This is a genomic window from Solibacillus palustris, from assembly GCF_022549215.1.
Taxonomy (GTDB): domain Bacteria; phylum Bacillota; class Bacilli; order Bacillales_A; family Planococcaceae; genus Solibacillus; species Solibacillus daqui.
In genome coordinates, this window is sequence record NZ_JAKZFC010000001.1 from 115344 (window position 1) to 173014 (window position 57671).

Genomic DNA, 57671 nt, shown 5'->3' on the forward strand with positions numbered 1-57671 from the left:
GGCACTTATTCCAGCCCCAAAGCGTGCAGATTATTTATATGAAATCGCATTTAAATTAAAGGAAAACAAAGAGCATTTAGCGCAAATGCTCACAAAAGAAATGGGGAAATTGATCGAAGAAGCGCGCGGTGAGGTACAAGAAGGGATTGATATGGCGCTTTATATGGCAGCGGAAGGTAGGCGTTTATTTGGTGAAACGGTGCCTTCTGAGTTGCCAAATAAATTTGCGATGAGCGTACGTGCACCAATTGGGGTAGCAGGGCTCATTACACCGTGGAATTTTCCAATTGCCATCGCAACGTGGAAGGCATTTCCTGCACTTGTTGCGGGCAATACGGTTGTGTGGAAGCCGTCAAACGAAACCCCATTTATGGCATACGAGCTAGCAAAAATTTGTGAGGAAGTCGGGTTGCCAGCGGGTGTGTTAAATATTGTATTTGGCTCAGGACCTACTGTTGGAACGGCGATGATTGAGCATCCAGATATTCGCATTATATCCTTTACGGGCTCTACTGCCACAGGAAGTAAGGTGGCAGAGCTTGGAGGCAAGCATTTAAAGAAAGTGTCGCTTGAAATGGGTGGCAAAAATGCAGTCATTGTGATGGATGATGCGGATTTAGATTTGGCACTGGAAGGCATTTTATGGAGTGCTTTCGGTACAGCGGGTCAGCGTTGTACAGCATGTAGCCGTGTGATTGTGCATAAAGATGTAAAACAGGAGCTTGAACAGCGTTTGGTAGCGTTAACAAAAAACTTACTTGTCGGTGATGGCTTAAATCCAGCAACAAAGGTAGGGCCAGTCATCAATAAAGCGGCGCTAGAAAAAATTAATCATTATGTTCAAATTGGTAAGCAACAAGGAGCTACACTACTTACAGGTGGAGACATTTTAAGTGAGGGTGACCTCGCAAATGGCTATTATTTTGCACCGACAATTTTTACGAATGTAGAGGCTACGAGTATATTAGCGCAGGAAGAAATTTTTGGTCCGGTAATTAGCATTATTGAAGTGGGGAGTTTAGAAGAAGCGATTGACGTGAACAACGGGGTGAAGTTTGGTTTATCTAGCTCGATCTTCTCGCAAAATGTCAACACAATTTTTAAGGCACAGCAGCTACTTGATACGGGGATTGTCTATGTCAATGCTGGAACGACCGGCGCTGAAATTCACTTGCCATTTGGTGGCACAAAGGGTACGGGGAATGGCCATCGTGACTCAGGTCAGGCAGCACTCGATGTTTACACAGAATGGAAAAGTATCTACGTAGATTACAGTGGTAAATTACAACGCGCACAAATCGATAACAATGAATGAACTCCGCGATAGCGGGTGTCATAGATTACATTTACTTATTATACAAACAAGGGGGATGTTTATATGAAGGTAGTAGTGTTAGGTGCAGGTTTGATGGGGAAAGAAGTTGCACGCGATTTAGTGAACAGTGAAGATGTCGAAAAAGTGTTTTTAGCGGATGTATCTATCGAAAAAGCACAGGAGTTCGTGGATACACTTGGCTCAAATAAAGTAGAAGTCATACAGTTGGATGCAGATTGTGATAAGGACCTGCGTGTTGTGATGGCGCGCGGCAATATTGTAGTCAATGCCCTTTTCTATGCATTCAATGAGCGAGTGGCACGTGCAGCAATCGATGTAGGGGTGCATGCGGTTGATTTAGGTGGACATATTGGTGGTGTTACGGAGGCTATTTTGCAGTTAAATGACGAAGCGGCGGCTAAAGGGATTACGATTGTTCCAGATTTAGGAGTAGCGCCAGGCATGATCAATATTTTAGCGGGTTACGGAGCGACAAAAATAGATAAAGTGGATTCAATTAAGTTATATGTAGGGGGCATTCCGACAGCGCCGAAGCCTCCACTACATTATACACGCGTTTTTTCATTAGATGGTGTATTTGATCACTACACGGAGCCTTCAAAAATGATTCAAAAAGGCGTGCTGTCAGAGGTGCAATCATTGACAGGCATTGAGCCGATTTATTTTGATGAATTCGGTGTTTTAGAAGCCTTCTATACATCAGGTGGAATTTCAACTTTATACAAAACATTCCCGAATGTAAAAACATTAGAATATAAAACGATTCGCTATAAAGGGCATGCTGAAAAGTTCCAGCTGCTTGCTGAATTAGGATTTTTAGATAAAACCAATGTTGTTGAAGCGGGTGGACGTGAGGTCAGTGTTCGTGAAGTGACACGTGAAGCGATAAAGAAAAAATTAGACATAGGTGAGCAGGTAGACGCGGTTTTATTACGTGCGATTATTTCTGGTGAGAAATCAGAAGAGCAAATTACGTATGAATATGAGATGGTTGTGCGCAAAGATTTAGAGAATAACGTGACAGCAATGGCGCGAGCAACGGCAAATACGATTTCAGTTGTTGCCCAAATGATCGGTAAGGGGACAATTACCGAGCGTGGTGTATTTGCGCCAGAAACAGTTGTACCAGGCAGTGAGTTCATTCAGGAGATGGCTAAGCGTGGTGTCGATATTAAGGAAACATCACACCGTTCATCAATGATTGTGAAATGGTAGGAGTGATCGTATGAACTTCGAATATACAGCAGAACAAACGCTTTTACGAAAAACTGTCCGTCAATTTGTTGATGCCGAAATCATTCCGCATATTGCAAGGTGGGATGCACAAGGCGGCTTTGATCAAGCCATTTGGAAGCGTTTAGCGGAACTAGGGTTTATGGGAGTATGTGTGCCTGAAAAGTACGGCGGTGCAGGGATGGATTACAACTCGCTAGCAATTGTATGTGAAGAGCTGGAGCGAGGCGATACGGCGTTTCGTACAGCTGTTTCCGTGCATATCGGGTTAAATAGTATGACGCTCATGCAATGGGGGACTGAAGCACAAAAGCAAAAATATTTAACCCCACAGGCAAAAGGTGAAAAAATCGGTGCATTTGGTTTAACGGAGCCTGGAGCGGGTTCGGACGTAGCGGCGATGAGCTCTTATGCGAAGCGTGAAGGCGATTACTACATTTTAAATGGTCAAAAAACATGGATTTCACTTTGTGATGTGGCCGATCATTTTATCGTCTTTGCTTATACTGATAAAGAAAAGCTACATCACGGCATTTCGGCTTTTATCGTTGAACGTGAGTGGGCAGGTTTTAGCTCGAAGGCTATTAAAGGGAAGTATGGGATTCGTGCGGGAAATACGGGAGAATTATTTTTCGAAGACGTAAAAATTCCTGCAGAAAATTTACTCGGTGAAGAAGGGGAAGGCTTCAAAATTGCAATGTCAGCACTGGATAACGGACGATTTACGGTAGCTGCCGGCGCGGTTGGCTTAATGCAGGCTTGTCTTGAGGCAAGTGTGAAATATTGCAAGGAACGCGAAACATTCGGCAAGCCCATTGGTGAGCACCAACTTGTAGGGCAAATGCTTGCAAAAATGGAAGCAGGCTATGAAATGAGCCGCTTACTTGTATATCGTGTTGGAGAACTAAAAAATACAGGTGTGCGAAACACGCGCGAAACATCGCTTGCAAAATGGCAGGCATGTGACTTTGCTAACAAAGCTGCAGACGATGCTATGCAAATTCACGGGGCATATGGTTATTCCGATGATTATCCGGTCGCACGTTATTTGCGTAACTCGAAAGCACCGGTTATTTATGAAGGAACACGTGAAATCCATACGATTATGCAGGCGGATTATGTACTAGGGAAGCGCGAAGATAAAAAGTTGCGCTGTATGCTACCGAATTGGCCATTTGAATAATTATTTTGCAAAAAACGAGGTGAAATAATAAATTTCTCTCGTTTTTCGTTTTGAAAAAATATTATATGGAAAATAATAAATATTCTGTAACTTATTTATTGTTGGCGAGTCTAATTGAATACAACCAGTTATAAAATAGGGAGGGTTAACAATGAAAAAGGGCAAGATTTTAGGGATTGCATTAACTTTATTGGCGATTGTTGGGTTGTCTTCATTGTTTTATTTTACAAAGGATACGGCATATGCAAATGGCGTTATCTTTGAAGGTGAATCGTATACAGTACAGCTTGAAACAGCACTGACCAAGGACAGTGTAACAAACGGGACAGTAACGGTAACAGACGCTGCTGGAAAAGTAGTACAGGCGAAATTAAAGCTTGATGACACGGCAAAAATGTTGACGGTAGAAAATTTAAAAGCTGGACAATACAAAGTGGTTATTAAGAAAAATGCTTATGCAAAAGCAACAAAGTTAATTAGTGAACAGAGCATTCCGCTAGATGTGATTCAAAAGGTGAGTGCATTGAAAACAGAAGCAGATTTAAAGGCTTATTTTAAAGCATATATCGCAGCAGAAAATGCGATGTATCAAGGGCGCGAAGAGGAAATGGCCCAAGAATCATTTGGTGTCGCAACCGAGAATAAGTCAAGTGACAAAGCAAGCGGCGGTCAGAACTACTCATCAACAAACAACCAAGTGGAAGGTATTGAAGAGGGCGATATTTCGATTACAGATGGTAAAAATATTTACACAATCGTTGATAACAAAATTATGATTGTGGATGCGAAATCATTAAAAATGGTGAAGCGTTTAACAGTTGGTAAAGATATTTATCCAACACATTTAATGCTGCATAACGAGTTATTAATTGTAGGCTATACAACCTATGTGCAAACACAGCGAGAGGATTATTTTGATTCGAAATCAATATCAAAAGTGGCATTTTATGATGTGAAAGATGCGGCGAACCCAGTGCTAGTACGCGAGGTTGGGCAAGATGGGGACATTACGAATATTCGTAAATTAGGTAACTATTTATATGTAGTTTCAAGTAAAACGCCAAACTATTGGATGCTGACAGAAAACCCAGATGTAGAATTACGCCCAGCAACGTATGATGGTGGCAAAGAAAAGCTAATACCGGTTGACCAAATAAAGCTTTTACCGGAGAGCAATCAACCGAGCTATTTAATCGTTTCGGCAATAGATGTAAGCAATGTCAAATCGAATGAATGGAAAACAGCAAGCTTTTTAGGGAATAGCGGACAAATGTACATGTCTGAAAGTGCGATTTACATTGCGTCGATGAATTATCGATTCTGGCCAGTAGTTGATACGATGATAGATACTACAGAATCATCTATTGTACCTGTACAGAGTGAAAATGAAACGACAATTTATAAAATTGCGATTGATAAAACAAACATAAGCATGGCAACAGAAGGGAAAGTAAAAGGTTCGGTTTTAAATCAGTTTTCAATGGATGAGCATAACGGTTATATCCGCATTGCAACGACAGAAGGCAATGCTTGGGGGGCTGAAGCAAACTCAAAAAATCATCTATTCATTTTAGATGGAAATTTAAAGCAAGTAGGCGCAGTTCATGATTTAGCACCAGGGGAACGTATTTATTCGGCACGCTTCATCGGTGATAAGGCGTATTTAGTAACGTTTAAAGAAACGGACCCACTATTCGTGATCGATACAAAAAATCCAAAGGCGCCTAAAGTGTTAGGTGAGCTAAAAATTCCTGGTTTCAGTAACTATTTACACCCAATTGATGAAAACCATTTACTTGGTATCGGATATGACACTGAGGTACGTATGGAGGAAGGTTCAAAAGAGCCGATCGTGTTAACAAAAGGCATGAAATTAAGCTTGTTTGATGTATCTGACTTGAAAAATCCGAAAGAAAAGCAGGCTGTGGTCATCGGAGGACGCGGGACGTATTCGCCAGTGCAATACGACCATAAAGCATTATTTAGAGACCCACGTAATAATTTTTACGGCTTCCCAGTGACAGTTTATTCAGAGACGGATGAACAAGACCGCCTGAAATATGAGGGAACTGGTGCACAAATTTATAAAGTAACAGCTTCCGGTATTGATTTAGTGGCAAACTTATTGGAGCAAGCGCGACCAGGTGAGCAATATGAAGATGCATACAATGCCGTACAGCGTTTACTTTATGTAGAGGATGAGTTGTACGCTGTATCTCGCTCGAAAGTTACAAGCTATAACGGTAAAACTTTTAAAAAGCAACAAACGATTGGATTTTAACTAGTGACACATAACGAACATTTCCTAATATAAAACTTGGAATCAAGTGCATTTATCTAATAAAATGCGTTCTGCTACGCTACGGGGGACGCTTTTCTGGGGGCGTGGCTTCAACTAACTCATTTGTGCCTCTTACGGTGGCACAAATGAGTGGATTTTCCGCGCACGCTTGTTCCCCTAGAAGTCGCCCCCTTCACTTCGCGGCACTCTATTATAAAACCTAAAGTTGATTTTTATTACAAAGTTTTTAATGAAGTGTACAGAAATTTACTTTGTTATTGGAATGAAGTACACTTCCGTCCAAAAACGATATTATTTTGACGCAATAAAAGTAGCTAAATTTATATGAAGAGCTAACTTTTAATCAAAGATACAATATTGTAGACAGCGTAATATTTTATTCATCACTGCCGCCTCGCGATAGCGCAAGCGGCAGCATTTTGCGCTCTTACTATATGGGAAAAGTAACATTTTAATTTGGCGGGCCTTGCATGCGGTCATGCCGTAGCCCGCCAATATTAAGTAACATTGTACTTAATCTGTTTTTAAAAAGAAATTTGTCAATATGATTAGAAACTAAAAAGCTGTGTTAGGGCAAAACGCTCTAACATAGCTTTTTTCAATTTATTGGACTTGTTGCCTGCATTTCTTAAGAATTTCTTCATTTTTGTCATGCAAAAATATTAAGATTTAGTCTTTACACTGTAACTATAAAGGAGTGTAGAGCAATGATTGAAGTGAAGAATGTCCAACATACGTTTTTAATTGGTAAAAAAGGCAAGGAGAAGCGCGTTCCTGTATTACGCAATGTTTCATTTGATATTCCAACAGGAGATATTATAGCAGTAGTAGGGAAAAGTGGTTCGGGGAAATCGACGTTGCTGCAAATTTTGGCAGGGTTTATGAAACCTGAATATGGTTCGATTTGTGTCAATGGTCAGGAAGTTGCTGCGTTTACAGAGGCACAAAGCGCGGCGTTTCGTTTGAAAAATTTCGGCTTTATTTTTCAAAATTTTCAACTCATGCCAAGTTTAACGGCGTTTGAAAATATTGAACTACCACTAAAATTACAAGGCTTAAGTCCGGCAATTCGCAAAAGTCGTGTTGAGGAGATTATGGCGCGTGTTGGGTTAGGAGAAGTGAGTGACCATTTTCCAAATGAATTATCTGGTGGTCAACAACAACGTGTCAGTATTGCGCGTGCATTAGTAACGAAAGCGCCGATTTTGCTTGCTGATGAGCCAACAGGAAGCTTGGATTCAGAGACGGAGCAAGAAATTTTAGCTTTGATACAACAGCTTAATCGTGAATTGAATTTAACATTTGTCATTATTACGCATGATGAGGAAGTGGCGAACATTGCCGACCAACGCTATCGTATGCATGACGGAGCGTTAGTGAAAGAAGGTGTCACTCATGCGATTTAGTGACCAACTTGATTTTGTTATGCAGCATATTAAGAAAAATAAGTTGCGTGTTTTTATGACTGTGTTAGCTGCAACGATGGGCTGTGCGTTTTTAATCGTACTTGCATCTGTAGGCTTTGGTTTACAGGCTTCGATTGAAAAGGATATTTTATCGAATGATAGTGTGACGAAAATTGAAGTGCAAAGCAACCAATCGCAGTTTACCGAGGAAGAAATTGCAGAAATTCAAGCAGTAGAACATGTACAAACCGTGTTAAAAACAACAGATGTAAATGCAGAAGCGCAAAGCTATTTTGAAGATCGTGATACATTAGGAAGTTTACATCTAACGAATTTTAACGATTTACAACAAGTAGCAGATGATTTATCAGCGGGTACGTATCCAAAAAATGCGAATGAAATTTTAGTAGGCTATCATTTCGCACAAACGCTGTTAAATGACGATGATCGTAAAGTAATAGACGAAAAGTCACTGGAAGCACAGGCAAATGGCGATTATTATAACGGTTCTGAAGAAGGCTATAAAGAGTCACTTCTAGGTAAGGAAATCGAAGTGGCCTTCCGTTCTTATGAGGATATGTCGAAACAAACAGAGCGTCAAACCTTTAAGATTGTCGGTGTACTTGCAAAGCCTACTTATGAATGGGCGATTGACAATAAAATTTACGTATCCGATGCGTTGGCACCAACTTTAGAAGAGATGTTGGTTCAATCGTTCCCAGATCAACAAGAGGAGCTCTTCTTCGATCGTTTTGAAATTTATGCGAAAAGTTTAGAATATGTGAAGCCGATATTAGAGGAATTACGTGACAAAGGCTTTGGTGTCTTTTCAGTAACGGAGCAATTAGAGGAGCTAAATGTATTTTTCTTAGTATTAAAAGCGGGGCTTATTTTTGTCGGGACAATTGCTGTATTAATTGCATCGATTGGAATTTTCAATACGATGACAATGGCTGTAACCGAGCGTACACGTGAAATTGGAGTATTAAAAGCAATGGGCGCAAGTCCGAAGCTGATTCAACGATTATTTTTAATGGAAAGCACATTTATTGGTGTAATTGGAACAGTCATTGCAGTCGCTATTTCTTACACGGTGAGTTTTGCGTCAAATGCATTGCTACCAGTAGTATTGAAGGCAGCAACGGGTGAGGAAAGCTTTGATGGCATTCAGTTTTCTGCCATACCTTGGCAGCTTGTTGTCATTGCGGCTGCTATTAGTATCGGGGTAGCTATTATTTCAGGTGTGCGCCCTGCACGAAAAGCGACAAAAATTGAAGTGATGCAGGCATTGCGCCAAGAGGTATGATGTAAAATGAGGTATCCGAGAACGAATTCTTGGGTACCTCATTTTTCAATTGGCTAATCAAAATTAATACGCACACAACTTGATGCGCAGGGGATTATCGTACAAGCATTTCACACATCATAATGACTAGAGGGCAACTTTCACCACTTGGAAAGTTGCCCTTTCATTTTAAGAATAGTTCAGTACTTCAGAAACGGTTACAAATTCGTAGCCTTCACTTTGTAAATATTGCAGCACGGGCTCAAGTCCATCTGCTGTAGATTGGTGGATATCGTGCATTAAAACAATGGCATTATTATGTAGTGTTTTTTGAATCATCGGTAGTAGCTTTGTTGGGTCACGGTGCTTCCAGTCAAGCGTATCAATCGTCCAGTTGACCGATTTACGTTGGATGAGTGCTCGGACGGAATCGTTAGTCGCACCATATGGCGGACGGAAAAAGGCTGAAGGCTGACCGATTGCTGCTTTGATGGCTTGCTCGGTGGATTCATATTCCTTTTTAATGGCCGCGGCTGGCATCTTAGTAAGTACAGGATGTGACCATGTATGATTACCAATTTCGTGCCCGGCATCACGAACTTCACGTGCTAGGTCTGGATAATACTGGACACGGCTACCGAGCATGAAAAACGTAGCTTTGGCATTATATTTTTGTAACAGATCCAAAATTTGCTTCGTTACCTCAGGATGTGGCCCATCATCAAAGGTTAAAGCAATTCGTTTGTGTGCTGCATCCGTATTTTGCTTTGGTGCAGTAGTGTCCTCTGTTTCCATAGTGATTTGGAAGTCTGATGCAAGTAATGGATTAATCGATGATAAAGGAATTTCTACAGTAGGTAAACCAGCTGTAGCATTAGCAATTTCACCTTCATCGAAATAGAGAACAAGGGCGTTTTCTTTTAATGCAAAGCGATCAAATAAATCCCATTTTGGCTGTGTAGCAGCTACAAGTTTGTCTTTGTTAAGGGCATCCTTGAATTCTGGATTTTTTGTTATTTGTGATTGTACATGATTGGCGAAGGTTTTTAAGCTAGCTTCATCTTGATTTAGCAATGTCTGCATATTAAAAGTTTCGCCTGTTTTATTGTCGATTAAAAAGGTCATGATGGTTGTTTCGTGTTCGGTATTACTTAAAATTGTTTTGTTTGTAAGGACAAATGAATAATAATGTTGATGTGCAAATGTTTGTAAACTAATATTCAGCTCACCTGTTAATTCGTGAACGTTTTGTTGTAGGCGCATCATACTAATATAGTAATCTTTTGCGTCGTTTATATAAGTTAAAATGGTATCATTGAACGTTTCGTATTCGGTTAATGGGTATTGAATAGCAAAGGGCATTTTTGCGTCATTTGAACTGTCTGTGACAATGCGCACACCCGGAAAGCTGGATTGTTCTTCGGAAATAGTGGATGAGGTAGTATCGGAGGAAAGACCATCTTCCGCTTGAAAAATAGGTTGATCATTTAAAACAGTTAAATAAATTATAGCTGAGCCGAGCAAGGTGATCATGGAGACAAGTAGTAAATCAATCCAAATACCACGGCGTTTACGGTAAGGGGTTTTCATGTTGCATCGGAGTCCTTTCGAATTTATAGAGTAATGATTAGTTAAATTAAAGTTGGATTTAAAGTATAAATATGTTACAAAAAGCATCGTTATGTGAGCATAAAATGCCCCAAAAAAGACTATGATTTTGATGAAGCTTCAAGTAATATGAGCTAAGAAGTGAAAAGGAGGTCCATCTTCTATGAATGCTGAACATAATGAAATGGCGATTGAATGCTTTTTATTAGCAGGTCGCATCATGATGGAAAGTGGCGCAGAAACGTATCGTGTTGAAGATACGATGTTAAGAATGGCACGATCTCAAAATATGATGGACGCACAAAGCTATGTAACGCCAACAGGGATTATTTTCTCACTTGGAAAAACGCAACCTACAAGAATTACATCGATTTCAACAAGGATTACAGATTTACACAGAATTGTACTTGTTAACAATGTTTCCCGTAAACTTACATCTCAAATCATAACATTAGAACAGGCTTATTACGAGTTAAAGAAGATAGAAACGACGAATTATTTTTTACCGATTATTATTCAAGTATTAACAGCGAGTATTGCAAGTAGCTGTTTCCTCTTAATGTTTAAAGGGGTAGTAACAGATATTCCAGCGGCGTTTGTGGCAGGTGGGTTAGGGCTATATATTGTAACCGTCATTCACCAAATCACGCGTGTTAAGTTTTTCTCAGAATTTATGGCAGCATTGGCTGTAGGTATTGTCGCATCGATGGCTGTACATTTTGGTCTAGGTACGCAGGTGGATAAAATTATTATCGGCTCAGTCATGCCACTTGTACCAGGGCTACTGATTACCAATGCGGTCCGTGATTTAATGGCAGGGCATTTTACAGCAGGAATGGCGAAAGGTGCAGAGGCGTTTTTAACGGCTTTTGCGATTGGTTCAGGGATTGCGTTTGTTCTATCCTTCTAAATAAAGGGGTTTTTCTATGATCGATAGTCTATGGTTTCAAATGATTATTAGCTTTTTTGCGACAGCTTGTTTTGGTGTCATTTTTAATGCCCCGACAAAGGCTATTCCAGCTTGTGGATTAGTTGGAGCGATTGGTTGGGGAATTTACTATTTATTGTTTAACTACGGTATAGATGAAGTCCGTGCGTCGTTCATTGGGGCGTTTATAGTATCATTAGTTGCGCATTTTGCGGCGCGGAAGTTCCGAATGCCAATGATTGTCTTTAGTGTGTCGGGCATTATTCCACTTGTGCCAGGAAGCGTTGCGTACAATACAATGCGTAATATTATGGAGCTTGACTATATGACGGGTCTACAAAATGGTATGCGCGCGTTTATGATTTCAGGGGCGATTGCCATGGGGTTAGTATTTGCGGAAGTGATAATGCAAATTATTTTACGTTCAATGCGTGAAGGTAAAACATCAATTGATTCATTCTTCAAAGCGAAAAAAAGAAGCTCAAAAAGCTAGGGAATCTAGGCTTTTTGAGCTTTTTCTCTGTTAAAGAAACGATAGATTATCGTCATTTGGATAACGATAAACAACTTATTTTACGTCCAGGGTAAAGCGCCAGCTCCTCGGTCATTTTGAACTCTCCTGCAAAAGTGGTGGAGCGTTTACTTTTGCGTCGGGTCCTCCAATGTCTGAGACTCAAACGATGTGAGTCATTGAGGGGATACCACATGGATGTGGTGTTTTGCTCACTCGGGGCTGACCGGCGCATTAGCGCTTTTGTTCATTAAATCAAATCCGAAACTTCGCTGCTTTTTACGGGTTTGCTAATGTAGTAGCCTTGTACAATGTCACAGCCGAAGTTTGTTAGAAGCTGCTGTTGGTCTTCTGTTTCGACACCTTCTGCGACAACGGTTAAGTTCATTGACTTGCCGAGCTGAACCATACCATTTACGAGTTGCTGTGTTTTTTCGGATTTTAGTGCGCGGGTAAACGTTTGGTCAATTTTTACGATAGAAATTGGCAATAGCTGCATGTAGCGGAATGAACCGTAGCCTGTGCCAAAATCGTCTAGTGCGAATACGATTCCTTCGTTTTCGAGTGTACGCATTTGCTTAATGATGCCTTTTTCGGCTTCCGCTTCAAGTGCAAATTTTTCAGTAATTTCAATTTGTAGTAAGTTTGCAGGGCAGCCTGTGCGTTCAAGCGTTTCTAAAATTGATTTAGCCATGTTTTTGTCGCGGAATTCACGAACAGAGGAGTTGATGCTTACTTTCAATTCGTGGCCCGCATTTTTCCATGCGACTGCTTGTTCACATGCGCGTTCAAGCATGAGTGAACCGATATTGTTGATTAGTCCTGTTTCTTCGGCGATCGGAATTAACTCGTCTGGTGATACAACCCCGATTTCTTCATCATCCCAACGTACAAGTGCCTCAACTGCAATAATTTTCCCGGATTTTACATCTACCTGTGGCTGATAAAGAACATGTAGATTTTTTTGATCTAGTGCCTGTAGTAAACGCTTTTCAACGATCGATTTTCGGTTTAACGCTGCGTGTGATGATTTTGATAATGAAAGAATGCTATCGCCACCTGCTTCACGTACAGACGCAATCGTAGCAAGTGAGGCTTTCATTAATTGTGAAAATGTTGTTTGGTCTTCGGGGTAGCGTGTAATACCACCACTTAATGATAATGGTACCGCGACATTGTCATTATAAATTGGATTTTGCTGTAAGTAGGTTAAGAAACCTTGTGTAAACCATTCAGGTAATGGCGTAATGACTACGAATTCATTTTCGTTAATACGAGCCATTGTGCTGTCTTGGAAATACAATTTCATACGCTTTGTAAATTCAACAACTAGAGATGTACCCTCTAAATCATTGTGTAAGTCTTTAATTGTGTAGAATTTGTCGATGCTTAAATACACGAATGAAAAATGGCGACCTTCGTCAATCATTTCGGTAATAACTTGTGCTAAACGGTGAACGTTAATCATGCCTGTTTCTGTATCGATATAGGCAATTTTTTCGAGCTGGAATTGTACCGTCTTGTCCTTAGTTATATCGCGTTCAATAAAGATAAATTGATTTTCGTCGGGTGTCGGTCCGAATAGTGGAATGGCTGTTAGGTAAACCCAATAAAGCTGCTCATCTTTCGTGATTTTCTGGACATCACCTTGCCAAATTTGTCCGTCTTGTAATGTATTCCAAATGATTTGTGTTACTTTTTCAGATTCCTCAGATGACGGGAATAGCTGCCAAAACGTTTTCCCAATGACGCGCTTTGGTGTCCAATGACTTGTTTTTAAAAATTGTTGGTTTGTTTCTATGATAAAGCCATCTTGATCGAGTGTTATTGTCATAAATGAATTGTGAATGCCATTTTTTAAGTCTATTAAATGCTGTTGTTCGGCGTTTACTGAGCCAATTTCGTCAGTGGGTACGCATAATACATAAATGGCCTCTTGACTATCAAATGTTATTGGCTTTGTGTATAGCGTGACAAATTGAATTGTTTGGTGTTTGGTTGTTATCTCAATATCTTGTAAGCAAAGTGGTACGGTGCTTGATAGAATAGATTCAATCACATCATTCTGGATTTCTGAAAAAAGCGTGTCTTCAACAGATTTCTTTTTTAGTTTCTCTAAATCTACTGTTGAATAGTCAAAATGCTCCAGATTACCTTTGGCGATTGTTCCATTAGGTAATAGAATGAAGGTAGGAAAAGGAGTAACTAGAAATGTGTCAATTTCTGTTGAATAGAGTTGCTCTTTTGTCATATATCATTTCTCCTTAATTCGTAAAATAATACTATAATTATAAATAAAAAATGCCCATTAGTCATTAAATAAAAACGTTATTTGGGAGGTCTTGTAGTATTATTCTACCTGTCTTTTTATTAACGTAAAATTAGTGATAGTATTGAATTGATTTTTCATTAGTAACTAGAAGTCAATTATAAAGTGGGATTAGTTCTTTAGGTAATAATTTTATTATATTTCGTGATGTAAATAGTAGTAAAGCTGTTTTGATTTTATTTTTGAAAAACAAGTAAAATGTCTTAAATGCTTTCGATTGTAACAATCAAATGGCTAATTTTTTCGAAAATTAGGAGTATACGATTGCTATATTCTAAAAATATGAAATAAATCGTAGTAAAAGTTTTCTGGAGTTGCGTTACAACGGTAGCTTTACTAAAATAAGAGCATTATGAAATAGTAGGAATTGGAGTAGAAAGAATGAATTTATCGGCAATTACAGTGTCGCTTCCACTAGATGAAGAAACGTTTGAAGAACTGCACCATTTATGTGAAGTCGCAGGGTGTGACGGGCACGTTTACAATCAGGTGATGAATTTACCAATTGCATGTAGCTATGAATCACGTGGTTTTTATGTGCTTGTTTATGATGATGACAAAAACGAGCTTATTGGTGCGGGAACGGCTATTGATTTAATGGGCTTAAATACGTACGAGTGGTCCATTTTAGTGGCGCCAATGTATCGCCAACTGGGTGTAGGGAGTGCGATTTTTAATGTGTTAAAGGATGGGATGGCTGCACGTGAAAGTGAGGGCGAACTAGCTTTAACAATAGAAGGTTCTCATTTTGGCAAAGAGTTTTTAAGTAAGCTAGGCTACTTATATAGTTTTTCTGAGGCGACTTTAGAAGCAAGAGCAGAAGTATTGCAGCAACCGGGAGCAGTAACGCTTCGTCCGTTTATGCAAAAGGATACAGAGGCGCTTGTTGCCATTTTTAGCGAGGCTTTTGGAGATATGCGTGAGGAATCGTTAGAGCTCATTGATTTCAATACCACAACAGAAGGACTTGTGATGTGGACAGCGGAATTTGCCGATGAGGTAGTTGGGACAGTGACGACGCGTAAAGAGGGTGAAGTCGAGTGGGTCACAGCGTTTGCTGTCGCACCAAATAAGCAAGGGCAAGGAATCGGTACGCAAATCTTAAACATTGTCAAAGATTATGCGATTCGCAACGGTGAAAAAACGATTTTATTAGATGTAGAAATTGATAACGCTGGTGCACTACGCGTGTATGAAAAAGCGGGCTTCATGAAATCGATGCAGCTAGACTATTATATTTGTTTAGATATGTAATACGTGTTTAAACGGAGCTGCGTGCGAATAAAACATAACGAATTTTTCGGGGAATCAATGTTAGAAAAACACAACTCGCGCAAATTTCACGCGAGTTGTGTTTTTTATAGACATTACATCAAAAAGGCTTCTTTTGAAGGGCCAATTAAATAGAGCTCGTGCATCGCGCGGGTTAGAGCGACATATAGGAGCTTGCGGTCAATTGGATTGTCGTAATAGGGTACATCAAATGACGTGATAATGACGGCATCAAACTCGAGCCCCTTTGCTAAATGGCTTGGCACAACGAGTAGCTTTTGCTGATCAATGGCCGAATTTTCGTCTAATATTTGCGCAGGAAAATCGGCTTTTTCAAGCTGTTTCACGATCGATTTTGCTTCTTTGGTCGTTTTGCAAATGAGTGCAATGGAATGGTGGTTGTTCGCTTTAATTTGCTCGACGATTTGGTTGATTGTCTGGACTTGTAACGCTTGTTGCGCGATAAACTCAGGGGGCTTACCGTGACGAACAACAGGCTCAACAAGTGGTAAGTTTTCCTCCATTTGTAGTAGGATTTCATTGGCTACTTGCATAATTTCAATCGTTGTTCGGTAACTTTTTTGCAGTGTAGCATAGGTTGCGCGTGGGAATAAATCGAGCACGGGCTGCCAATCGGTTAATGAACGGTAGCTATGGATTCCTTGTGCTAAATCGCCAACCATTGTAAACATATCTGTTTCAAGCCCTGCCTTTAATGCTGCAAGCTGGAAGTAGCTGTAGTCCTGTACCTCATCAATGAATACGACACGCATTTTCCATGGATCCTCTATACCTTTTACCTTTGCCTGTAAATAATAGAGCGAGGCTAAATCTTCTAATGCCCAGCTTTCCTTTTTATGTGCTTGTAGAAAGCTTTCTGTTTCATTTTGGTCCCATTCAGGTGCAATTTCATATAGTAATTCACGGTTCGTCACGATATCGCGGTATAGTGTTTTCACTTTTGCCTTTGTGAATTTTTTCATATAACGACTTGCCGTTGTTTTGGCTTCTTGCTTAATTTTTGGGATGCGTACATCGCGTTCGTCGATCATTTTGGTTACGGTAAGTCGGCGTTTTTCTGCGTCGCGCATGCCGTTTAGTGCTCGACCGATTGCTTCCTCATAACGCGAGTTTAATTTTGTTAATACTGCGGTTGTTTTCCGCTTTACTTCGGTTTGGATGATCTTTTTGATTCGTTCAAGGCGTTTTTCGATCGGCATATATTGAAATTCGACTAAAAACAACTTTTTCAAATGCTCGCCTTTCATAATACGATATTTTTCGATAAAGACATCATCAAAAAGTGTGGCCAATTGTTCTTCATACCGCTGTAAATAGCGCTGCATCATCAGTTCGTAAAAGGGGCTACCCTTCATTTTAGAAATATGCAAATCATCGAAATTGGTAGTGATGTTCTCGACGATTTTTTCGAGCTGTTCATTTGGATTCGTGAGCTTTAATTTCAAATGTAAGGCATTTTGTACATAATCGGCATAGGTGGTTTGGCATATTTTATCCACGCCAAGCTCTGGTAGTACATCCCCAATGTATTCGATAAATAAATTATTCGGTGCTAGAATCATGAGTTGTTCGGCATTAAAATGTTCGCCCATTGTATATAAAAAATACGAAATTCGGTGAAGAGCAATGGTTGTTTTTCCTGAACCAGCCGCCCCTTGTACGAGAATCGGTTGGCGGAGGTGCGCACGAATAATCTCGTTTTGCTCTTTTTGAATGGTCGACACGATTTCGGTTAAACGAACATCTGCCTTTCCTTCGAGCGCTTCTTGTAACAATTCATCGTTTGTTGTTAAATCGACGTCTCGGTAATCGAGAAGCTCGGCTTGCTCAATTTTATATTGGCGTTTGGCGAATAGATGCCCAGCCTGTTCGTCGCCGCGTACATCATACGTTATATCACCAAGTCGACCATCATAATACACGTTTGCGACAGGAGAACGCCAATCGACGATAATCGGCTCATGTGTTTCGTTATGAAATAGAGATGTTTTTCCAATATAAAGGAATTCCTCTGGCTCACCTTCACGCTGAAAATGGATGCGCGCGAAATAGGGTTTTTGACGAATCGCCTCTAAGCCTTCCTTTTGATCGCGTGCTAGTTCGAAAAAACGCGTGTTCATTAGAATATTTAAGAAACTATCACTCGAGTCGAGATATTCCACGTTTGACATCGCTGTTTTAATGTTAGCCTGTGCATTTTCAATATCGCTTTTGGAGCTATGTAAAATGCGGTCCATATACGCAACAGTGTCATTAAGTCGCTTTTGCTCCTGCTTGAAATCCTTTAGCTGCAAATGTTGTTCCATCGTTTGTCGTTCCCCCAATCACCTTATAAAGTCAGATTATTATCGTATCAAAAATATGGATAGATATTCAAGTAGTGCTCTAAAAATGAATTGGGATTTCAATGTTGGTTTGTATGAAAAGTTATTTTAGAGGTAAAAAGAATTAGGGGAATTATTAACTCATAACGAGCATTTTACAATACAAAATTTGGAACCAAGTGCATGTATCTAATAAAGTCCGTTCTGCTACGTTACGGGAGGCCAACATGATGTTGGTCACGAATGCGTTGCCACACAATGTGGCGTTTTTAGCATTTGTTCCACTGTTTCTGGGGGCGTGGCTTCAACTAACTCATTTGTGCCTCTTACGGTGGCACAAATGAGTGGATTTTCCGCACACGCTTGATCCCCTAGAAGTCGCCCCCTTCACTTCGCGCCACTCTAACATCAAACTAAAGTTGGTTTTTATTACATTGTTTTTTAATAAAGTTTGTTAATTCAATGCTGTTATTGAAGAAAAGTCTAAGGATATTTTTCTTTGACGCAATAAAAGAAGCTAATTTTATTGCTGTAGCTAACTTTTATTCAAAGATACAATAAAGTATACAGCGTAATATTTATTTCATCACCGCCGCCTCGCGAAAGCGCAAGCGGCTACATTTTACGCACTTAACTTTACTGGAAAAAGTAACATTTTTGTTTGGCGGGCCTTGCATGCGGCATTAAAGACAGTAGTATGGGCACGTACCACGTGGCCACAATGCTGTCGTGCCGTAGCCCGCCAAAAATAAATTACACTGTATTAAATCCAATTTTTGTTAGTGAACTTACTCAATGTTAGTTTCAATTGATTTTATTTACATTTCATTTTACTTTTGTAAACTATCTAGTATTAAGGTAAGCTAGATTTATATAATAGGCGCTTTATTAAAAAAGGTGTGTAACAAAATTAGCATTCAATTTTTGGGGGTTACTAATGAATAAGCAGTTAGACGAAGTTCAATACGCGCGTGCATTTGCGATGTTTGCCGTATTGTTTGTGCATTTTAGTTCGACAGGTTTAGGGGGGGTTACTCCTGAATCAAGTACGTTTTATATATACTCGGCATTCAATACAATAGGGAAGATTGGGGTGCCCGTATTTTTCTTTTTAAGTGGCTTGGTGCTGCTATATAGCTATAACAAAAGGCCGTTTACAAAGGAAACCATCCTGCAATTTTACAAGAAGCGTTTGAAATATATAATTGTTCCTTATATCGTCATTTCGACTTTTTATTTTGTTGTAAGTACAGTAAAATATAGTAGTTTTACATCTGTACCAGCATTTTTGACGGATTTAGGTGAAGCGTTATTATGGGGAAAAGCCTATACGCATTTGTATTTCTTATTTGTACTTTTACAGTTTTATTTAATTTTCCCGTTCATATTGTATTTCTTTAAGAAAGTGAAGGTTCGTGTTTCAGTTGTGCTAATTGTTTCGCTAGCTTTGCAGTTTACTTGGTTTTATGTGAACAAAAATTATGTACAAGTGGAAGCACGTGGTTCGTACTTTATGTCGTATTTACCGTTCTTTTTAGTAGGTGCTGCGATGGGGGCCAATTATGCGCAACTCGATCAATGGTGGCAAACGAACCGAAAAAAAATGACTGCGTTTATTGTGACACTGTTTGCAAGTGCAGCTGTGAGTTTGATTGTGGTGGATATTTGGACACGTGCGGGTACATTGGATAACTATTTACCGTCTACCCCGTATCGTTCGTATATTTTTGATGGACTATGGGTACTTTTAGGGCTAGCAGGTAGCTTGTTTACGTTATGGTTAGGGAAAGTGGTGATGGCACTGGACTATGCGCCATTACAGCATTTCTTAAATCGATTAGCTCAATTGTCGTTTGGTATTTATTTGATTCACCCATTTTTCTTACTATATTTCCGCGATTGGTTACCAAGTTCAACACCGCTCGTATTCCATGGTTGGCAGTTGTTTACCGCAATTGCGATTACCGGCATTTGTTGGGTACTGACGAGTTGGTTAAGTAAGTGGAAAGCTAGTTGGATTATTATCGGTAAATAAACGAAAAGCCTGCTACATGCTCGAATCGAGTTGTAGTAGGCTTTTTATTAATAACAAAACATCATTCCACGCGATTTGGCACGAAATGTGGCTGTCTGCTGGCTAAATTTGTAGGATAGGGGTTCACCATTTTGCGACATGCTCCTCGATACAACCAAGCATTTGCTGGATTTGTAGTGTTGTGCCGTCTTCAAGTCGAATGATGCCGTCATAATAGCCGACCATTTGATGCACGGATGACAAAATGACTCTCGCGTTAGTATTTGCGACGCGTTCGAAAAAGGGTGTGAATGTTAAATTAATTTGGTCACTAAATTTTGAACGAATTGTCCACGGATTCATAAAGTTCGAGCGGTCATATTCGAAGCGAACATCTTCGTGAATTTTAGTCATAATTCCATCAATAAAAATGGCGTTTTCCGTCATGCCGGTGCCGTCCGTCCATTGCCCGCCAAAGTTTAAGCCGATGCGTTGACCGCGAACAAGTTGTGATGCCATTCCCCAATTCCAAGTTGCCTCACGTGGCCAAATACCACGTCCGTAATCGAGTACTGCGAAGCTTTCTTCAGGAGAAAAGGTAAAGCGGCGTCCACCAATTTTCACGATGCCAGACGTTGGCAATGTATGATGCTTTGCCGTAAATTGAAATGTTTGGCGATTCCACGGGATGACGACGTTTAAGGATTCATCATCTTGTGGATGCTCAATCGTTAATTCGGCATGCAAGTGCTCGCCATCAAAATTCGGTGAAATGACCGTTAAATGTGTTACGCCGTTGTAGTAAGTTAGCTGGATAGTCATTTCACTAGTTTTGTAGCTGACGGTTTCTAATACTTGTGTTGGCATTTTTACTTTTGTGCCAAGTGGTATCACGATTGTTTTTTCGAAATAGCGCTGTGTTTCGTATTCAAGGAAATAGACGAAGCAAACCGCAGCGTAATCTAAATGGCTAATCGTTGCGGAAAATAAGATTTCCTCGCCATAAACACACCAATAATTCCACTTTTTCTTACGCATAAAATGGCCAGATAAGTTGCAATCAATAATTGGCTGTCGTGCAAATCCAATTGCCTCTGGATTTAAATTCCCTTTTTTATCGCAAAGAGCTGTTGGAAGTACTATTTCTCTTTCTGCGTGCTGCCTCATATAAACTCCCCCTATACAAAGAAAATACCGTTGAACCTGGGCACAATGTTTCGAACGAGCCCGGAAAGTGTCCTTAAACTGATTGTATCAAACATTTAAGAAAACAGGGCATTTTCACACTTCTTTCATATAACGTACATATTCGAAAAAAGTTTGTCATACGTTGTAAAAAAAGAAATGAGGCCAAATGCAAATGCTTTATTATAATCGCCAAGCTGCGGTCGATTATGCAAATTTTTGGTGGGATAAATACAATCCAAGATTTCCAACGTTTGAGGTGGATTGTACAAACTTCATATCGCAATGCCTCTATGCAGGGGGAGCACCGATGCGCGGCTTTTCGGATCGTGCGCAGGGCTGGTGGATGATTGGTAATCCTGAGCGCTGGAGCTATAGCTGGTCGGTAGCACACGCACTGCGATGGTATTTAGAAACGTCGAAAAAAGGGCTTATAGCAACTCGTGTTTATTCGATTGATGAGCTTGAGATAGGCGATCTTATTTTTTATGATTTTGCAGGGGATGGACGGATTGACCATAGTACGATTGTTACGCGGATTGAAAATGGGATTCCGTACGTTAATGCACACACGATGAATAGCAAAAATCGAGAATATTCATATGAAGACTCTTCGGCCTATACCCCATTAATCGAGTATTATTTCTTTCACATTAGCGATACGTTTCCCTTATAAACTCTCTATATAATAATGAAAAATGATGATAAGATAGAGCTAGTATACGAAGGAGGATTTGTCGATGACAGTATCAGTAAAACAAGCTATTTTAGAGCGCCGTTCAATTAAAAAATTTAATGGACAACTTGTTGAAAAACAAGCGGTTCTACAAATTTTAGATGATGCAAAATGGGCACCAAATCACGGCAACCGTCAACCTTGGCGCGTTGTTGTAGCAACTGATGAAAAATTAGCTCAAGTACATGAGTTATTACGCGATTTAGCGATTCCAAAATGGCAAGAGCTTTCAGAGGAGACGCTTGCTACGCAAATGCAAAAATTCACGCTTGCGGGGGCATATGCTTTTGTATTAGTAACAGAAGATATGCGTCAAAAAGAGCGTCTAGAAGATTATGCAGCGGTCTCTTGTTACTTACAAAACGCACAGTTACTAGCTTGGGAACAAGGAATCGGTACATGCTGGAAAACGCCAGGCTTCTTAGATAACCCAAAATTCCGCGAAGCATTACAAGCAAAAGAAAATGAACGTGTCATTGCGATGTTCCAATTCGGTTATTTCGATGAAGCAACACCAGCAAAACCACGTAAAGAATTAGCTGATTTCGTTACAGAATTCGGCGCATAAAATCAAAATGGAATTCGTAAAATGCTACGAATTCCATTTTTTTATTTTTAGTGAGAAGGGATAGAAGAAAAGTTGGTATCTTTTTTGTAGTGGGAAAAGTGTAATACAAAACTTTTGGAGGGATGTATATGTTTCGAAATGAACCAAAACAAACGGTTGATGTCGTCTATACAAAACAAGAATTGCTCAATAAACTCCAGGAATTACGTAAACCACGAGAAATGGTAGACCGCAATAAAATTTATATTGTCACGAAAAATGTAAATGAGTTTCATTCGTTATCGAGGGATAGTCAAATTGAGTTGGTAACGACACATGGAATCTGTAGCTTTATAAAAACATTATTGACGAAAGAAACGCCAATCGAAAATGTATTACGTCGCATGAATTTATCGCATAATGATCGCATTGAGTACGAGGCTGTTATTCGCAGTGGGGGAATGGTGCTTGTCTCGGGAACAGATCCATTCCATGAAGAGGAGTGGACGGGGCATACGCTGACGAAATGGATTACAAATCGCTCGAATTCATCGAATATCATTTTGCATGATGTAAAAAAAGAGCGCGTCGTTCCGTATGAGCCAAAGCCACAATTGTACTTTTTGCCTTCGAAGGGCGTAGCAGGCGATTTTGGTCCTGCAGATGAAGTATTAGCGTCTTCAAATGCCGAAGTGCCATTACGAGACAATCAACGCCTCGTTCGCGATCCAAAAACACGAGAATTAGGCGTGTATCAAGGGCCACATAAATAGCATAACGTGAATCTTTGCTAGGTGGGCATCTTACTGTCCGTTAATGCGAGATAAAGTGTGAAACCGAGCCATTGGAATAATCATGTGCTCGGTTTTAAATGTCTAAAGAAGGTAAAATCATACAATTTGTAGAATATTGTCTCATTAAAGAGGTGAATTGTTATGGATAAAGTCATTGGTTCAGTGCAGGAGGCTGTTCAGCAAATAGAGGATGGTGCAGTGCTGTTAGTTGGCGGATTTGGGCTTTGCGGCATTCCTGAAAATCTAATTCAAGCACTAAAAGACAAGGGTATAAAGGATTTAACTGTTGTGAGTAATAACTGCGGTGTGGATGATTTTGGATTAGGTGTGCTACTTGAACAGAAACAAATCTCAAAAATGATTGCTTCGTATGTAGGAGAAAATAAAAGGTTCGAGCAACAGTTTTTAAGTGGAGAATTAGAGGTAGAGCTTACACCCCAAGGCACTTTGGCAGAGCGTATTCGTGCTGGTGGGGCTGGGATTCCAGCATTTTATACGGCTACGGGGGTTGGAACGCCCATCGCACAAGGAAAAGAAACGAAGCAATTTGATGGTAAAACGTATTTATTAGAACGAGCGATTACAGGAGATTTTGCATTAGTGAAAGCATGGAAGGCGGATAGAGCAGGGAATTTAGTGTTTCGTAAAACATCACGTAATTTCAATCCGCTTGTAGCAACTGCGGGGCGAGTGACGATTGTTGAAGTGGAGGAGCTTGTGGAAATCGGCGAGCTTGAACCGGATGAAATTCATTTACCGGGTATTTATGTACAACATCTTGTGCATAGCCCATCCTTTGAGAAACGCATTGAACGTCGCACGATAAGGGAGGAGAGCTAATGGACGCTCGAAAAAAAATTATTCAACGTGCTGTTCAAGAAATTCAACATGGGATGTATGTCAATTTAGGCATTGGCATGCCAACGTTAATTGCGAATGAAATTCCAGCCCATTATGATGTGATGCTGCAATCTGAAAATGGATTATTAGGGATTGGCCCGTACCCAACAGAACAGGAAATCGACGCGGATTTAATTAATGCGGGAAAAGAAACGGTAACTGTAAAAAAAGGAGCTGCATTTTTTGATAGCGCCGAAAGCTTTGCAATGATTCGCGGTGGTCATATTGATGTCGCAATTTTAGGTGGGATGGAAGTTTCGCAAAAGGGTGATTTAGCCAATTGGATGATTCCCGGTAAAGTCGTAAAGGGGATGGGCGGTGCGATGGACTTAGTCGTTGGTGCGAAAAAGGTCATTGTCATTATGGAGCATGCAAATAAGTATGGGGAATCCAAAGTGAAGCGTGAATGTACGCTCCCACTAACTGGGCTGGGGGTTGTTCATCGACTGATTACTGATTTAGCGGTGTTTGATTTTGAGGATGGTGTCATGCGGCTTGTTGAATTGCAGGATGGTGTGACGCTTGAGGAAGTAAGGGAAAAGACGGAAGCGCAGTTTGAAGTTAAGATTACTAACTGCTACTAATGGGGTACTTCACTAGATGCGTTGGTTGATATGGAAGAGTTGAATTTTTATTCGTCATTATTCATTTTGTTGGTAGTTTTGAATTTTCTTTATATTTCAAAACTACATAAAATCACAACGTTTACTACTTTTATTAATGATATATTCATATTATATGTATAAAATAATGCATATAAAATTCTGAAAATTCGAATTTAATGTTTTGATATTGAATATTTATACACTAAGGGTTAAAATGAATTATCGCTTATTTGATAATCATTAAATTAGTTATCAAAAAGTTGCAAATTATATTGTGAGGTCCTATCAAATGGCAAATTGGTTAGATTTATATAAAGAAATGGGCGATTATTTAGCGCCTAGTATGGCAAAGGATCATCCAAATCTTCCGGTAGTTAAAGAAGAAGGTTGTTATTACTGGGGAGCGGATGGCAAGAAATATTTAGATTTTACATCAGGTATTGCTGTGACAAACACAGGTCACCGTCATCCAAAAGTTGTGCAAGCAATTAAAGACGCAGCAGATGAATTAGTGCATGGTCCATCAGGGGTGATTATGTACGAATCCATTTTAAAATTATCGGAAGAGCTTGGCGAAGTGTTACCGGGTGATTTAGATTGCTTCTTCTTTGCGAACAGTGGTACGGAGGCAATTGAAGGCTCATTAAAATTAGCGAAATTCGTAACGGAGCGTCCATATGTGATTTCATTTACAGGTTGTTTCCATGGTCGTTCGATGGGTGCGCTTGGTGTGACAACTTCAAAAGCGAAATATCGTAAATTTTTACAGCCATCGCATCTTTCGTACCAAATTCCGTATGCAGATGTAAAAGCGGCTCCAGCGGGTGTGGATGCAGAAAGCTATGTTGTAGAAAAACTTGAAAAAGATTTCAAAAAGCTATTCAAGCACCAAGTAACACCTGAAGAAGTAGCAGCGGTGATTTTAGAACCTATTTTAGGTGAAGGTGGCTATATCATCCCACCAAAAGCTTGGGTGAAAAAAATCCGTGAAATTTGTGACCAACATGGCATCTTATTAATTTTTGATGAAGTGCAAACAGGCTTCGGTCGTACAGGTGAATGGTTCGCTGCACAGTACTTCGATGTAACGCCGGACATTATGGCCATTGCTAAAGGCATTGCATCAGGCTTACCACTTTCAGCTACAGTTGCCTCAAAACAATTAATGCAAAAATGGCCGATTGGTTCACATGGTACAACATTCGGTGGCAACCCAATCGCCTGTTCTGTAGCACGTACAACATTAGAAATTTTCCACGAAGAAAACTTAGTAGAAAATTCTCGCGTAGTCGGTGCATATGCCCGCGAACAGTTGTTAAAAATGAAAGAAAAATATTCAATTATTAGCGACGTGCGTTCAGCTGGTTTAATGATTGGAATTGAACTATCAGATCCAACTACAGGTGAGGTTTCTGGTGAAGCAGTAGGGAAAGTATTAGATTACGCACTTGAAGAAGGCGTTCTGTTCTATCTATGTGGTAATGAAGGCGAAGTTATTCGTATGATCCCACCACTTACAGTAACAAAACAACAAATTGACGACGGCTTACAAATGTTAGACAAAGCCATCGAACGATATTTACAAGAACAACTAATAAAAGGAGAGAAATAACATGAACAAAAAGTGGCTATTAGCAATTTTAACAACACTTGTCATTGCAGTATTAGCAGCATGTGGTACTTCAAAAGACGACAAAGAAACATCAGGTAGTGCAGGTGAAGGTTCAACAGATAGCAAGAAAACGTTAATCGTAGGTACATCAGCAGACTACGCACCATTCGAATACGTAGACACTGCAACAAGCGATGAAATTATCGGTTTCGATATTGATTTAATCAAAACAATTGGTGACAAATTAGGCTATGAAATTGAAGTGCAAAACATGGACTTCAACTCACTTATTACAGCATTACAAGCGAAAAAATTCGACGTAGTCATCTCAGGTATGACACCAACAGAAGAGCGTGACAAAGTAGTAGACTTCACAATTCCTTACTATGAAACAGAACAATATTTAATTTTTGATAAAGAAAAAGGCTACACAACTCCTGCTGATGTAGCAGGTGGTGTGGTAGGTGCGCAAGTTTCTTCTATCCAAGAAGATTTAGCGAAAGTATTAGGGGAAGAACATGGCTTTAAAGTAGAAAGCCGTAATTTAATTCCTGAGTTAATCCAAGAATTAAAAACAGGTCGTTTTGATGCTGCAGTAATTGAAAATATCGTTTCTGAAAACTACTTATCGAAAAATGATGATTTAGCAGCATTCCCAATCGAGGTAGAAGAGCCAGATTATAAATCAATCGTATTACAAGAAGGTAGCGAATTAAAAGCAGAGTTCGATAAAGCAATCGAAGAATTAACTGCTGACGGTACAATTGAAAAATTAAAGAAAAAATGGTTTGTTGTTGAATAATAGCAAGTAACAACCAAGAGGCACGAACTTTAGCTTGGTCTGGAAGAAAAATTAACGTCATTCAGCTGTTAACGTTGAATGACGTTTCTCACGTTTTTTTAGAGAGAAAAACCGATAAGGATTTCTCTGCTAAAACAAATTCAATTAAAGAAAGGAGGGCTACGATGTTCAATTTTGATGCAGTCGTACCCTCTATCCCGTATATTTTTGAGGGGATAGGTATTACATTACAAATCGTTATCGGTGCGACGATTTTGGGGTTAGTTTTAGGTGTTTTATTGGCATTATGTAAAATCGGCAATGTGGCGCCACTTCGTTGGTTTGCGAGCTTTTATACTTCGATTTTCCGAGGAACGCCGTTAGTTCTTCAATTGATGTTAATTTACTATGCGGTTCCGCAAGTATTAGATATTAAAATTGATCCAATTCCAGCAGCGATTATCGCATTTGGCTTAAACTCAGGGGCCTATATTTCTGAAATTATCCGTGCCGGTATTAACGCCGTCGATAAAGGACAAATGGAAGCTGCGAAAGCACTTGGGATTCCATATTCAAAAATGATGAAAGACATCATTTTGCCGCAAGCAATGAAAAATATTTTACCATCGTTAATGAATGAATTTATTACGTTAAATAAGGAATCAGCCATCGTTACGGTAATCGGGGCAATGGACATTATGCGCCGTGCATACGTTGTAGGTGGTTCGACGTTTACGTACTTAGAGCCGTTACTAATTGCGGGCTTAATCTACTATGTAATGACATTGATATTATCATTCCTTGGCAGAACGCTAGAAAAGAGGATGAAACGCAGTGATTAAAATTGATAATCTGAAAAAATCATATGGCAAAAATGAAGTATTAAAGGGCATTTCAACTGAAATCAGTGAAAAAGAAGTAATTGCCATCATCGGTCCTTCAGGTTCAGGGAAATCAACGTTTTTACGCTGCATTAACCGCTTGGAAGAACCAACTGAAGGCGTAATTACAATTGCGGGTGTAGAAGTAACAGACAAAAATGTTATGAAGGTGCGCGAGGATTTAGGCATGGTGTTTCAGCACTTCCACCTCTTCCCACACAAAACGGTTTTAGAAAACTTAACATACGCACCCATTAACGTAAAAGGCGTGGCAAAGGACCAAGCTGTGAAATCAGCTGAAGAGCTGTTAACAAAGGTTGGGCTTTACGACAAGCGTAACGAGTATCCGAACCGTTTATCGGGTGGCCAAAAGCAGCGTGTGGCCATTGCGCGAGCACTAGCGATGAACCCAACAGCGATTCTATTCGATGAGCCAACGAGTGCACTTGACCCAGAAATGGTTAAAGAGGTTTTAGAGGTTATGAAATCTCTTGCTAAAGAGGGAATGACGATGCTAATTGTAACGCATGAAATGGGCTTTGCTCGTGAAGTAGCAGACCGCGTTCTGTTTTTAGATGGCGGCTATTTAGTGGAAGAAGCATCTCCGAAAGAATTCTTCTCAGCGCCAAAAACAGAGCGAGCAAAAGCGTTTTTAGAGAAAGTTTTATAATGATGAACACACCCGTAAAGAGAACTTGCGGGTGTTTTTTTGTTTAAAAAAACGAAGGCCTAGTTTAGGACCTTCGTTAAACTATTATTTCGGATACGTCTGGCATACACGCCCAACTTGCCCGTCTGTTAAGCGTACTTTAATGCCATGTGGGTGAAAGCTGCTGTTTGTTAGGAGGTCTTTTACTGTGCCACGCGTTGTGTTGCCAGTGCGTTGGTCTTTCTTTAACACGATATCTACCTCTAAACCAGCGTAAACATCGCTGCGATTTTTTCCGTTCATGTTCTTTGCTCCTTCATGCTCGTATGTTTTCCTAGTATAGCATGAACGTTCCATGAAGCGAAAAAGGTCCAGCTTATTTCGGCAAATGGTTTAAAAAATTTTCATAACAAAACCCGCGTACATCATCCTCACGATAATATTTCAGTAACTCATTTACTAAATTTTGATGCATGCCGGCATGTTCCAACCCTGGAATTTTGCTAGAGATGCCATCAAAGTCAGAGCCAAGCCCAATTAAATGCTTACCGCCAAGGGAGCTAATATGGTCGATATGCTTGATTAACTCACTCATATCCGCTTGCTCTGTGCCATTCACAAATTCAGGGAAGTAGACAACATGCATCGGCGCGTTTTTCGTAATCATTGCGCGGATTTGCTCGTCGGTTAAATTGCGTTCATGGTTGCATACAGATGTAGCATTTGAATGGGAGGCAATGACATAATCCGCATGCTCGAGCACATGCCAAAAGCTTTGTTCATGTAAGTGCGTCACATCGGTGAAAATTTTATGTGTATTATTGAGTTGAATAATTTCACGGCCAAAATCCGTTACACCGCGTCCCAATTTACTATATAAACCATCCGCTGCTTCGTTTGCAAAATTCCACGTTAAACCAATTGCAAGTACACCAAATTTGTAGAATTCATGCCAAAATTTGATGTTCCCACCAAAGAAATCAACACCCTCAATTGTTAAAAATGCCCCGATTTGCCCGGGCTGCAATGTATGGAAATCGTGCCATTGCTTCATGTGCACCATTTTCGGATGCGCCTCAATGAGCTGCTGAAAATATTCTGCTTGTTGATAAGCAGACTGAATTTTCCCCAGTGGTGATAAATCCGGGTTCACATAGATGGCAAATGCTTGTGCCATCACATTACCAGCTTGTAATTTTTCGTAATTAACGTCTAATGCTGGTGCATTCGTAAAGCTATCGTTTCGTTGGAATAAACGAAGTAGGGCATCACAATGTAAATCGATAATTGGTATTGCCATTTGAGCTCACCATCCCGTTGAATTTTCTTTCATTATAATGAATATGAAAATAATTTACAGAATATTTTTGTATAAACATGGTTCATTACTATATGTTGGGAGTGACATCATTTTACGTAAAATAGATGATCCAAACACTGAATTAAAATAGGTTTTTTAGGATTTCGCACGCAATTGCCATGATATCGCACGTAAATTCAGAAAATCGCACGTAACCAATTCTGACTCCCTCATGTTTCCGGAATGAGCCCAAAAAATGCCTCACGCTAGATGGAATTTCTAACGTGAGGCATGTGATTAAGCGTGATGCAGCCCGGCGAAAATGCCGTCTTTTGCAACAAGCTCCTCGTATGTGCCTTGCTCTTCGATGCCATTTGGTGTGACAACGAAAATATAATCAGCATCGCGAATCGTCGCTAAACGGTGCGCGATAATAAGCGTTGTACGATTTTTGGCTAAATCATTTAGAGATTGCTGGATGATGCGCTCGGTCGCTGTATCTAAAGCAGAGGTTGCTTCATCTAAAATTAAGATTGGTGGATTTTTTAAGAACATACGTGCAATTGCGAGACGTTGCTTTTGTCCACCTGATAATTTCAGCCCACGTTCACCGATTTGGGTTTCGAAGCCATCTGGTAAGTTTTCGATGAATTCGAGTAAGTTCGCTTGCTCGGCTGCGGCTTTAATTTCGTTAAAGTTAGCGCCAAGTTTCCCGTACTCAATATTTTCTCGAATGGTGCCGGTAAAGAGGAACACATCTTGCTGCACTGTCCCAATTTGCTTACGTAGAGAGCTTTGCGTTAAATCGCGGATATCATGCCCGTCGATTGTAATCGAGCCGTCTGTTACATCATAGAAGCGCGGAATAAGTGAGCTGATCGTTGTTTTCCCTGAACCCGATGGACCCACAAAGGCAATCGTTTTGCCGGCTTCAACATGGAATGAAAGATTGTTTAATACTTGTTTACTATCTGCGTAGTTGAAGCTAACATCGTTGAAGGCGATATTTCCATGTAAATGGTTCACTTCAATGGCATTTGGACGGTCTACAATGGTTGGCTCCAGATCGATTAAATCGCAGAAGCGTTTAAAGCCCGCCATACCTTTAGGATACATTTCAAGCAGCGCACTAATTTTGTCGATTGGTTTTATGAGCACATTCGTAAAGAGAATAAAGCTCGCAAATTCACCGTACGTTAGCTGCTTCGTATAAGAGAGCCAAGCCCCGACAACTAACACAACTAATGTTAAGAGGCGCGTTAAAATGTAAATGCTTGAGTGTGTACCCGCCATGACCTTGTAAGCATAGATTTTTGCTTTGCGGAATAAAGCATTTTGTTCCTTGAAACGCTTCTTCTCAAAATCCTCATTCGTAAAGGATTTGACAACGCGAATCCCTGAAAAGCTGTCCTCCACGCGGCCGTTGACGTTGGCAATTTCACTATACATCACCGTCCAGCCCTTTTTCATGCGCTGATTACTTAAATACATAACAGCAATTAAAAATGGAACGAACACTAAAATAAGCGTCGCCATTGTTGCGTTAATGTTATACATAATTGAAAATGCTCCGATAAAGGTCATAATCGCAATAAAGAAATCCTCAGGACCATGGTGCGCAAATTCGCCGATATCAAATAAATCATTCGTAATACGGCTCATTAAATGGCCCGTTTTCATATTATCGAAAAACGTATAAGGCTGACGCTGCACATGATTGAACAGCTGCTGACGCATATCGGTTTCGATATTGACGCCAAGCTTATGCCCTAAATAGTTGACGATATAGTTCATGACCGTGCTCAAAAGGTACGTGAAGAGTAGTAATGCACTGATTTTGGTAATCATACCCCAATCATTTGTTGGCAGCAGGTCATCGATAAATCGCTGTACCGCAACTGGGAATAGTAGCTCTAAAATGGCGACAAATACCGCACTTGAAAAATCGATTATAAATAAGCGTTTGTGTGGCTTATAGTATGTAAAAAATCTTTTTAGCATAGGTTGTCCTTTCTGTTAAGCAATGTTAACGGGGTGTCATTATTAGTGAAAATGATTCTTAATATGGATTATAGCATTTTTTCGAGGGGCGAAGGAATAGGGAGGAGAATATCTAGTTTTCGTACATAACGCACAGAGCGGACATTTTTAGATGGATAGCTGCATAATTTTTTCATAATTTTACTCTATACTAGAGGTTAAAGAGGGGGGATGATCTCCGATGAAGCGAATTTCAACAAAATTAGCCGTCTATTTTTTTCTAACGGTGTTCGTCATGCAATTATTGTTAATGTATTATCTCCATCACAGTATGATTACATCAAAGGTAAATGAAGAATATGAACGACTTTTAGCAAATGGCTCTAATCATCGCGATGTTCTTGTTGAAAATTATTCCGAATCCACGATGCATCATATTGTTTTGATGGAAATGGATAGTAATCGACAAGTGATCATTACCGATCGTGATGGTGAGGTCATAAAAAGCTCAGAAAACGATGCCCAAAAATTAAGCAATTACATGCCTGTCTTACCAACAACATTTTTAAAAAAGGATACCTTACTTGTTTCAGATTGGAAGAATGCCCCTTATATCATTAGTGTGCATCCCTTTCATATACATACGAATGACGAAAAGGGTTATGTTGTAATGCTTCAAAGCACACGCCCAATCGAACAATTAGTAAATCAACTAAATTTTCATTTTGGTATTGCCGGTGTCACAAGCGTATTTGTTTTACTTATTGCCTACCTCGTGTTATCCCAAATTTTAACGCGACCATTAATTCGGATGAAAGAAGCTACAGAAAAGATAAACGCTGGAGACTTTCAAGTAGAGCTACCAAAAGTGAAACAGGATGAGCTTGGTGAGTTATCACAGGCGATCCAAACGTTAGCCCGTGATTTAGAGCGACTAAAAAAAGAAAGAAATGAATTTCTTGCTGCCATCGCACATGAATTAAGCACCCCGTTAACCTATTTAATTGGTTATACAAAAGTCGCGATGAGACCTGAAATCCAAGAAGATGAAAGAAATCGTTATTTACGTATTTTAGTTGAAGAGTCTGAGCGTATGAAGGAGCTCGTAAAAAATTTAGTAGATTTAGCGAAAATGGATGAAAACTCATTTACCATTTCAAAAGAAAATTTTGAGGCAAAGGCATACTTTCAACAGTTAATAAACCTTGTCCGTCCTTCGTTTACATTAAAGGATTTAGAATTAACATTCATTTGTAATAAGGATGTTCAAATCTACGCAGACCCTTTGCGATTAGAGCAAATTTTTTTAAATTTACTAGACAATGCGAAGAAATATTCACCTTCGTATACACAGGTCACATTGTCTGTTTCAACAGAGCAAAATAAAACGATTATTTCAATTACTGATCAAGGCATCGGAATTCCTCCTGATGAAATCGACTATATTTTTGAAAAATTATATCGTGTAGAAAAGTCACGCTCTCGCTCACTCGGTGGATCAGGAATTGGACTTGCCGTTGTAAAAGAATTAGTCGAGGCACATGGAGGTACAATCGATGTGAAAAGTACTTTAGGAAAAGGAAGTACCTTCACAATCACCCTAAAAGGCGAGGTGGCGGAATGACGAAAACGATTTTATTAGTAGATGATGAACAGCGAATGCTCGATTTAATCGAACTGTTCCTCATGCCAGCTGGATTTAGATGTATCAAAAATAGAAATGGACAGGATGCGATTCACACTTTACAAAAGGAAAGTATTGACCTTGTCATTCTTGATGTGATGATGCCAATAATGGATGGTTGGGAACTTTGTAAAAAAATACGGATGTTTTCAAATGTGCCCATCATGATGCTGACAGCGAGGTCTGAAAAGCTAGACTTGGTGAAGGGGTTAAATACAGGGGCTGATGATTATATAACAAAGCCCTTCGATGAGCAGGAACTAATAGCAAGAGTGAATGCTTTGCTAAGACGGAGTAATCATGAACACACACCACAAAATATAGTTGTACATGGGAGCTTTGAATTGAATAAAGAAACGTTTTCGCTCCATTATGAGGCGTGCACGATTCGGCTAACATTGAAGGAATTTCTAATCATTGAAGCGCTTTTATCCCGTCCACAAAAAACATTTACACGTGAGGAACTCATGACGATTGCGTGGGAGTTCGATGCGTTCATCGATCAGCGCACGGTCGATTCACATATAAGAAATCTACGCGAAAAATTAAGGACGGCTGGTTTTCCAAGCGAGCAAATCATTAAAACCGTGTGGGGGATTGGTTATAAATGGGTGTAGATAGCACCGTAACCTTGTAGCGAATTGGATGAACAAAAATTCATTACCTTGTTATTTCTTCTAAATGGATCCCTGACCTAATAATAATGATGTCTGCACAGTATTTGCAAAATTCATGGTTACAATAAAAAAAGGCATTAAAAAATTACGAGGAGGACAATTATGAAGAAGAAACTAACGCTGGGATTCTTGACCATTGCTTTAACATTTACATTAGCCGCATGTGCCGAAGAAAAGAAAGAGCAAGGTACAGATAATACAGACAAAGAACATGCAAATATGGACCATTCAACGATGAATCATTCAAGTGATGGGGAACTACCTGAAGGCTTAGCAGAAGCTACGAACCCAACTTTCCCTGTGGGCACTACAGCGATGATGCATGCAGATCATATGGAAGGAATGGACGGGGTCAAAGCTACTGTGGTGGGAGCTTATAATACAACGGTTTATGCAGTTACGTATACGTCTACAACTACTGGAGAACTTGTAAAAAATCATAAATGGGTCATTCACGAAGAGCTTGAAAATCCAGGTGCAGCCTCTCTTGAACCAGGCACAGAGGTAACATTACGCGCGGATCATATGGAAGGGATGGACGGTGCAACGGCAGTTATTGACTCCGCCGAAAAAACAACGGTCTATATGGTGGACTACACTTCATCGACAGGAGAAAAAGTGACAAATCACAAGTGGGTAACAGAAAGTGAGTTAGCGGCTGAATAGAGCTTAACAAACGGAAAAACGAATAGCGAGTACAGCAAAAACGAGAAAATCCATACAATTCGTTCATGTACCACATGCGTAAGGAACCGATGAAGGTGAGAAAATAGAATATCAGGAACTATTAAAAATTCAGGCAAATGACGTCGATTAAGACGAGTTGGCTGAATTTTTTTGGTTTAGGGATTTTGGGGATTCATACAGATGCGGCATTGTTTGGCGCGAAAGGTGTTTTTCTATAATGACATCTTTATTTTTGAGGGAATAATAGTGGTAAACTAAATGAAACGATGAAAAAAAGGGTGTACGGATATGAATTTTTATATAGTAATGCAAGGAAAAACATATGAACAGGCAAAGGACGCGAACGTTGTTTGGTGCTCCATTTACGATAATAGCGGGCAGACACCGCATTCTTGGGAGCGCATGAACGAGGTAAAACAAGGTGATGCCATTTTCCATTGCGTAAAAGGCGAAATTGTCGCGATTAGTATTGCGCAAGAAGATTGCCGTAAAGGTGAGAATCCGTTCGATGAATCTAAACAAATTGGCAATCTATTCACTTCTGCATATGAACCATTAAATAGTTCAATTTCAATTAAAGCAAACTTTGAGCAAATCCAGCAGCTCTTACCAGTGAAATACTCCCCATTCCAACAAAATGGCGATGGCAACCAAGGCTTCTTATATCCTTGTAATGAAATGCTCGCGATTAAATTGTTAGAGCTTATAAGTGATGCGAATATTTATGAGGAAAATGAAGAACAGCTAGAATTTGCGATGGGGTTAATTGCACAAAAAGAACGCAATACATTAGCACCGATTTTATTTGAAACCGAGGCAGAGGCCAAGTTGAAAATTCGCAGGGGTCAGCAGAAATTCAAAAAGCAGCTGACTCCCTTATGAGACCATCATTGCGCGTTATGCGGCATCGAATTACCAGAGCTGTTAAAAGCAAGCCACTCCAAACCGTGGAAAGATTCGACCGATGAAGAACGACTTGATCCGTACAACGGCATTTTACTGTGCAGCAACCATGATACACTATACGACCGAGGCTATATTGCCTTTGATGGCACTGGGAAAATTCACATTTCACCGGAGCTGGCGAAAGCGGACTATAGTAAGTACGGCATTCATGAAAAAATGCGCGTAAACCGTGTGGAGGAGAATAAGAAATATTTTAAGTGGCATAAGCGGGAGATTTTTAGAGGATGAGGGAGAGCGTTTTCGCCAATAGTAGCGTTATCTCTCGCTCAGGAGATAGGGATTAACAATGCTTCGAATTTTTGGGGCAGCGGTTATCGTTATAATTATTGAAACTTTCCTGTAAAGGGTGGTTTAAATTTGAGATTACTTAAAGGATTTATTATTAGCTTTTTATTCATAATAGCAGGCTGTAATGATGAGGGGGAAAGGGTAATGGCACATCAATCAGGTGAATTGCTTCAAGCGGTTGAAGCGAACAATCTTGAAAAAGTACAGGACATTTTAAAAGATGCATCTTATCCAATTAATGAAACGAATAAAAATGATGAAACACCGTTGTTAATTGCTACACATGAAAATTATATTGAAATTGCAAAAGCGCTAATTAATGCAGGGGCAGATGTTAACCAACAAGACAGGATTCAAGATAGCCCTTATTTATATGCAGGTGCACAAGGAAAAACAGAAATTTTAGCTTATATACTTGAAAATGCAACACCCAATCACCAGGTGTACAATCGATATGGGGGCAATGCATTAATCCCAGCTGCTGAAAAGGGCCATTTAGCTAATGTAAAGTTACTTTTAGCGGATGGAAAAATGGATATAGATCATCAAAATAACTTTGGCTATACAGCTTTAATTGAAGCAGTCGCATTAACAGATGGTTCAAAAGTATATCAGCAAATTGTACAGGAGTTGCTAGCTTACAATGCAAACAAAGAGCTTCGTGATGACAATGGTCTGACGGCATTGGACTATGCTAAAGATAGAGGATATACAGAGATGATTGAGTTGTTGGAGCAGTAAAACTATTCTTAAAGCTATTGGTACTTTAATTGAATATGGCACAATAAGATAACTCTTTTTCGTATATTATTAGTTAACAATTTAGGCGTATTGATCTACTAGATCAAGCGTTTTTTTTATTGTCGGCCTTTCTTGAGAGAATATAGGATAATGTTAATCGATAAATTCATATGTATGAATTTATTTCATAACATATTGTATTTCGGTTTGGGATATACTATATTATTCACAGTAATGAAATTTAGGGGAGTGAAGTGATGAATATAGGAATGGAAATAAAGAAATTGAGAACTGAAAAAGGAATTACGTTGAAAGAGTTAAGTGAAAAAAGCGAATTATCTGTTGGATTTCTATCTCAATTAGAAAGAGGGCTTACTACCATAGCAGTTGACTCACTTGAAAAACTAGCTGCTATTTTGGAGGTACATTTAACACACTTTTTTGATTATCCACTCAAAAAGAAAGAGTTGGTTTTAAGAAGTTATGAACAAGAAATAATGGATTCCGTAGAAGGCGGCTTTATTAAGTATAGTTTAAGTTCAAATATGGAAAATAAACAGCTTGTTCCAAGGCTTATTGAAATTCTTCCTCAAAAGAAGGATGAAGAAATCGTATCCTATACGCATGAGGGGGAAGAGTTCGTTTATGTTTTAGAGGGAATCTTAACCGTTTACCTCAATGGTATAAGGCATGAAGTATATCCAGGTGATAGTGTTCATATGGACTCAACTATTTCCCACAATTGGGCTAATTATACGAATAAAAACGTAAAGCTAATCGCGATTAATACGCCTAATTATATGTATAACAGAGGCTGATTTAGCAAGGACATTATAGAAAGTGATACTAACAATGGATAAATTCATATTATTTGTAATTGGTTCTTTTTTTGTCATTGGTGCGATTGATTATATTACCGGAAGTCATTTGAAGCTGGGTGGGAAATTTGAGGAAGGTATAAAGACCATGGGAGCTTTAGGGCTAGGCATGATCGGGATAATTTCTTTAGTACCTATTTTTACCGACTTTTTATCTGCTGTGATTATTCCAATCTGTCGCGTTTTTGGTTTAGATCCCTCTATCGTTCCAGCAGCATTTTTAGCTGTAGACATGGGCGGCTATCAGATGGCTAGTCAGCTAGCATCGACAGAGGAAATGGGTGCATTTTCAGGAATTATCATTGCCTCTACGTTAGGAGCCACAATTAGTTTTTCAATACCAGTCGCGTTAGGGATGCTTTCAAAAGAGGATGAAGGCTATTTTTCTAAGGGTGTGCTAGTTGGAATTATTACTATCCCAATAGGATGTCTAGCAGCGGGCTTATGGCAAAAAATCGATATCAATCTATTAGTGTTAAATCTGATACCTATCTTTGTTTTTGCCATTATTTTAGGGGTAGGATTATTAAAAGTTCCACATGTTTTTATAAAAGTTTTTAATGTATTTGGGAAGCTTATCGTATGTCTGAGTATTATTGGGTTACTTTTACAAGGCATAGATGTGATATTTGGTGTAAGGCTTGTATCAGGATTAGCACCACTAGCTGAATCTACAGTGATAGTGGCCAAGATTGCAATTGTTTTAGGTGGCGCATATCCGATGCTAGCATTTATTAATCGAATTTTTAAAAATAGTTTTGAGAAAATAGGGCAAAGATTTGGGATTAATTCAGTATCAGTAGCAGGCATTTTAGGAAGTTTAGCTAGTAATTTATTAATATTTGGAACTTTCAAGGAAATGAATCCTAAAGGAAAAGTAGTAGCTACTGCATTTGGGGTGAGTGGCGCATTTGTATTTGGTGGCCAACTTGGGTTTGTGTCTGGAGTAGCACCAGACATGATAGGCGCATTTATCATATCAAAGCTTACAGCAGGAATCATTAGTATCGTGCTAGCTATCTGGTTGTACGACCGTGAACATAAACAAATTAGACTTAAGGATAATGGGGGAATTCGTAATGAATAGTAGAGATAGAGTCGAAAAGTTAAGACAGCTAATGAAAGAAAATCAAATGGATGCTTATATCATTCCTAGTTTTGATGCACATCAGAGTGAATATGTAGCGGAGCATTGGAAGGGTAGACAATGGCTATCAGGGTTTACAGGATCTGCAGGTACGGTAGTGATTACATTAGAGGATGCTGGGCTATGGACAGATGGTAGATACTATATTCAAGCAGAAAAGCAGCTTGAGGGCTCAGGAATCAAATTATTTAGAATGATGGATCCTGGGGTGCCTTTTTATTCAGAGTGGCTTGCAAATGTTCTGAATGAAGGGAATATTGTAGGCTTTGATGGAAATGTTTTTTCAACTACTATGGTTAAAAGAATGGAAGCCGATCTAAAGGCCAAGAAAATCACATTAAAAATAGATCAAGATTTAATTGGTGAACTGTGGGAAGACAGACCGGAGATTCCGAAAGAACCATTATTCACGCATGACGTAAACTATGCGGGCAAATCACGCGTAGAAAAATTAAATGAAGTAAGACAAGAAATGAAAAATAAGGGAGCCAATTATTATATTTTAACTTCCCTTGATGACATTGCATGGCTGTTGAATATAAGAGGAAAAGATGTGCCGAACAGTCCAGTTGTTATAGCGAATGTCATCGTAGCAGAACATACATGTTATTTATTTATTGATTCTTGCAAAGTTCCAGCTTCAGTTAAAGTAGAACTAGAGGCTGAAGGGATCGAGTTAAAAGCAAATGATGAAATACAACCATTTTTAGAAAGTCTTTCAGGCGATGATGCTGTTATGTTAGATTCTACTAGAACGAATATTCGACTATACAATGCCATTAACAGTGAGGCAAAGAAAATTGTAAGTCCTAACATCACGACTGATTTAAAGGCTATTAAAAATGATGTGGAAATAAAAAATTTAAAAGCGTGTGAAATTAAAGATGGTTTAGCCATGGTGAAGTTTATAAAATGGCTAAAGGACTCTGTAGCGAAAGAAGAAATTACAGAGATTGCTGCAGAAGAAAAATTAGAAAATTTCAGAAGTGAGCAGGAAGGATTTGTTGGACCTAGCTTCGATACAATAGCAGGCTATAAAGAACATGCTGCGATGATGCATTATAAAGCCAATAAAGAAACCCAACATACGCTTAAGGCTGAGGGACTGTTTTTAATTGATTCAGGTGGTCAGTATTATGATGGAACAACAGATATTACAAGAACGCTTGTTTTAGGAAAGCTTACCGATGAACAAAAAAGAGATTACACTTTGGTGTTAAAAGGATTCATTGCCTTAAGCGCGGTGAAATTTTTACACGGAGCAACTGGCTCAAATTTAGATGTTTTGGCAAGACAGCCGATTTGGCAGTACGGTATTGACTATAAATGTGGGACAGGCCATGGGGTAGGCTTCTTCTTGAATGTTCATGAAGGACCACAAAGCATAAGAAATGATTCGAACAATGTGACCTTAGAAAAGGGCATGATTATTACGAATGAACCAGGAATCTATCTTGAAGGAAAGCACGGCATTCGAATTGAAAATATGATGCTAGTAGCTGAAGTCGAAAAAACAGAGTTCGGTCAATTTATGAACTTCGAAGCCATCACGTATTGCCCAATTGATTTAGCGGGTATTGATAAAGGTATGTTAACAGATGGCGAAAAGCAATGGTTAAACAACTATCATCAAGAGGTATACACAAAGCTAGCCCCTCATTTAAATGAAGAGGAACGCGTGTGGCTAAGAGAAGAAACTAAGGAAATCTAAAAAGGCATTGCTGAATATAAATGGTATTTTTCGTCTTATATCATAGACGGAATTGAAGATACTAAAAAGTGATGTTTACATGCCAGAATCTGAACGTATACATAAGCGCTTCTACGATGGAATTTCCATTAGTAGAAGCACTTTTGTTGTTGGAGTGTCGGTTAACTAGTTTTAGTTTAGATTAAATGGTTGTCTGTATCAAATAGGGATTCAAAATAGACGATTGTTGAGGATTTTAAATACTATGTCTTGTTTAACTAACGTACCAGTTTGTTGAATAACATTTAGAAACTAAGTCTTTATAAGCTTATAGTTTTTTTCTATAAAATCTTTATACTCTACATCTACTATTTCACCTGACAATGAATAATGGAATATGACTTGCTCATTAATCATTTCGGTTAAAAAAGTTGTTTTTGATGCACTGTGACTAACTGGCACAAGTTTAAATTTATATAATACCCCATACATTTTAGGAACTGTTAAATATAGTTCACCATTTTTAATAGAGATGTCTAAAATTTTGCTCTCATCATTTTCAATAAAATACTTCCCCGTAATATGTTCCGTGTTAGTAAATTTGATTGATTGAGAAGAAAGAGGTAATGTTACATGTTCATCAAAAATTAGCTTGGCCATTTCTTGCGTTAAATGTGTTATAGGCGTGACATTCATATTGCTTAGAAAGATTATCGTAACTTGTTCATCAACAAATCTTAAAAAATTACTACAAAACCCACTAATATCTCCAAAATGGTGCATACATTTTCTACCCAACATATCTGACACTACCCAACCAGAAGCGTATGAACTGAGATTTGGCGTAAACATTTTTTCTATTAGTTCTTTGCTAAGAAGCTGAGATGATTTTAATGCCTGATCCAAAAGGAATAAGTCCTCTGTTGTAGAATATAGACCATAGGCTCCTAAAGGAAATGATAAATCTGAGTATACTGAGTGAATTGGATTTTCCCATAATGAATAACCAGAAGCTAAATTTGCAACTATCTTAACTCCGTCATCACAGCCTGTATTATTCATACCCAAAGGGCGACATATGTTTTCTTGTATGTACTCTGCATAGGACATTCCTGAAACTTGTTCAATAATCGCTGTTAGTAATGCGTATCCTGAGTTCGAATATTCAAATTTTTCACCAGGCTCGAAGTTCAATTCAAGATGTTTAAATGAATCAATCAGTTGATGTAAAGTCATCGGGAGTCTCATTGTTTTAGACCAAAAATCAGGAAAACTTGCGTAATTTGGAATCCCTGAAGTGTTTGTTAAACAATGATAGATTGTAATTTTTTCACCCTGTGGATAATTAGGAAGATGCTTCCCTATACAATCATCTATACATAATTTTCTTTTTTCATGTAATTGAAATATAGCAATAGATGTAAAGGACTTAGTAAGTGAGCCGATGCGAAATTTAGTAGTAGGTTTATTGGGTATAGCATGCTCCCAATTTGCCATACCAAAACCTTTATTTAAAAGAATGTTTTCGTTAGAAGCTATTAAAATGGAGCCATTCAAATAACCATTTTCTTCGTACCTTTCGATCCACCTACCTATCCGTTTTTCCGTAATCATGTCATTCCCCCAAAAAATTTCTTAACAAATTTTTGTAATTACTTGTTCAACTAAATTTATCCGTTAGTTTAAGTGCACTTTTCAAAATCTTATCTATATTTTAGCATTAATATCCAATTTATTGTGAAGTGTTATTCATATAAATGGCCCGATTGTGGAATAAAAAAATCCTGCATATCATCACAGAATTTTTATCAATCTTTATTTTAAATAATCGAATTTTGTTTCAAATGTTCGATCTTTTTTTAAACAAATTAAAAAAAACGAACTAGAAAAATCTAGTCCGCTAAAACAGCATTAACTGCTGTGTATGTTGTTGCTCGCGCTCTCGTAAATAGTGCACAGCCCATTCGGCAATCGGTATTGCAACTGTTTTGGCAAGGAGTACGGGTACGGCATTACCAGGCACTACGTAGTGATAATATTGAAATTTATTCAAAACTGGATGTAGTAAAGTCACTTGAAGAAATTAATGAACATTTGAAAAGTTTTCATTGTTTTGATAGAAATAATAATATGGATTGGTATAATGAAGCTTTTTTAAATCCACGTGCAAGAGAACTGAATTATTTTTATTTATTTGATATAGATTTATTGAAATGTAGTGGAGAACCAAAAGAATTTGTAGTCGATACTATTTGGATTGAAATGGTTAAACTAGCCCAGAAAATAGTAAAAGAAAAACTTATACAAAGAGGAATTGTAGTAGAAGCCAATCCGAGTTCCAATCGAAAAATATCATTTGTTAACAAGTACATCGATTTTCCATTTTTTAGAATCAATACATTCAGATTAGATGATGTTCTAAATGAAAAACATGTAGCTATTACAATTAATACGGATGATAGTGCGATTTTCAAAACGAATCTTTCAAATGAGTATAGTCTAATTGCTAGGACACTAGAATTAGAGGGATATGAGATTGAAAAGGTATACGAATATATAGATTATTTAAGAGAAAGTTCATATATTCATAATTTTGTTCCAGATCGAAGTATAAAAGAAATTGAAAAAACGCCCAGTTAATCTGGGCGTTTTTGATATTTAATAAGTGAATGTAAATATTCTTTATTTAAAAATAAACATTGTTTTTTAAACTTTCTACCATCTGGAAGTGTGGTGAATAAGGAGCCTTTATTTCCTTTTGAACGAATTTGAAAGTATGGAACAAATCCTTTGCCAGGAAGGTTGTTATGCCAAGTTTCTCTACCATTCTGACCTATTTTAATATCAATTTTAATTTCGTTATTTATAAGCATAGATTTAATTTTGTTATAAAGTGTTTCTAATGCTTCAAGCATGTCAGCTGGTGCATGCCATAATAAATGCTTACGCAGTACGGTACATTTGTCTACGTCCTCAAAAATGACAAATAAATACTTTAATTCACCAAACCATTCATACCAAGTTGAATCTTCAAAATTAACCTCTTGTATTTCCTGGAAATTGATATTTGGAAAGGACATATCTTGATTGTCGGAATTTTTTTGTCTTATACGAATGGTTTTAAATTTAATATTTCCTTTTTGGAATTGTTGCACTTTATCTAAATCTGTTCCATCGATGCCAAACATTTTAGATACAAGTCTAGGTAAATACGATTTATCTTGATCAATTTTTTTATAAGGATAGTAGTTCAAGTTTTTTTCGATTATTTCGGTTGATAAATTTGTAAAAGCTCCTAAAGTTTTATTAATATAACCATCTAAAGTTTGTTGTTCCTCGAGTTTTAAAGATTCTATTTTGTTTGGATGATAAATTAAATTAAAATATTCTGCAATGTATTTAGGTTTAAATGAGTAACCACGACTATTTGCTAATTCAGTTGAAAAAGGTTGCTTTCTACCATCTTTTCCTTTGCCTGCACCCTTTGTAGAGGCAGCTAAATATGTAGTTTGGCTTTCAGATAATAGATGAGCTTCTCCTAGTTTTATTTTATTTGTTATTTTATTATAATCTTCTTCAATTTGCGGTAAATCTTCAGATGGTATTATAAACTTTTCTACTTTTAAAATAATAAAATTCTCAGGAGAAACGTTTTCTTCATATAAATAAAAAACTAATAGCATTTCGCCACATTTGTGCCAGACACTGCTTTCATAAAAAGTAAGTTTGTAATCATTCATATAATCAATCATTGTAAGTGAAAGACGTTCTTTTGAAGATAATGTTTTATTTTTGTTTTGTTTAATGGGAGTTACTTTTAACTCTAAATTGTGGTAGTTAAAATCTGCTTCTCTAATGGAATTCGCGGGGATATTAAAGTAACAAGCCTGAATTGCATTTCCAATTGCCCCTTTATTTGCACTTTTAGAAAGCCATTTATTTAATTCGGCTGAGTCTGCAATATCTTTTAATCGCATACCTTCAAGATTTTTTGCATATGTAAGGATTTCATCTTCTGATAAATCTTTATTATAAACAAACATGTTCTACCTCCATTCTTTATAACATTATACAAAATTATACAAACTTACAAGAAATTAAGGAACTTGAGTTCGGAGGAATTTAATTTAAATATTTCCAAATATGGAATTACTGTTAAGTATTTGATCTTGACGTAGCATGTTTGCATTCATTATAATAGAAAAGATTAGAAAGGATGTTCGCTATGAAAAACACTTTGAACGTAGTCGAGTTGTTTGCAGGAGTGGGCGGGTTTCGATTAGGTTTAGAACGAGCGGACGCAAATGTTTTTAAAACAGTTTGGGCAAACCAATGGGAGCCTTCTCGCAAAGTGCAGCATGCATTTGAATGCTATAAAGAAAATTTTAAAACAGGTATGGATGATTATAGTAATGAGGATATTGCTGCAGTTCCTGAAACTGTAATTAATGATTTTAATATTGACCTTTTAGTAGGTGGATTTCCTTGCCAAGATTATTCGGTTGCGCGTAGCTTAAATAATGAACAAGGTCTAGAGGGGAAGAAGGGTGTACTTTTTTGGGAAATTAAGCGTTTTGTAGAGCAATCCCACCCTAAATATATTTTGCTTGAAAATGTTGATCGGTTATTAAAGTCACCATCAAAGCAACGCGGTCGTGATTTTGCAGTGATGTTAGCGACTTTCCGTGATTTAGGCTATATTGTGGAATGGCGTATAGTGAATGCGGCGGAAGTAGGATTTGTGCAAAAGCGTCGTCGTATCTTTATTTTTGCTTATAAAAATCATTTAGACTTTGCACAAAAACAATTAAAGCTTACAGCTGATAAAATCGTGTTTCAGGAGGGTTTCTTTGCACAAACATTCCCTGTAAAAAAACAGCCATATAAAAACCGTATTAATACAGTAAAACTGCCAAAGGATATTGTTGAAATTTCAGATACATTTGCACATGAGTTCCATACGGCAGGTGTCATGATTGAAGGTAAGGTATTTACTGCACATACGGAAATTTTAGATGAGAGCTTCACGCCGTTAAAAAATATTTTGCAAGAAGAATCAGATGTAGATGAAAGCTTTTATTTAACGGAAGAGCAAGCAACAAAGTTTGCATATTTACGTGGTCCGAAAAAGATTGAGCGTACGTCAGCAGACGGTTTCAAATATATTTTCTCAGAAGGTGGTATGTCCCCAACGGACGATATTAATGGACCGGGTCGGACGATGTTAACAAGTGAAGCATCAGTCAATCGAAGTACGCATATTATTGAAGTCAATGGGCGAAAACGATTTTTAACACCGATTGAATGTGAGCGTTTAAATGGTTTCCCGACAAACTGGACAGCAGGTATGCCTAATCGTATGCGTTATTTCTGTATGGGGAACGCACTTGTTGTTGATTTAATAGAAAAAATGGGTAATAAAATTATTGAAATTAATCAGAAGGAAACCATTACTTCAACGCAAACAAAATTAAATGTGTAGAGATAGTATTTTATTATGTTTTCTTTCTTCACACCCCCCGAACCCACTCAGGCTCGGGGGTTTCCTATTTCCCCAACGTCTTAAACTACTCATCCACCCGAATCACCCCAACAAAAGCAGGAAATACCTTGAACCGTTCCTTCAATTCAAATACATAAATCCATTCCTCAGTATGTGGCAGGCGTACAGATTCGTGCTGGAATTGCCTATACACACTATGCCATTTCACCGCATATGCCTTGAACTGCTGCTCATGCAAGCGTTGGGCATCGACAGGGTTTTCGGCGAAGTAAAATGCGTACTCCTTGTCCTTCACCTCGGTTGCGTAAAGCTTGATGCGATTGATACCGAGTACATCTTGTGCGTTCATGTGCTGGAGTTCTTTGATTTCCTCTTCGGTGAAGGGCACATCGTATATGCGTTCGGGTCGGTCGTGCTTTTGCAGGTAGCCCTTTTTGAGTGCGAGGTAAATCCAATAGGCGCCGAAGTTTTGTTCGTACTTGACCATATCCAAAAGCAGCTGATAGACATTTGTTGTTTTCATGGCATTATTCCCGTGATACGACATGGCCAGTATTGCGATTGTAAAAGGCGTAGGCAGTACCGGTCGGACCGTTGCGATTTTTGGCAACGATGAGTTCAAGTAAATCGCCGCTGTCTTGTAAATCGTTATTGTAATACGAGTCGCGGTAGAGAAAAACAATTAAATCGGCATCTTGTTCAATCGAGCCCGAGTCGCGTAAATCGCTCATCATTGGTCGTTTTTTGCCACGAGATTCCACGTTGCGATTAAGCTGTGATAGGCAAATGACCGGGCAATTGAATTCTTTGGCCATTTGTTTTAGGCTACGGCTTATTTTTGTTGTTGCAATGTTTGAAAAATCCTGGTCGTTTTCGGATTGAATAATTTGCAAATAATCGATGAAAATAATTGGCGAAAGCGCTGGGTGCTGACGAATAATCCGTCTTGCTTGTGCGCGGATTTGGGCAATGGACAAATGGCTTCGGTCATCAATATGAATTTTTGTTTTAAGTACACGATTGAGTACGTTCAGCCAGTTTTTAGCTTGCTCCTCTGAAAAATACCGCTTGGGATTGCGTAGCTTCAGTCGAGAATAGTTACCGGCTGTTGCAATCATACGGTCGAGCAGCGTACGTGTGCTCATTTCGAGTGAAAAGATGATAGGCAAATGACCATTCCACCCAGCATAAAGAGCTAGATTATTCATCACATCGGTTTTACCCATTGATGGTCGTGCGGCTAAAATCGTTACCTCACCTGGTCGGAAGCCATCAATTAATTGGGCGAGCGCTTGAATATGTGGAACGATAAGACCCGGTGTTGTCGTTTCTTCAAATGGACGGTTCTCCATATCGATTAACCTATTGGCAATTGTTGTATCGATGATTTCCCCTTGAAGTTGTGTTTGATCGAGCGCATGAATAATTTGCGGTATTGCCCAATCGCCTTCTGTTGCTTGAAACAAAATTTGTCCTTTTTGCTTTTCGCACCAAATTTCGCGCTGTAGCTGCACATAAGCATCGAATTTTTCAGGATTTGAAAAATGAATGAGCTCTGTTACATAGGGAAGTCCTATTTGCGTGATCTGCTCAAAGCGCGCACTGAGTGTCATGAAATCCACGGGATGGTTTTCAAGTGCAAGTTCGCGCATCATTGCAAACAGCATGCGATGGTGTTGGCCATAAAACATTTCTGGTGTAAGCCCACTATCTAAAATTAAATAATTTTCTTCTAGCATCGTTGCTAAAATACTCTGCTCCAAAAATTCTCTTTTCATCACCAGTCCTCCCCGGCATTAAAATCGAGAACAACAGCTTTTAGCATACGCGTTTGTGTGTCCTTCTTCGACAGGGCGTTATTTAAATAACTTTCAAAGTTAGATGGTCGAAATAGCGTCATTGGTCGCAAATATTTCTCCATTTCGTGATCATCTAGCCAGCTCATCACTTGCTCATCAATGACTAAGCAGCAATCCTCAACACTGTAACCCTCCTTCAAGCGAGCGCTAATAAAATTGCGATTTGCCTGCGATTTTAGACTAAATCTTTTAGAAGCCTTGTCGTTTAAATATGTCAGTACCGAGTCAATTTTTTCGGTCAGCTTTTCGTTTTGAGCTGTCTTTTTGTTGCGCTTTGGCGCGTTTTGATTATCTTTTGAAATTGTTGTCATTTGTGCGAATGCATCGTCGTCAATGCTGTGCTGCTCCTTGTAGTCAGCAAGCATGCTTTGTAATTTGTCGTAATCGATTTTGTACCACTTCGTACGATCTACATAAAATTGGTTGAACCTATCTGTTGAGTGCACAAGCTCTAATTGTTCAAGCTGTAGGATGATGCGCTTAATTTTTGGTTCATTCCAAAATGGCAGCTGCTTTCTCCAATTCGCGTGTGATTGGCAATACCAAGCCTCTCCATTTTGCAAGACGGTTTGCTGCTGTAGACGGTAGTGAAGCTGCTGTAGCAAAATGGCTTCATCCACACCAATAACAGTAGCGACATTTGGTAAGACAATGAGTGGTTTTTCGTTTGTTAATAAGTTCATTTTTTGCGCCTCCTTGTAATCGTTCTTACTTACTAAATAACAAGAGGGATCAAAAAAAGGGACGCTCGATGAAAATTTATTTTATTTTTTTAAATAATCCATGGTCGTATCGCTTTTGATACGACAATATATATCTTTTAAAAATCTTTAATACTCTAATTATTTTGAGTACCACAAACAAAAATATTGTGAATGTACAAGGTTTTCCCGTCAGTATGGATGCTAATCGATCTTGAGAAAGGAACAATGCGGATTGCGTGAGGAGAATGGCAACAGAGCAATATTCAGTTGAGGTGGTAGAGGAAAAAAGAAATAGATACACAACAGCACCGTCATGACTTGCAATGGATATGCAGGCTGCACAAGTGTTTAGCGATGTGCCAGTGAAGCATAATATTTTTAATGATCTTGCTTTTTTCATAGATAAGATAGTTTTAATTTTACCATTTTAATAGTGTCGAAGTTAAAGCTCCAGCTCATGGAACTATTTTTAAACTATCGGGAAATACGAGGTGACTTATAGATGAAGGTAGGGAGTGAGATAGTATTGATAGATTTTAATTAATTATGAATATATTGAATCAAATAGAAATAAATATATTAATAACAAAAAATTTTGAAAATTTCATATTGTGAAATTTTACTGTGTAAGCGCTTTATTCCCTTTTGATATTATCATATTAATAATTTGAAAGGGGATTTTTACAATGGACTTTAAGTTATTAAGACAGGCTTTTGGAAAGTTTCCCACAGGTGTAACCGTTGTGACTTGGTTTGATGATGTGGGGATTAATGGCATTACGGTGAATTCCTTTACATCGGTGTCGTTAGAGCCACCGCTTGCCCTTATTTCGATTGATAAAAAAGCAAATTCATATGAGCAGTTACAAAATAAACCTTTCACTATTAATGTGCTAGCAGATGATCAAGAGGCGATTGCCTGGCAGTTTGCGGGACGACCTCAAGAGGAATTGGATATTTCCTGGAATAAAGAGGGAGATTCGCCAAGTATAGCAGGTGCGTCAGGCTACTTTAAATGCAAGCATTGGAAGCAATATGATGCAGGGGATCATGTGCTGTTTGTTGGAGAAATTACAGAATTTGATCGTAGAAGCGGCGATTCATTAACATTTTTTGAAGGCAAGATGGGTTCAACGGAGATGTATAAAAGCCAAGAAGTGCAATAAATTTAAAGGGGTGTAGATGATGGGAATTCGTACTGGAGCACAGTATCTCGAAGCATTGAAGTCGCGTAAGCCGGAAGTTTGGTTAAACGGGAAAATCGTTGAAAGCATTTTGGATGAGCCATATTTTAATCAGCCTGCATTAGAGATTGCGAAGTTATATGATATGCAGCATGAGCCAGCGTATCAGGAAGATTTAACAGTTGTGTGCGAAGAAACGGGCGAGCGGATGGCGACATCGTTTTTAATGCCACACAATTATGAGGATATTATGAAGCGTAGTAAGGCGTTTGAAGTTGTTGCACGCCAAACATTCGGATTAATGGGACGTACGCCAGATTTCTTAAATACAGTCGTTACATCATTAGCGCAAAATTCTTGGTTTTTACGTAAATACAATGAAGACTGGGCGACGAATATTGAAAACTATTACAAGCATTTACGTGATAACGATATTTTCTTAACGCATGCGATTGTTAATCCACAAAATGACCGTAGTAAAAATTCGCATGAGCAGGCCGATCAGTTTACGCATCTTGGCGTTGTAGAGGAGCGTGCTGAAGGGATTATTGTACGCGGAGCAAAAATGTTAGCTACGTTAGCAGCATTAACGGATGAAGTGATTATTTATTCGTTCCCAGGTTTTGCACCTGGCGATGAGCGATATGCGCTAGCGTTTGCCGTACCGATTGATGTAAAAGGGTTAAAAATTATTTGTCGAGAGCCAGTGCAAGATGGTACACGGTCGACATTTGATCATCCACTTGCATCGCGCTATGAAGAGATGGACGCGCTGCTAGTTTTCGAGGATGTACTTGTTCCTTGGGATAAAGTATTCCTATACAACAACGTAGAGGCAGCAAACCTGCTGTATCCTATGACAGGTATAGCAGAGCAGCCAGCGCATCAATCAGGTGTACGCGGCTATATTAAGCTGAAATTTGCGGTAGAGGTTGCTTGTAAAGTAGCAGATTCAATTGGAGCAGACCAATATTTACACGTGCAACGGGATTTAGGTGAGTTAATCCAAAATACAGAGGTTATTCGTTCGCTCCTGCGCACAGCAGAGCGTGAATATACGATTACAGAGCAGGGAGAGGCACGTTTGAACCCAGTCGTATTAGAAACAATTCGCGGCATGATGCCGGATATGTATCCACGCACCATTGAAGTAATGCAGGCGATTGGCGCAGGAGGCTTACTTATGATGCCAACAGAGGCGGACTTCTTAAGTGAGGAGCTACGTCCAACTATCGATCGTCATTACGGTGGTCGTGCCGGTATCGATGCAGAGGCACGCATGAAAATCTTTAAGTTAGCTTGGGATTTATGTGGCGAGGCATTCGGTATGCGTGCGTTACAGTATGAGCGTTACTACACGGGGGATCCAGTTCGTAAGCGCGCAATTTTCTACAACAAGTACAAAAAGGATCATGCACTTGATTTAGCAAATGCAATTTTAGCGAAGGAAGATACGGTAAAAGAGCCACAAACAAACTAATCAGGGGGTAATGGGAATGATCGCTTCTGTAAGTAAAATGGCACAAATTATTGATTTATTTTTTGAAAGTGAATTAGCTTTGTCCAACAAACAAATTGCAGAAATGCTAGATCTTCCTGTTAGCTCTGTACATCATTTTTTAAAGACGATGTGCGAGGAAAATATTTTAATGCAGGACAAAAACCGTAAATACCGCCTTGGCTGGCGCATTTTAGAGTGGAGCAACAAAGTAATGTACCAGCAAGAAATGAATGAAAAAGTCGCACCAATTGCGGCAAGTCTAGTGAATCGTTTTAAAGGCAGCGTGCATGTGGGAATGTTTGATAACGGTCAAGTGCGCTTCATCTTTAAAAATGTTTCGCCTCATTCAGATGTACTGCCCACCTATATCGGCGTAACGCGCTTCCCAGCTCATGCGACCAGCATAGGAAAAGTGTTGCTTGCCTATAATCCCTCTTTTGTGAAGGCGGTTGAGCAACGTGGGATGCAAAAGTTTACGAAAAATACGATTTCGGATATAGGCGTTTTGAAGAAGGAGCTACAGGTGATTCATAAACAGGGCTTTGCTGTGAGCAATGGTGAAAACGAGACCGGTACATTCGGAATCGCTGCACCCATTAAAAGCTATAGTGGGCAAGTGATTGCGGCGTTCAACTTCGTATGCGATATCGATTACATTCAGGAACATAATTATCAACTTATTTTAAAAGAGGTTATTCGCTCTGCGCAGACTATATCGCGCGAGATTGGCTATATAACAATTTAAAATTGCTTATGTAATTGGCTTATTCTTTTCCTCCATGAAGCGAAGTAAGTCGGGCGCATAGCATATAAAAATTAGGAGGTTTTACAATGAACAATTCTACTGAAGTAAGCACAATGCAAGCACGCTCTCAAAACATTTGGAAAATCATCGAGGAAAATAAGGATTTATTAAAGCCACCAGTAAATAATACAGTGCTTTGGAATGATTCTCAGTTTTTAGTGATGTTAGTTGGCGGTCCAAACGCGCGTCGTGAATTCCACGTGAGCCCTTCAGATGAAATTTTCTACCAAGTAAAAGGCTCTTGCTATGTTGAAATTATTAACGACGAAAACAAACGTGAAGTAATCGAAGTAAAAGAAGGCGAAATGTTTGTTTTACCAGGCAACGTACCGCATTCTCCGCACCGCGTAGCTGACACATACGGCATTGTTATTGAATATAAACGCAAAGAAGGCGAACTAGAAGATTTAGTATGGTTATGTGAAAAATGCGATCACGAAGTTCACCGCGTAACGTTACAAGTAACAAATATCGGACAACAAATTGCAGAGGGTATTGCACATTTCAACAGCTCAGAAGAATTGCGTACATGTGATAAATGCAATCATGTAATGTCCGAAAAAGTTGAGGAATGGCAAGTATGAGAATCGACTTCCACACGCACATTTATCCGTTAAATTTACCGAATTTTGCGGAGAAATTTGGCAATGATAAATGGCCGGTACTGGAGCAAAAATGCTCTTGTGGCGCGGATATTATGGTAAGTGGCAATTTGTTTCGCGAAGTAACAGACCAAGTGTGGGACCCGAAAAAGCGCATTGAGGATATGAAAAAAGAAGGCGTTGATATGCAAGTGATTTCGCCTGTTCCCGTAACATTTTCATATTGGGCACCGGTAGAGCAAGCGCTTGAAATGGCACAATTCCAAAATGATTTTATCGCCGAGACAGTAAAGGAATATCCGGCGTATTTTGTTGGGTTAGGCACAGTGCCCATGCAAGATGCAGAGGTAGCGATTGCAGAAATGCGTCGTTGCAAGGAGCTTGGTTTAGTGGGTATTGAAATTGGTACAAATGTAAATGGCGAAAACTTAGATGCAGACTATTTGCTACCGTTTTTCCAAGCGGCAGAGGAGCTAGAAATGCCACTCTTTATCCACCCATGGGAAACGATGGCGAAAGAGCGCACACCACGCCACAACTTTATGTACACAGTTGGTATGCCGAGTGAGACAGCTCTTGCTGCTGCTAGCTTAATTTGGAGTGGTGTGATGGAAAAGTATCCGAATCTCAAAGTATGCTTTGCGCATGGTGGGGGTTCATTTGCCTATATTTTACCGCGCTTAGATCAAGGATGGGAAGTATGGCCACATTTACGTCTGACAGAGCATCCACCAAGCTATTATGCGAAAAAGTTTTACTTCGATTCGCTCGTATATGACAAAGACAATTTTGCCTTTTTATTAGAGCGCTTTGGCCATGACAAAATTATTATGGGTTCGGATTATCCATTTTTACTACGCGAGATTAATCCAGGCAAAGTCGTAGATGAGTCGCTACAACTTTCAGATGAAGTGAAGAAGGCTGTGCTTGGTGAAAATGCGCGCCAGTTTTTAAATTTAGCAAAGAGTGGTGTGAGTAAATAATGATGAACGAAACACAAACGCCAGAATCGCAATTAGAGAAGCTCGGCATTACGCTGGGCACGCCACGATCGGCAGTTGGAAATTATGTAGGCTGTGTGCGCACGGGAAATTTAATTTTCACATCGGGGCAGGGGGTTGACCAATATCACGGTCAGCTAGGTGCTGATTTAACAGTAGAGGATGGCTATGCGGCATCACGCCAATCGATGATCAATTTACTTTCGGTGTTAAAGCATGAGCTAGGTGATCTATCGAAGGTCAAGCGCATTGTAAAAATTTTGGGAATGGTCAATTCTACTCCTGATTTCACGCAGCAGCCAAAGGTTATGAATGGTGCATCGGATCTACTCGTTGAAGTGTTCGGCGAAAAAGGAAAGCATGCACGTTCAGCGGTAGGAATGGCGCAGTTACCAAATAATACAGCAATCGAAATCGAAATGATTGTTGAGATAGAAGAATAACAGTACGTACGGCAGCTTTAAGGGAGTAATCGCTTCATCTTCTTTGAGGCTGCCTTATTTTATCCGATTGGTGAAGGCTAATGCTCGGTGGTGGATGAGGAAACCCCAACTTAGCAAACTTTCTCTTTATACAACGACGTAAAGTGAGGTGAACCCTGCACAAAGGTGTAGGAAGATATGCAACAAGTACAGATAAAAGGAATCGATTGTCGCAATTTCATTAACGGTCAATATGTAGAGGCTACTGAAGATCGAAAGTTTTTAAATATAAATCCAGCAACAGAAGAAGTAATCGGATGGGTGTCAGAGGCAACACAATATGAGGTTGATCTTGCGGTGAAAGCAGCAAAAGCAGCAGCAAAAGGCGAATGGTCTACATACACAGTGAAGCAACGTTCGCAAATCATTCGCAAAATTGGTGATTTAATTTTAGAAAATGTTGAGGAGTTCGCAATGCTTGAGGCACTTGATACAGGCAAGCCTTATGCATTAGCAATGGAAATGGACATTAAACGAGCGGCGCATAACTTCCACTTTTTTGCGGATTATGTTACGTCATTAGGTAATGAGGCGTATAACCAGGATAATATCGCGCTCCATTACACAGTAACGCGTCCAGTAGGGGTTGTGGCCATGATTAACCCATGGAACTTGCCACTTTTATTATTAACATGGAAGCTTGCACCGTGTTTAGCGGCGGGCAGTACAGCTGTTATGAAACCGGCGGAGTTAACACCGATGACAGCAACGAAGCTAGCAGAAATTTGTAAGGAAGCGGGCGTACCAGATGGCGTTGTCAATGTTGTCCACGGTTTCGGTAAAGATTCAGCAGGGGCGTTTTTATCAGAGCACCCACTTGTTGATGCGATTACATTTACTGGTGAAACGCGTACAGGAACGACCATTATGAAAGCGGCAGCGCCAACATTAAAGAAAGTATCATTTGAGCTAGGCGGCAAAAACCCTGCCATTATTTTTGCGGATTCAGATATCGATGAAGTAGTAGAAACAACCCTGCATTCAAGCTTCCGCAATCAAGGGCAAGTTTGCTTATGTGCGTCACGAATTTACGTTGAGCGTTCGATCATGGATGCATTTTTAGAAAAGTTTGTAGCGCGCACAAAGGAGCTTGTTGTTGGTGATCCATTCGATGCCAATACGAATATCGGCTCCGTTGTAGGGAAGGAACATTACGAAAAAGTAATGGGCTATATCGATATTGCGAAAGAAGAAGGCGGAACGATTTTAACGGGTGGTAAACGTCCAGCACATATGGAAAAAGGCTACTTTATTGAGCCAACAATTATTATAGGTCTAGATGAAAATTCACGCTGTGTGAGAGAAGAAATTTTTGGTCCTGTCGTTACGGTGTTGCCATTTGATTCAGAGGAAGAGGTGATTGGCTATGCGAATGATACAACGTATGGCTTAGGGGCGACAATTTGGACAAATGATTTACGTCGTGCGCATCGTGTAGCAGGGCAAATCGAATCGGGCATCGTTTGGGTGAATACATGGTATTTACGCGATTTACGTACACCATTTGGCGGCATGAAGCAAAGTGGCATCGGGCGTGAAGGCGGCGCACATAGCTTCGAGTTTTATTGTGAACAATCGAACGTAACAATCAAATTATAAAAGTGGGTGACGCACGATGAGTGTAAATTTAATTGAATGGTCTAGTAGAATTTCGCAAGCAGAAAAGACGCGTCAAGGCATCGCGCCGTTGACGGAGCAAATCGAAAGCTTAAGTATGAAGGATGCTTACTGGATTCAGCTCGAGCAAGTACACCGTAAAGTAAATGCAGGCGATCGCATTACGGGCAAAAAAATTGGTTTAACATCACTCGCGATGCAGCAGCTGCTAAATGTAGATGAACCAGACTATGGGCATTTACTAGAATCAATGGCGATTACAAACAATGTGCTCGACTGCAGTGAGTGCATTAAGCCACGTGTAGAGGCAGAAATTGCGTTTGTCCTGAAAGAAGACTTAATCGGCCCGAATGTCACATTAGATCAAGTACTTGCCGCAACGGATTATGTTGTTGCGAGTCTTGAAGTTGTGGATAGCCGGATTAAAGATTGGAAAATCAAACTGCTTGATACGATTGCGGACAATGCATCGTCAGCTAAATATGTGTTAGGTGATGTCAAGAAGCCGATTGATGCGATTGATTTACCGGGAGTGGAAATGAATTTTTATAAAAATGGAGAGCTAATTAATAGCGGCAAAGGGACAGATGTATTAGGAAACCCGGCAGCTTGTGTTGTATGGCTGATTAACCGGTTAGCTGATTTTAATATTGGGGTGAAAAAAGGCGAAGTCATTTTATCAGGCGCTCTATCTGCCGCACTGGATGCAAGCCCAGGGGACGAATTTGTAGCGGACTTTGGTGAAACGCTCGGAAAAATTCAATTAAGCTGTCGAAAATAGGAGGTTCTATGAAAAAGGTGAAGGTTGGAATTATCGGGTCGGGCAACATCGGTACCGATCTTATGAAAAAAGTAATGCGCTCTGACGAATTAGAAATGTCCGTGTTAATCGGAATTGATCCAGCATCAGATGGATTAAAACTTGCACAGGATGCGGGTATCCACACAATTTCAAACGGTATCGAAGGTTTTTTACAGCAACCTGAGCTAGCAGATATTTTATTTGATGCGACATCAGCAAAAGCGCATCAAGCACATGTGGATGCATTGGTGCCACTAGGAAAGCGTGTCATTGATTTGACACCTGCAGCAATCGGTCCTTTTGTTGTACCGGCTGTTAATTTGCAAAATCATATCGAGCAGCCTGTTGTCAATATGATTACATGCGGTGGGCAAGCAACGATTCCGATTGTCTATGCGATTTCTCGCGTGCAAAGTGTCGCCTATGCCGAAATTGTTGCAACGATCGCTTCTAAAAGCGCTGGTCCAGGAACGCGTGCGAACATTGATGAATTTACAGAAACTACGGCGCGTGCGATTGAGCAAGTAGGCGGTGCCAAGCAAGGAAAAGCCATTATTATTTTGAATCCAGCAGAGCCACCGATGCTTATGCGTGATACCGTTTCATGTTTATTGGAGGAAGAAGCAAAAGACCCTGCGCAAATTAAGCAAGCAATTGAGGAAATGGTACAGGCAGTCAATGCATATGTGCCAGGCTACCGCTTAAAAATCGAGCCATTAATCGATGGACGCGAAGTAAAAGTGTTTTTGGAAGTAGAAGGGCTTGGCGATTATTTACCGGTGTATGCCGGCAACCTAGATATTATGACGGCTGCAAGCTTGAAAGTCGCTGAATTGATTGCACAGCAGCTCCAGCAAAAAGGGGTGCAAATTTCATGAAAAAGTTGTTAGTAACAGAAGTAGCTTTACGCGATGGAAGCCATGTAGTCGGTCATCAGTTTACAAAAGAACAAGTGCGCAATGTAACGAAGCAACTAAGCGCTGCGGGTGTGCCTTATATCGAAGTGACGCACGGAGACGGTTTAGGTGGGTCATCTTTACAGTATGGTTTTTCAAAGGAATATGATATCGAGCTTGTAAAAGAAGCGGTGAAAGTAGCCGGTAATTCAACGATTGCGGTTTTGTTGTTACC

At 39.3% G+C, this 57671-nt stretch carries 50 protein-coding genes and 1 pseudogene (2 of these 51 cut by a window edge); 39 read left to right on the forward strand and 12 right to left on the reverse strand.

Translation table 11 applies throughout. The features are described from left to right. From LZ480_RS00540 to LZ480_RS00565, 6 genes are all read left to right on the forward strand, one after another. Positions 1–1315, forward strand: partial view of an aldehyde dehydrogenase family protein gene (locus LZ480_RS00540; RefSeq protein WP_241367380.1) — the 3' portion only. It extends 167 nt beyond the left edge of the window; 1315 of the gene's 1482 nt are visible here — the last part of the coding sequence; the start codon falls outside the window, past its left edge; the stop codon is at positions 1313–1315. Between the two features lie 63 nt (positions 1316–1378). Further along, on the forward strand, positions 1379–2551 hold the full coding sequence (locus LZ480_RS00545) for a saccharopine dehydrogenase family protein (RefSeq protein ID WP_241367381.1): 1173 nt from the start codon (positions 1379–1381) through the stop codon (positions 2549–2551). Between the two features lie 10 nt (positions 2552–2561). After that, positions 2562–3752, forward strand: a complete 1191-nt coding sequence (locus LZ480_RS00550) for an acyl-CoA dehydrogenase family protein (RefSeq protein WP_241367382.1) — start codon at positions 2562–2564, stop codon at positions 3750–3752. A 151-nt stretch (positions 3753–3903) separates the two neighbouring features. Further along, positions 3904–6033 carry a beta-propeller domain-containing protein gene (locus tag LZ480_RS00555; protein WP_241367383.1) on the forward strand — a complete coding sequence of 710 codons (2130 nt, stop codon included), beginning with the start codon at positions 3904–3906 and terminating at the stop codon, positions 6031–6033. A gap of 728 nt (positions 6034–6761) precedes the next feature. Further along, entirely contained in the window at positions 6762–7460 is a 699-nt protein-coding gene (locus LZ480_RS00560; protein WP_241367384.1) for an ABC transporter ATP-binding protein, read from the forward strand. Continuing rightward, entirely contained in the window at positions 7450–8766 is a 1317-nt protein-coding gene (locus LZ480_RS00565; RefSeq protein ID WP_241367385.1) for an ABC transporter permease, read from the forward strand. The genes LZ480_RS00560 and LZ480_RS00565 overlap by 11 nt, the downstream gene beginning before the upstream one ends. A gap of 168 nt (positions 8767–8934) precedes the next feature. Here LZ480_RS00565 and LZ480_RS00570 read toward each other — a convergent pair whose 3' ends face one another. After that, positions 8935–10335 (reverse strand): polysaccharide deacetylase family protein, encoded by a 1401-nt coding sequence (locus LZ480_RS00570; RefSeq protein WP_241367386.1) that lies wholly within the window; start codon positions 10333–10335, stop codon positions 8935–8937. Between the two features lie 181 nt (positions 10336–10516). Between LZ480_RS00570 and LZ480_RS00575 the strand changes: the two genes are divergently transcribed. Next, positions 10517–11263 (forward strand): threonine/serine exporter family protein, encoded by a 747-nt coding sequence (locus LZ480_RS00575; RefSeq protein ID WP_241367387.1) that lies wholly within the window; start codon positions 10517–10519, stop codon positions 11261–11263. A gap of 16 nt (positions 11264–11279) precedes the next feature. After that, positions 11280–11774, forward strand: coding sequence for a threonine/serine exporter family protein (locus LZ480_RS00580; RefSeq protein WP_241367388.1), 495 nt, complete (start codon positions 11280–11282; stop codon positions 11772–11774). A 268-nt stretch (positions 11775–12042) separates the two neighbouring features. Here LZ480_RS00580 and LZ480_RS00585 read toward each other — a convergent pair whose 3' ends face one another. Further along, a complete protein-coding gene (locus LZ480_RS00585) occupies positions 12043–14043 on the reverse strand; it encodes a bifunctional diguanylate cyclase/phosphodiesterase (RefSeq protein ID WP_241367389.1) in 2001 nt (666 codons plus the stop codon). A gap of 459 nt (positions 14044–14502) precedes the next feature. On the opposite strand from LZ480_RS00585, the gene LZ480_RS00590 reads away from it, so the two are divergent. Further along, a complete protein-coding gene (locus LZ480_RS00590) occupies positions 14503–15375 on the forward strand; it encodes a GNAT family N-acetyltransferase (RefSeq protein WP_241367390.1) in 873 nt (290 codons plus the stop codon). A gap of 113 nt (positions 15376–15488) precedes the next feature. On the opposite strand, the gene helD is transcribed toward LZ480_RS00590, so the two are convergent. Beyond that, positions 15489–17720 carry an RNA polymerase recycling motor HelD gene (gene helD / locus LZ480_RS00595; RefSeq protein WP_241367391.1) on the reverse strand — a complete coding sequence of 744 codons (2232 nt, stop codon included), beginning with the start codon at positions 17718–17720 and terminating at the stop codon, positions 15489–15491. Positions 17721–18675: 955 nt separating this feature from the next. Between helD and LZ480_RS00600 the strand changes: the two genes are divergently transcribed. Beyond that, positions 18676–19773, forward strand: coding sequence for an acyltransferase (locus LZ480_RS00600; RefSeq protein WP_241367392.1), 1098 nt, complete (start codon positions 18676–18678; stop codon positions 19771–19773). A 123-nt stretch (positions 19774–19896) separates the two neighbouring features. Here LZ480_RS00600 and LZ480_RS00605 read toward each other — a convergent pair whose 3' ends face one another. Beyond that, on the reverse strand, positions 19897–20919 hold the full coding sequence (locus LZ480_RS00605; protein WP_241367393.1) for a DUF2804 domain-containing protein: 1023 nt from the start codon (positions 20917–20919) through the stop codon (positions 19897–19899). A gap of 193 nt (positions 20920–21112) precedes the next feature. Here LZ480_RS00605 and LZ480_RS00610 point away from each other — a divergent pair, with 193 nt between their 5' ends. The 9 genes from LZ480_RS00610 to LZ480_RS00650 all read left to right on the forward strand — a co-directional run bounded on the left by LZ480_RS00610 (position 21113) and on the right by LZ480_RS00650 (position 28463). Then, the gene (locus tag LZ480_RS00610) at positions 21113–21613 is read left to right on the forward strand and encodes an amidase domain-containing protein (protein ID WP_241367394.1); all 501 of its coding nucleotides are present in this window, start codon (positions 21113–21115) and stop codon (positions 21611–21613) included. Positions 21614–21677: 64 nt separating this feature from the next. Continuing rightward, complete coding sequence (locus LZ480_RS00615) at positions 21678–22241, forward strand: nitroreductase family protein (protein WP_241367395.1); 564 nt, start codon at positions 21678–21680, stop codon at positions 22239–22241. A gap of 128 nt (positions 22242–22369) precedes the next feature. Then, positions 22370–22993 (forward strand): general stress protein, encoded by a 624-nt coding sequence (locus LZ480_RS00620; protein ID WP_241367396.1) that lies wholly within the window; start codon positions 22370–22372, stop codon positions 22991–22993. Between the two features lie 162 nt (positions 22994–23155). Continuing rightward, positions 23156–23854 (forward strand): CoA transferase subunit A, encoded by a 699-nt coding sequence (locus LZ480_RS00625; RefSeq protein ID WP_241367397.1) that lies wholly within the window; start codon positions 23156–23158, stop codon positions 23852–23854. Further along, positions 23854–24498, forward strand: coding sequence for a 3-oxoacid CoA-transferase subunit B (locus LZ480_RS00630; protein ID WP_241367398.1), 645 nt, complete (start codon positions 23854–23856; stop codon positions 24496–24498). Before LZ480_RS00625 ends, LZ480_RS00630 begins: the two co-directional genes overlap by 1 nt. Positions 24499–24808: 310 nt before the next feature. Beyond that, positions 24809–26131 carry an aspartate aminotransferase family protein gene (locus LZ480_RS00635; RefSeq protein ID WP_241367399.1) on the forward strand — a complete coding sequence of 441 codons (1323 nt, stop codon included), beginning with the start codon at positions 24809–24811 and terminating at the stop codon, positions 26129–26131. A 1-nt stretch (position 26132) separates the two neighbouring features. Then, complete coding sequence (locus tag LZ480_RS00640) at positions 26133–26933, forward strand: transporter substrate-binding domain-containing protein (protein WP_241367400.1); 801 nt, start codon at positions 26133–26135, stop codon at positions 26931–26933. Positions 26934–27097: 164 nt separating this feature from the next. Beyond that, positions 27098–27754, forward strand: coding sequence for an amino acid ABC transporter permease (locus LZ480_RS00645; RefSeq protein ID WP_241367401.1), 657 nt, complete (start codon positions 27098–27100; stop codon positions 27752–27754). After that, a complete protein-coding gene (locus LZ480_RS00650) occupies positions 27747–28463 on the forward strand; it encodes an amino acid ABC transporter ATP-binding protein (RefSeq protein WP_241367402.1) in 717 nt (238 codons plus the stop codon). Before LZ480_RS00645 ends, LZ480_RS00650 begins: the two co-directional genes overlap by 8 nt. An 84-nt stretch (positions 28464–28547) precedes the next feature. Here the strand turns inward: LZ480_RS00650 and LZ480_RS00655 are convergent, their stop codons facing one another. The 3 genes from LZ480_RS00655 to LZ480_RS00665 all read right to left on the reverse strand — a co-directional run bounded on the left by LZ480_RS00655 (position 28548) and on the right by LZ480_RS00665 (position 31743). After that, on the reverse strand, positions 28548–28745 hold the full coding sequence (locus LZ480_RS00655; protein WP_241367403.1) for a YwbE family protein: 198 nt from the start codon (positions 28743–28745) through the stop codon (positions 28548–28550). Positions 28746–28818: 73 nt separating this feature from the next. After that, a complete protein-coding gene (locus LZ480_RS00660; protein WP_241367404.1) occupies positions 28819–29742 on the reverse strand; it encodes a dipeptidase in 924 nt (307 codons plus the stop codon). Between the two features lie 297 nt (positions 29743–30039). After that, positions 30040–31743, reverse strand: coding sequence for an ABC transporter ATP-binding protein (locus tag LZ480_RS00665; RefSeq protein WP_241367405.1), 1704 nt, complete (start codon positions 31741–31743; stop codon positions 30040–30042). Positions 31744–31963: 220 nt separating this feature from the next. Between LZ480_RS00665 and LZ480_RS00670 the strand changes: the two genes are divergently transcribed. The 8 genes and pseudogenes from LZ480_RS00670 (at position 31964) to LZ480_RS00705 (ending at position 40501) form a co-directional block, all read left to right on the forward strand. Beyond that, a complete protein-coding gene (locus LZ480_RS00670) occupies positions 31964–33346 on the forward strand; it encodes a sensor histidine kinase (protein ID WP_241367406.1) in 1383 nt (460 codons plus the stop codon). Then, a complete protein-coding gene (locus tag LZ480_RS00675; RefSeq protein ID WP_241367407.1) occupies positions 33343–34023 on the forward strand; it encodes a response regulator transcription factor in 681 nt (226 codons plus the stop codon). The genes LZ480_RS00670 and LZ480_RS00675 overlap by 4 nt, the downstream gene beginning before the upstream one ends. Before the next feature lie 159 nt (positions 34024–34182). After that, positions 34183–34749 carry a YdhK family protein gene (locus LZ480_RS00680; protein ID WP_241368636.1) on the forward strand — a complete coding sequence of 189 codons (567 nt, stop codon included), beginning with the start codon at positions 34183–34185 and terminating at the stop codon, positions 34747–34749. Positions 34750–35058: 309 nt separating this feature from the next. Then, positions 35059–35964: pseudogene (locus tag LZ480_RS00685) on the forward strand (HNH endonuclease). Between the two features lie 204 nt (positions 35965–36168). Next, positions 36169–36765, forward strand: a complete 597-nt coding sequence (locus tag LZ480_RS00690; protein WP_241367408.1) for an ankyrin repeat domain-containing protein — start codon at positions 36169–36171, stop codon at positions 36763–36765. A gap of 257 nt (positions 36766–37022) precedes the next feature. Further along, positions 37023–37583 carry a helix-turn-helix domain-containing protein gene (locus LZ480_RS00695; protein ID WP_241367409.1) on the forward strand — a complete coding sequence of 187 codons (561 nt, stop codon included), beginning with the start codon at positions 37023–37025 and terminating at the stop codon, positions 37581–37583. Positions 37584–37617: 34 nt separating this feature from the next. Further along, entirely contained in the window at positions 37618–38730 is a 1113-nt protein-coding gene (gene eutH / locus LZ480_RS00700) for an ethanolamine utilization protein EutH (protein WP_241367410.1), read from the forward strand. After that, a complete protein-coding gene (locus LZ480_RS00705; protein WP_241367411.1) occupies positions 38723–40501 on the forward strand; it encodes an aminopeptidase P family protein in 1779 nt (592 codons plus the stop codon). The genes eutH and LZ480_RS00705 overlap by 8 nt, the downstream gene beginning before the upstream one ends. 291 nt (positions 40502–40792) lie before the next feature. Here the strand turns inward: LZ480_RS00705 and LZ480_RS00710 are convergent, their stop codons facing one another. Next, positions 40793–42094, reverse strand: coding sequence for a serine hydrolase domain-containing protein (locus LZ480_RS00710; protein ID WP_241367412.1), 1302 nt, complete (start codon positions 42092–42094; stop codon positions 40793–40795). A 306-nt stretch (positions 42095–42400) separates the two neighbouring features. On the opposite strand from LZ480_RS00710, the gene LZ480_RS19975 reads away from it, so the two are divergent. Beyond that, positions 42401–43120, forward strand: coding sequence for a hypothetical protein (locus LZ480_RS19975; RefSeq protein WP_241367413.1), 720 nt, complete (start codon positions 42401–42403; stop codon positions 43118–43120). On the opposite strand, the gene LZ480_RS00720 is transcribed toward LZ480_RS19975, so the two are convergent. Then, positions 43117–44523: a Sau3AI family type II restriction endonuclease gene (locus LZ480_RS00720; protein WP_241367414.1), complete on the reverse strand. Its 1407-nt coding sequence runs from the start codon at positions 44521–44523 to the stop codon at positions 43117–43119. The two genes, LZ480_RS19975 and LZ480_RS00720, sit on opposite strands and share 4 nt — an antisense overlap. A 182-nt stretch (positions 44524–44705) precedes the next feature. Between LZ480_RS00720 and dcm the strand changes: the two genes are divergently transcribed. Beyond that, a complete protein-coding gene (dcm, locus tag LZ480_RS00725; RefSeq protein ID WP_241367415.1) occupies positions 44706–45962 on the forward strand; it encodes a DNA (cytosine-5-)-methyltransferase in 1257 nt (418 codons plus the stop codon). Between the two features lie 85 nt (positions 45963–46047). Here the strand turns inward: dcm and LZ480_RS00730 are convergent, their stop codons facing one another. From LZ480_RS00730 to LZ480_RS00740, 3 genes are read right to left on the reverse strand one after another with little or no spacing between them, the layout of a single operon-like run. Continuing rightward, on the reverse strand, positions 46048–46506 hold the full coding sequence (locus LZ480_RS00730) for a hypothetical protein (RefSeq protein ID WP_241367416.1): 459 nt from the start codon (positions 46504–46506) through the stop codon (positions 46048–46050). Positions 46507–46510: 4 nt separating this feature from the next. Further along, positions 46511–47761 carry a replicative DNA helicase gene (locus tag LZ480_RS00735; RefSeq protein ID WP_241367417.1) on the reverse strand — a complete coding sequence of 417 codons (1251 nt, stop codon included), beginning with the start codon at positions 47759–47761 and terminating at the stop codon, positions 46511–46513. Continuing rightward, entirely contained in the window at positions 47761–48525 is a 765-nt protein-coding gene (locus LZ480_RS00740) for a conserved phage C-terminal domain-containing protein (protein ID WP_241367418.1), read from the reverse strand. Before LZ480_RS00740 ends, LZ480_RS00735 begins: the two co-directional genes overlap by 1 nt. A 707-nt stretch (positions 48526–49232) precedes the next feature. Here LZ480_RS00740 and LZ480_RS00745 point away from each other — a divergent pair. The 10 genes from LZ480_RS00745 to dmpG form a co-directional block, all read left to right on the forward strand. Next, the gene (locus tag LZ480_RS00745) at positions 49233–49712 is read left to right on the forward strand and encodes a flavin reductase family protein (RefSeq protein WP_241367419.1); all 480 of its coding nucleotides are present in this window, start codon (positions 49233–49235) and stop codon (positions 49710–49712) included. 19 nt (positions 49713–49731) lie between these two features. Continuing rightward, a complete protein-coding gene (locus LZ480_RS00750) occupies positions 49732–51210 on the forward strand; it encodes a 4-hydroxyphenylacetate 3-hydroxylase family protein (protein WP_241367420.1) in 1479 nt (492 codons plus the stop codon). Positions 51211–51226: 16 nt separating this feature from the next. Then, positions 51227–51976, forward strand: coding sequence for an IclR family transcriptional regulator (locus LZ480_RS00755; RefSeq protein ID WP_241367421.1), 750 nt, complete (start codon positions 51227–51229; stop codon positions 51974–51976). Between the two features lie 86 nt (positions 51977–52062). Continuing rightward, on the forward strand, positions 52063–52620 hold the full coding sequence (locus LZ480_RS00760; RefSeq protein ID WP_241367422.1) for a 3-hydroxyanthranilate 3,4-dioxygenase: 558 nt from the start codon (positions 52063–52065) through the stop codon (positions 52618–52620). Then, positions 52617–53621 carry an amidohydrolase family protein gene (locus LZ480_RS00765; protein ID WP_241368637.1) on the forward strand — a complete coding sequence of 335 codons (1005 nt, stop codon included), beginning with the start codon at positions 52617–52619 and terminating at the stop codon, positions 53619–53621. The genes LZ480_RS00760 and LZ480_RS00765 overlap by 4 nt, the downstream gene beginning before the upstream one ends. Before the next feature lie 2 nt (positions 53622–53623). Further along, positions 53624–54082 (forward strand): RidA family protein, encoded by a 459-nt coding sequence (locus LZ480_RS00770; protein WP_241368638.1) that lies wholly within the window; start codon positions 53624–53626, stop codon positions 54080–54082. A gap of 177 nt (positions 54083–54259) precedes the next feature. Beyond that, entirely contained in the window at positions 54260–55720 is a 1461-nt protein-coding gene (locus tag LZ480_RS00775; protein ID WP_241367423.1) for an aldehyde dehydrogenase, read from the forward strand. Between the two features lie 16 nt (positions 55721–55736). Then, positions 55737–56519 carry a 2-keto-4-pentenoate hydratase gene (locus LZ480_RS00780; RefSeq protein WP_241367424.1) on the forward strand — a complete coding sequence of 261 codons (783 nt, stop codon included), beginning with the start codon at positions 55737–55739 and terminating at the stop codon, positions 56517–56519. Between the two features lie 8 nt (positions 56520–56527). Further along, a complete protein-coding gene (locus LZ480_RS00785) occupies positions 56528–57418 on the forward strand; it encodes an acetaldehyde dehydrogenase (acetylating) (protein WP_241367425.1) in 891 nt (296 codons plus the stop codon). Beyond that, a protein-coding gene (gene dmpG, locus LZ480_RS00790; protein WP_241367426.1) for a 4-hydroxy-2-oxovalerate aldolase crosses the window boundary here: on the forward strand, positions 57415–57671 show its 5' end (the start). The gene runs 757 nt beyond the window's last position; only the first 257 of its 1014 coding nucleotides appear in the window; it begins with the start codon at positions 57415–57417; its stop codon lies beyond the right edge, outside the window. Before LZ480_RS00785 ends, dmpG begins: the two co-directional genes overlap by 4 nt.

What these genes read in the sequence shown, in the direction of transcription:
- LZ480_RS00745 (WP_241367419.1), top strand. Translation starts at nt 49,233, where the DNA reads ATGGACTTTAAGTTATTAAGACAGGCTTTTGGAAAGTTTCCCACAGGT.
- LZ480_RS00785 (WP_241367425.1), top strand. Translation starts at nt 56,528, where the DNA reads ATGAAAAAGGTGAAGGTTGGAATTATCGGGTCGGGCAACATCGGTACC.
- LZ480_RS00675 (WP_241367407.1), top strand. Translation starts at nt 33,343, where the DNA reads ATGACGAAAACGATTTTATTAGTAGATGATGAACAGCGAATGCTCGAT.
- LZ480_RS00765 (WP_241368637.1), top strand. Translation starts at nt 52,617, where the DNA reads ATGAGAATCGACTTCCACACGCACATTTATCCGTTAAATTTACCGAAT.
- LZ480_RS00570 (WP_241367386.1), bottom strand. Translation starts at nt 10,335, where the DNA reads ATGAAAACCCCTTACCGTAAACGCCGTGGTATTTGGATTGATTTACTA.
- LZ480_RS00775 (WP_241367423.1), top strand. Translation starts at nt 54,260, where the DNA reads ATGCAACAAGTACAGATAAAAGGAATCGATTGTCGCAATTTCATTAAC.
- LZ480_RS00640 (WP_241367400.1), top strand. Translation starts at nt 26,133, where the DNA reads ATGAACAAAAAGTGGCTATTAGCAATTTTAACAACACTTGTCATTGCA.
- LZ480_RS00735 (WP_241367417.1), bottom strand. Translation starts at nt 47,761, where the DNA reads ATGAAAAGAGAATTTTTGGAGCAGAGTATTTTAGCAACGATGCTAGAA.
- LZ480_RS00730 (WP_241367416.1), bottom strand. Translation starts at nt 46,506, where the DNA reads ATGAAAACAACAAATGTCTATCAGCTGCTTTTGGATATGGTCAAGTAC.
- LZ480_RS00585 (WP_241367389.1), bottom strand. Translation starts at nt 14,043, where the DNA reads ATGACAAAAGAGCAACTCTATTCAACAGAAATTGACACATTTCTAGTT.
- LZ480_RS00670 (WP_241367406.1), top strand. Translation starts at nt 31,964, where the DNA reads ATGAAGCGAATTTCAACAAAATTAGCCGTCTATTTTTTTCTAACGGTG.
- LZ480_RS00580 (WP_241367388.1), top strand. Translation starts at nt 11,280, where the DNA reads ATGATCGATAGTCTATGGTTTCAAATGATTATTAGCTTTTTTGCGACA.
- dcm (WP_241367415.1), top strand. Translation starts at nt 44,706, where the DNA reads ATGAAAAACACTTTGAACGTAGTCGAGTTGTTTGCAGGAGTGGGCGGG.
- LZ480_RS00620 (WP_241367396.1), top strand. Translation starts at nt 22,370, where the DNA reads ATGTTTCGAAATGAACCAAAACAAACGGTTGATGTCGTCTATACAAAA.
- LZ480_RS00560 (WP_241367384.1), top strand. Translation starts at nt 6,762, where the DNA reads ATGATTGAAGTGAAGAATGTCCAACATACGTTTTTAATTGGTAAAAAA.
- LZ480_RS00665 (WP_241367405.1), bottom strand. Translation starts at nt 31,743, where the DNA reads ATGCTAAAAAGATTTTTTACATACTATAAGCCACACAAACGCTTATTT.
- LZ480_RS00660 (WP_241367404.1), bottom strand. Translation starts at nt 29,742, where the DNA reads ATGGCAATACCAATTATCGATTTACATTGTGATGCCCTACTTCGTTTA.
- LZ480_RS00655 (WP_241367403.1), bottom strand. Translation starts at nt 28,745, where the DNA reads ATGAACGGAAAAAATCGCAGCGATGTTTACGCTGGTTTAGAGGTAGAT.
- LZ480_RS00565 (WP_241367385.1), top strand. Translation starts at nt 7,450, where the DNA reads ATGCGATTTAGTGACCAACTTGATTTTGTTATGCAGCATATTAAGAAA.
- LZ480_RS00755 (WP_241367421.1), top strand. Translation starts at nt 51,227, where the DNA reads ATGATCGCTTCTGTAAGTAAAATGGCACAAATTATTGATTTATTTTTT.
- LZ480_RS00590 (WP_241367390.1), top strand. Translation starts at nt 14,503, where the DNA reads ATGAATTTATCGGCAATTACAGTGTCGCTTCCACTAGATGAAGAAACG.
- LZ480_RS00600 (WP_241367392.1), top strand. Translation starts at nt 18,676, where the DNA reads ATGAATAAGCAGTTAGACGAAGTTCAATACGCGCGTGCATTTGCGATG.
- LZ480_RS00555 (WP_241367383.1), top strand. Translation starts at nt 3,904, where the DNA reads ATGAAAAAGGGCAAGATTTTAGGGATTGCATTAACTTTATTGGCGATT.
- LZ480_RS00615 (WP_241367395.1), top strand. Translation starts at nt 21,678, where the DNA reads ATGACAGTATCAGTAAAACAAGCTATTTTAGAGCGCCGTTCAATTAAA.
- helD (WP_241367391.1), bottom strand. Translation starts at nt 17,720, where the DNA reads ATGGAACAACATTTGCAGCTAAAGGATTTCAAGCAGGAGCAAAAGCGA.
- LZ480_RS00705 (WP_241367411.1), top strand. Translation starts at nt 38,723, where the DNA reads ATGAATAGTAGAGATAGAGTCGAAAAGTTAAGACAGCTAATGAAAGAA.
- LZ480_RS00695 (WP_241367409.1), top strand. Translation starts at nt 37,023, where the DNA reads ATGAATATAGGAATGGAAATAAAGAAATTGAGAACTGAAAAAGGAATT.
- LZ480_RS00605 (WP_241367393.1), bottom strand. Translation starts at nt 20,919, where the DNA reads ATGAGGCAGCACGCAGAAAGAGAAATAGTACTTCCAACAGCTCTTTGC.
- LZ480_RS00710 (WP_241367412.1), bottom strand. Translation starts at nt 42,094, where the DNA reads ATGATTACGGAAAAACGGATAGGTAGGTGGATCGAAAGGTACGAAGAA.
- LZ480_RS00770 (WP_241368638.1), top strand. Translation starts at nt 53,624, where the DNA reads ATGAACGAAACACAAACGCCAGAATCGCAATTAGAGAAGCTCGGCATT.
- LZ480_RS00610 (WP_241367394.1), top strand. Translation starts at nt 21,113, where the DNA reads ATGCTTTATTATAATCGCCAAGCTGCGGTCGATTATGCAAATTTTTGG.
- LZ480_RS00760 (WP_241367422.1), top strand. Translation starts at nt 52,063, where the DNA reads ATGAACAATTCTACTGAAGTAAGCACAATGCAAGCACGCTCTCAAAAC.
- LZ480_RS00545 (WP_241367381.1), top strand. Translation starts at nt 1,379, where the DNA reads ATGAAGGTAGTAGTGTTAGGTGCAGGTTTGATGGGGAAAGAAGTTGCA.
- LZ480_RS00740 (WP_241367418.1), bottom strand. Translation starts at nt 48,525, where the DNA reads ATGAACTTATTAACAAACGAAAAACCACTCATTGTCTTACCAAATGTC.
- LZ480_RS00625 (WP_241367397.1), top strand. Translation starts at nt 23,156, where the DNA reads ATGGATAAAGTCATTGGTTCAGTGCAGGAGGCTGTTCAGCAAATAGAG.
- LZ480_RS00720 (WP_241367414.1), bottom strand. Translation starts at nt 44,523, where the DNA reads ATGTTTGTTTATAATAAAGATTTATCAGAAGATGAAATCCTTACATAT.
- LZ480_RS00645 (WP_241367401.1), top strand. Translation starts at nt 27,098, where the DNA reads ATGTTCAATTTTGATGCAGTCGTACCCTCTATCCCGTATATTTTTGAG.
- LZ480_RS00550 (WP_241367382.1), top strand. Translation starts at nt 2,562, where the DNA reads ATGAACTTCGAATATACAGCAGAACAAACGCTTTTACGAAAAACTGTC.
- LZ480_RS00575 (WP_241367387.1), top strand. Translation starts at nt 10,517, where the DNA reads ATGAATGCTGAACATAATGAAATGGCGATTGAATGCTTTTTATTAGCA.
- LZ480_RS00780 (WP_241367424.1), top strand. Translation starts at nt 55,737, where the DNA reads ATGAGTGTAAATTTAATTGAATGGTCTAGTAGAATTTCGCAAGCAGAA.
- LZ480_RS00635 (WP_241367399.1), top strand. Translation starts at nt 24,809, where the DNA reads ATGGCAAATTGGTTAGATTTATATAAAGAAATGGGCGATTATTTAGCG.
- LZ480_RS00750 (WP_241367420.1), top strand. Translation starts at nt 49,732, where the DNA reads ATGGGAATTCGTACTGGAGCACAGTATCTCGAAGCATTGAAGTCGCGT.
- eutH (WP_241367410.1), top strand. Translation starts at nt 37,618, where the DNA reads ATGGATAAATTCATATTATTTGTAATTGGTTCTTTTTTTGTCATTGGT.
- LZ480_RS00630 (WP_241367398.1), top strand. Translation starts at nt 23,854, where the DNA reads ATGGACGCTCGAAAAAAAATTATTCAACGTGCTGTTCAAGAAATTCAA.
- LZ480_RS00690 (WP_241367408.1), top strand. Translation starts at nt 36,169, where the DNA reads ATGGCACATCAATCAGGTGAATTGCTTCAAGCGGTTGAAGCGAACAAT.